This is a genomic window from Phycisphaerae bacterium (genome assembly GCA_035275405.1).
Classification (GTDB): domain Bacteria; phylum Planctomycetota; class Phycisphaerae; order UBA1845; family UTPLA1; genus DATEMU01.
The window spans coordinates 115,343-173,013 of record DATEMU010000007.1 but is presented as its reverse complement, the minus strand read 5'-3'; the positions used below and the strand labels follow the sequence as shown (position 1 = coordinate 173,013).

The 57,671-nt window shown below is 62.4% G+C and carries 50 protein-coding genes (2 of these 50 running past the window's edge); 36 read left to right on the top strand and 14 right to left on the bottom strand.

Annotated elements, in window-relative coordinates:
• Both VJZ71_09955 and VJZ71_09950 read right to left on the bottom strand, forming a co-directional pair.
• Nucleotides 1-2,042: the 5' portion of a putative dsRNA-binding protein gene (locus tag VJZ71_09955; protein ID HKQ48380.1), read on the bottom strand. It extends 265 nt beyond the left edge of the window; only the first 2,042 of its 2,307 coding nucleotides appear in the window; its start codon is at nucleotides 2,040-2,042; the stop codon falls past the left edge of the window.
• Nucleotides 2,043-2,266: 224 nt separating this feature from the next.
• The gene (locus tag VJZ71_09950) at nucleotides 2,267-3,571 is read right to left on the bottom strand and encodes a PhoH family protein (protein ID HKQ48379.1); all 1,305 of its coding nucleotides are present in this window, start codon (nucleotides 3,569-3,571) and stop codon (nucleotides 2,267-2,269) included.
• A gap of 109 nt (nucleotides 3,572-3,680) precedes the next feature.
• Here VJZ71_09950 and VJZ71_09945 point away from each other — a divergent pair, with 109 nt between their 5' ends.
• The gene (locus VJZ71_09945; GenBank protein ID HKQ48378.1) at nucleotides 3,681-4,268 is read left to right on the top strand and encodes a LemA family protein; all 588 of its coding nucleotides are present in this window, start codon (nucleotides 3,681-3,683) and stop codon (nucleotides 4,266-4,268) included.
• A 50-nt stretch (nucleotides 4,269-4,318) separates the two neighbouring features.
• Here VJZ71_09945 and VJZ71_09940 read toward each other — a convergent pair whose 3' ends face one another.
• Both VJZ71_09940 and VJZ71_09935 read right to left on the bottom strand, forming a co-directional pair.
• The gene (locus VJZ71_09940) at nucleotides 4,319-5,722 is read right to left on the bottom strand and encodes an MBL fold metallo-hydrolase (GenBank protein HKQ48377.1); all 1,404 of its coding nucleotides are present in this window, start codon (nucleotides 5,720-5,722) and stop codon (nucleotides 4,319-4,321) included.
• Nucleotides 5,719-8,022, bottom strand: coding sequence for an O-antigen ligase family protein (locus VJZ71_09935; protein ID HKQ48376.1), 2,304 nt, complete (start codon nucleotides 8,020-8,022; stop codon nucleotides 5,719-5,721). The genes VJZ71_09940 and VJZ71_09935 overlap by 4 nt, the downstream gene beginning before the upstream one ends.
• Before the next feature lie 64 nt (nucleotides 8,023-8,086).
• On the opposite strand from VJZ71_09935, the gene VJZ71_09930 reads away from it, so the two are divergent.
• Nucleotides 8,087-8,368: a hypothetical protein gene (locus VJZ71_09930; protein ID HKQ48375.1), complete on the top strand. Its 282-nt coding sequence runs from the start codon at nucleotides 8,087-8,089 to the stop codon at nucleotides 8,366-8,368.
• Between the two features lie 384 nt (nucleotides 8,369-8,752).
• Here the strand turns inward: VJZ71_09930 and VJZ71_09925 are convergent, their stop codons facing one another.
• A complete protein-coding gene (locus tag VJZ71_09925) occupies nucleotides 8,753-9,016 on the bottom strand; it encodes a transcriptional regulator (GenBank protein HKQ48374.1) in 264 nt (87 codons plus the stop codon).
• A 412-nt stretch (nucleotides 9,017-9,428) separates the two neighbouring features.
• Here VJZ71_09925 and leuS point away from each other — a divergent pair, with 412 nt between their 5' ends.
• The 7 genes from leuS to VJZ71_09890 all read left to right on the top strand — a co-directional run bounded on the left by leuS (nucleotide 9,429) and on the right by VJZ71_09890 (nucleotide 16,646).
• Nucleotides 9,429-12,212 carry a leucine--tRNA ligase gene (leuS, locus tag VJZ71_09920; GenBank protein ID HKQ48373.1) on the top strand — a complete coding sequence of 928 codons (2,784 nt, stop codon included), beginning with the start codon at nucleotides 9,429-9,431 and terminating at the stop codon, nucleotides 12,210-12,212.
• Nucleotides 12,167-12,472 (top strand): DUF4160 domain-containing protein, encoded by a 306-nt coding sequence (locus VJZ71_09915; protein ID HKQ48372.1) that lies wholly within the window; start codon nucleotides 12,167-12,169, stop codon nucleotides 12,470-12,472. The genes leuS and VJZ71_09915 overlap by 46 nt, the downstream gene beginning before the upstream one ends.
• Nucleotides 12,453-12,728 (top strand): DUF2442 domain-containing protein, encoded by a 276-nt coding sequence (locus tag VJZ71_09910; GenBank protein HKQ48371.1) that lies wholly within the window; start codon nucleotides 12,453-12,455, stop codon nucleotides 12,726-12,728. Before VJZ71_09915 ends, VJZ71_09910 begins: the two co-directional genes overlap by 20 nt.
• 40 nt (nucleotides 12,729-12,768) lie before the next feature.
• Entirely contained in the window at nucleotides 12,769-13,344 is a 576-nt protein-coding gene (locus VJZ71_09905; protein ID HKQ48370.1) for a hypothetical protein, read from the top strand.
• Nucleotides 13,345-13,372: 28 nt separating this feature from the next.
• A complete protein-coding gene (locus VJZ71_09900; GenBank protein ID HKQ48369.1) occupies nucleotides 13,373-13,960 on the top strand; it encodes a class IV adenylate cyclase in 588 nt (195 codons plus the stop codon).
• Nucleotides 13,961-14,028: 68 nt separating this feature from the next.
• Nucleotides 14,029-15,714, top strand: coding sequence for an energy-dependent translational throttle protein EttA (gene ettA, locus VJZ71_09895; protein ID HKQ48368.1), 1,686 nt, complete (start codon nucleotides 14,029-14,031; stop codon nucleotides 15,712-15,714).
• Between the two features lie 305 nt (nucleotides 15,715-16,019).
• Nucleotides 16,020-16,646 carry an NYN domain-containing protein gene (locus tag VJZ71_09890; GenBank protein HKQ48367.1) on the top strand — a complete coding sequence of 209 codons (627 nt, stop codon included), beginning with the start codon at nucleotides 16,020-16,022 and terminating at the stop codon, nucleotides 16,644-16,646.
• A gap of 128 nt (nucleotides 16,647-16,774) precedes the next feature.
• On the opposite strand, the gene VJZ71_09885 is transcribed toward VJZ71_09890, so the two are convergent.
• From VJZ71_09885 to VJZ71_09875, 3 genes are read right to left on the bottom strand one after another with little or no spacing between them, the layout of a single operon-like run.
• Entirely contained in the window at nucleotides 16,775-17,461 is a 687-nt protein-coding gene (locus tag VJZ71_09885) for a hypothetical protein (GenBank protein ID HKQ48366.1), read from the bottom strand.
• 29 nt (nucleotides 17,462-17,490) lie between these two features.
• Nucleotides 17,491-19,836 (bottom strand): hypothetical protein, encoded by a 2,346-nt coding sequence (locus tag VJZ71_09880; protein HKQ48365.1) that lies wholly within the window; start codon nucleotides 19,834-19,836, stop codon nucleotides 17,491-17,493.
• A 25-nt stretch (nucleotides 19,837-19,861) separates the two neighbouring features.
• Complete coding sequence (locus tag VJZ71_09875; protein HKQ48364.1) at nucleotides 19,862-20,500, bottom strand: hypothetical protein; 639 nt, start codon at nucleotides 20,498-20,500, stop codon at nucleotides 19,862-19,864.
• A gap of 647 nt (nucleotides 20,501-21,147) precedes the next feature.
• Here VJZ71_09875 and VJZ71_09870 point away from each other — a divergent pair.
• From VJZ71_09870 to VJZ71_09785, 18 genes are all read left to right on the top strand, one after another.
• Nucleotides 21,148-22,377 carry a hypothetical protein gene (locus VJZ71_09870; GenBank protein ID HKQ48363.1) on the top strand — a complete coding sequence of 410 codons (1,230 nt, stop codon included), beginning with the start codon at nucleotides 21,148-21,150 and terminating at the stop codon, nucleotides 22,375-22,377.
• A 113-nt stretch (nucleotides 22,378-22,490) separates the two neighbouring features.
• Nucleotides 22,491-23,474 (top strand): diacylglycerol kinase family protein, encoded by a 984-nt coding sequence (locus VJZ71_09865; GenBank protein ID HKQ48362.1) that lies wholly within the window; start codon nucleotides 22,491-22,493, stop codon nucleotides 23,472-23,474.
• A gap of 293 nt (nucleotides 23,475-23,767) precedes the next feature.
• Nucleotides 23,768-26,119, top strand: a complete 2,352-nt coding sequence (locus VJZ71_09860) for a tetratricopeptide repeat protein (protein HKQ48361.1) — start codon at nucleotides 23,768-23,770, stop codon at nucleotides 26,117-26,119.
• A 33-nt stretch (nucleotides 26,120-26,152) separates the two neighbouring features.
• The gene (locus VJZ71_09855) at nucleotides 26,153-26,617 is read left to right on the top strand and encodes a hypothetical protein (GenBank protein ID HKQ48360.1); all 465 of its coding nucleotides are present in this window, start codon (nucleotides 26,153-26,155) and stop codon (nucleotides 26,615-26,617) included.
• Between the two features lie 51 nt (nucleotides 26,618-26,668).
• Complete coding sequence (locus VJZ71_09850; protein ID HKQ48359.1) at nucleotides 26,669-27,586, top strand: ATP-binding protein; 918 nt, start codon at nucleotides 26,669-26,671, stop codon at nucleotides 27,584-27,586.
• 71 nt (nucleotides 27,587-27,657) lie between these two features.
• Nucleotides 27,658-29,046: a sigma-54 dependent transcriptional regulator gene (locus VJZ71_09845; protein HKQ48358.1), complete on the top strand. Its 1,389-nt coding sequence runs from the start codon at nucleotides 27,658-27,660 to the stop codon at nucleotides 29,044-29,046.
• Between the two features lie 173 nt (nucleotides 29,047-29,219).
• Complete coding sequence (gene flgB, locus VJZ71_09840; protein HKQ48357.1) at nucleotides 29,220-29,654, top strand: flagellar basal body rod protein FlgB; 435 nt, start codon at nucleotides 29,220-29,222, stop codon at nucleotides 29,652-29,654.
• Between the two features lie 8 nt (nucleotides 29,655-29,662).
• Nucleotides 29,663-30,064 (top strand): flagellar basal body rod protein FlgC, encoded by a 402-nt coding sequence (gene flgC / locus VJZ71_09835; protein HKQ48356.1) that lies wholly within the window; start codon nucleotides 29,663-29,665, stop codon nucleotides 30,062-30,064.
• 53 nt (nucleotides 30,065-30,117) lie between these two features.
• Complete coding sequence (gene fliE, locus VJZ71_09830) at nucleotides 30,118-30,435, top strand: flagellar hook-basal body complex protein FliE (protein HKQ48355.1); 318 nt, start codon at nucleotides 30,118-30,120, stop codon at nucleotides 30,433-30,435.
• 119 nt (nucleotides 30,436-30,554) lie between these two features.
• Nucleotides 30,555-32,231 (top strand): flagellar M-ring protein FliF C-terminal domain-containing protein, encoded by a 1,677-nt coding sequence (locus VJZ71_09825; GenBank protein ID HKQ48354.1) that lies wholly within the window; start codon nucleotides 30,555-30,557, stop codon nucleotides 32,229-32,231.
• Nucleotides 32,232-32,385: 154 nt separating this feature from the next.
• Nucleotides 32,386-33,429 carry a flagellar motor switch protein FliG gene (fliG, locus tag VJZ71_09820; GenBank protein ID HKQ48353.1) on the top strand — a complete coding sequence of 348 codons (1,044 nt, stop codon included), beginning with the start codon at nucleotides 32,386-32,388 and terminating at the stop codon, nucleotides 33,427-33,429.
• Complete coding sequence (locus tag VJZ71_09815; protein ID HKQ48352.1) at nucleotides 33,426-34,172, top strand: FliH/SctL family protein; 747 nt, start codon at nucleotides 33,426-33,428, stop codon at nucleotides 34,170-34,172. Before fliG ends, VJZ71_09815 begins: the two co-directional genes overlap by 4 nt.
• Entirely contained in the window at nucleotides 34,169-35,590 is a 1,422-nt protein-coding gene (locus VJZ71_09810; protein HKQ48351.1) for a FliI/YscN family ATPase, read from the top strand. Before VJZ71_09815 ends, VJZ71_09810 begins: the two co-directional genes overlap by 4 nt.
• A 19-nt stretch (nucleotides 35,591-35,609) precedes the next feature.
• Nucleotides 35,610-36,077, top strand: coding sequence for a flagellar export protein FliJ (locus VJZ71_09805; GenBank protein HKQ48350.1), 468 nt, complete (start codon nucleotides 35,610-35,612; stop codon nucleotides 36,075-36,077).
• Nucleotides 36,074-36,736, top strand: a complete 663-nt coding sequence (locus tag VJZ71_09800) for a hypothetical protein (protein HKQ48349.1) — start codon at nucleotides 36,074-36,076, stop codon at nucleotides 36,734-36,736. The genes VJZ71_09805 and VJZ71_09800 overlap by 4 nt, the downstream gene beginning before the upstream one ends.
• Before the next feature lie 18 nt (nucleotides 36,737-36,754).
• Nucleotides 36,755-38,521 (top strand): flagellar hook-length control protein FliK, encoded by a 1,767-nt coding sequence (locus VJZ71_09795; GenBank protein ID HKQ48348.1) that lies wholly within the window; start codon nucleotides 36,755-36,757, stop codon nucleotides 38,519-38,521.
• 30 nt (nucleotides 38,522-38,551) lie between these two features.
• Nucleotides 38,552-39,214 carry a flagellar hook capping FlgD N-terminal domain-containing protein gene (locus VJZ71_09790; protein ID HKQ48347.1) on the top strand — a complete coding sequence of 221 codons (663 nt, stop codon included), beginning with the start codon at nucleotides 38,552-38,554 and terminating at the stop codon, nucleotides 39,212-39,214.
• A 50-nt stretch (nucleotides 39,215-39,264) separates the two neighbouring features.
• On the top strand, nucleotides 39,265-40,944 hold the full coding sequence (locus VJZ71_09785) for a flagellar hook-basal body complex protein (protein HKQ48346.1): 1,680 nt from the start codon (nucleotides 39,265-39,267) through the stop codon (nucleotides 40,942-40,944).
• Between the two features lie 28 nt (nucleotides 40,945-40,972).
• Here the strand turns inward: VJZ71_09785 and VJZ71_09780 are convergent, their stop codons facing one another.
• From VJZ71_09780 to def, 4 genes are all read right to left on the bottom strand, one after another.
• Nucleotides 40,973-41,707 carry a hypothetical protein gene (locus VJZ71_09780; protein ID HKQ48345.1) on the bottom strand — a complete coding sequence of 245 codons (735 nt, stop codon included), beginning with the start codon at nucleotides 41,705-41,707 and terminating at the stop codon, nucleotides 40,973-40,975.
• 76 nt (nucleotides 41,708-41,783) lie between these two features.
• Nucleotides 41,784-43,184: a transcription antitermination factor NusB gene (locus tag VJZ71_09775; protein ID HKQ48344.1), complete on the bottom strand. Its 1,401-nt coding sequence runs from the start codon at nucleotides 43,182-43,184 to the stop codon at nucleotides 41,784-41,786.
• Nucleotides 43,185-44,150: a methionyl-tRNA formyltransferase gene (gene fmt / locus VJZ71_09770; GenBank protein ID HKQ48343.1), complete on the bottom strand. Its 966-nt coding sequence runs from the start codon at nucleotides 44,148-44,150 to the stop codon at nucleotides 43,185-43,187. It lies immediately after the preceding gene.
• Between the two features lie 27 nt (nucleotides 44,151-44,177).
• Complete coding sequence (def, locus tag VJZ71_09765; GenBank protein HKQ48342.1) at nucleotides 44,178-44,732, bottom strand: peptide deformylase; 555 nt, start codon at nucleotides 44,730-44,732, stop codon at nucleotides 44,178-44,180.
• A gap of 139 nt (nucleotides 44,733-44,871) precedes the next feature.
• Between def and VJZ71_09760 the strand changes: the two genes are divergently transcribed.
• The 3 genes from VJZ71_09760 (at nucleotide 44,872) to VJZ71_09750 (ending at nucleotide 47,304) form a co-directional block, all read left to right on the top strand.
• Nucleotides 44,872-46,365 carry a hypothetical protein gene (locus VJZ71_09760; protein HKQ48341.1) on the top strand — a complete coding sequence of 498 codons (1,494 nt, stop codon included), beginning with the start codon at nucleotides 44,872-44,874 and terminating at the stop codon, nucleotides 46,363-46,365.
• A gap of 63 nt (nucleotides 46,366-46,428) precedes the next feature.
• Entirely contained in the window at nucleotides 46,429-46,704 is a 276-nt protein-coding gene (gene rpsT, locus VJZ71_09755) for a 30S ribosomal protein S20 (protein HKQ48340.1), read from the top strand.
• Nucleotides 46,705-46,719: 15 nt separating this feature from the next.
• Nucleotides 46,720-47,304 (top strand): SAM-dependent methyltransferase, encoded by a 585-nt coding sequence (locus tag VJZ71_09750; protein ID HKQ48339.1) that lies wholly within the window; start codon nucleotides 46,720-46,722, stop codon nucleotides 47,302-47,304.
• A gap of 31 nt (nucleotides 47,305-47,335) precedes the next feature.
• On the opposite strand, the gene VJZ71_09745 is transcribed toward VJZ71_09750, so the two are convergent.
• Nucleotides 47,336-49,075 carry a hypothetical protein gene (locus VJZ71_09745; GenBank protein ID HKQ48338.1) on the bottom strand — a complete coding sequence of 580 codons (1,740 nt, stop codon included), beginning with the start codon at nucleotides 49,073-49,075 and terminating at the stop codon, nucleotides 47,336-47,338.
• 179 nt (nucleotides 49,076-49,254) lie between these two features.
• On the opposite strand from VJZ71_09745, the gene VJZ71_09740 reads away from it, so the two are divergent.
• The 6 genes from VJZ71_09740 (at nucleotide 49,255) to VJZ71_09715 (ending at nucleotide 57,601) form a co-directional block, all read left to right on the top strand.
• A complete protein-coding gene (locus VJZ71_09740) occupies nucleotides 49,255-52,299 on the top strand; it encodes a YfhO family protein (protein ID HKQ48337.1) in 3,045 nt (1,014 codons plus the stop codon).
• Nucleotides 52,300-52,364: 65 nt separating this feature from the next.
• Nucleotides 52,365-53,384, top strand: a complete 1,020-nt coding sequence (locus VJZ71_09735; protein ID HKQ48336.1) for a glycosyltransferase family 2 protein — start codon at nucleotides 52,365-52,367, stop codon at nucleotides 53,382-53,384.
• Nucleotides 53,377-54,549, top strand: coding sequence for a DegT/DnrJ/EryC1/StrS family aminotransferase (locus VJZ71_09730; GenBank protein ID HKQ48335.1), 1,173 nt, complete (start codon nucleotides 53,377-53,379; stop codon nucleotides 54,547-54,549). The genes VJZ71_09735 and VJZ71_09730 overlap by 8 nt, the downstream gene beginning before the upstream one ends.
• Nucleotides 54,512-55,723 (top strand): glycosyltransferase, encoded by a 1,212-nt coding sequence (locus VJZ71_09725; protein HKQ48334.1) that lies wholly within the window; start codon nucleotides 54,512-54,514, stop codon nucleotides 55,721-55,723. The genes VJZ71_09730 and VJZ71_09725 overlap by 38 nt, the downstream gene beginning before the upstream one ends.
• Nucleotides 55,696-56,580 (top strand): class I SAM-dependent methyltransferase, encoded by an 885-nt coding sequence (locus VJZ71_09720; protein HKQ48333.1) that lies wholly within the window; start codon nucleotides 55,696-55,698, stop codon nucleotides 56,578-56,580. Before VJZ71_09725 ends, VJZ71_09720 begins: the two co-directional genes overlap by 28 nt.
• Nucleotides 56,564-57,601: a lysylphosphatidylglycerol synthase transmembrane domain-containing protein gene (locus tag VJZ71_09715; protein HKQ48332.1), complete on the top strand. Its 1,038-nt coding sequence runs from the start codon at nucleotides 56,564-56,566 to the stop codon at nucleotides 57,599-57,601. The genes VJZ71_09720 and VJZ71_09715 overlap by 17 nt, the downstream gene beginning before the upstream one ends.
• On the opposite strand, the gene VJZ71_09710 is transcribed toward VJZ71_09715, so the two are convergent.
• On the bottom strand, nucleotides 57,579-57,671 hold the end of the coding sequence (locus VJZ71_09710) for a GNAT family N-acetyltransferase (protein HKQ48331.1). It continues 483 nt past the right edge of the window; the window shows 93 of its 576 coding nt (coding positions 484-576); the start codon falls outside the window, past its right edge; its stop codon occupies nucleotides 57,579-57,581. The genes VJZ71_09715 and VJZ71_09710 overlap by 23 nt on opposite strands.

Sequence of the window (57,671 nt, the reverse complement as noted above, 5' to 3'; positions counted from 1 at the left end):
ACTCGTTCTCGGAACGCGGCTTGAAGCGCTTGCAGCAATCTCACCTTTGCAGGAATAATCTCCTGTGATACATCAACGGATGTATCCCGAAATAGATACGAAGCAAGACCACGACAAGTTTCTATTCCGCCAGCAGCAAAAAGAACGGCGAAGCAAACATTGACAGTTTCGTTTACAACGCTCGGATCGCCAGCAGTACGAAATTGATTGTCTTTGACCAGTTCTTTAATCCATCCCAATAACGGAGACTGGCGGATACACTTTACGACGCGCTCTTTCTTGTTTAGATAATTGGCGCGACTAGTCGCTGCTGTCGGGCCACATCCGTCTGAGTAGCATTGGAAGTAGGCCAGTAGTTCTCGCACGACGCCTCCTAAGACGGACAGTCCTTCCCGTTTGTCAGCAAACTCTGTTCGAGGGCTCCCCGTCGGGAGTAGTACATAGAGCGCTTGGGCAATCCCAATATCACGTGATGTGACTGTGCGGAGGGCACTGAGTCCAAGTCGCGAGCACGCTGCAAGGGTCGCGCTTTTAACGGGTTCTCCTCCAGTCGCACGCGAGGATGAGCGATCGAGCCGAAACGCCTTTAGTGCGTCGAATGCTGCCCGCATTTCGGCGATCTTCATTGGCGTGCCTCGCCCTTGGCCCACAATCTTGTTGCGGACGATCACATCGACGATGAAACTTGGATCATCGTCGCGACCCTCGCGACCGGAAAGTTTGTATATTGGTCTACCGGCGCCCGCTTGTTGAGTAGCGTTCTGTAATTCCCTCTTATAATTGTGGTCTCGATAGGACTCAAAAGGAAAGGACTCCGCAATCTCCAACGTTGCAATAATTACATTCGCAATTTCCTCCCAAGGCCGTGATAGAGCGAGATAGCCAACCATTCGATATATGGTCTTCTTGAGAATCAACGCACGGCCGCGACTGAATGCCTCGGAACTTGATGTCATAGAGACGTCAAGTAAGACTTGGGCAAGGCCTGCCTCGTGGAATTTGCGCACACAATGATCGGAGGCAGCAATATAGTTCATCTTCGACGTGAGGGTTCCCGCATCAATTGACCTGCTGCTGGCTTGCAACAGCGACTCTATTATGATAATCGTAAGGGCGTGGCGACCGATACACTCCAAGTGCGCCGCGCGCTCTAGATCAACGTTTACTGATTTGAGTGATTGCCGGGCGGACGCATGTACGAATATTACAGCCAGTTCGTCGTTTGTGGGCTGAACACCACTAAAGACCCGCGAAAAACGAGAGGCCATGTCTTGAAAGAACGAGTTTTCGCTCTCGGCTGCGGCCGATTGTCCGTCCGGTGATGAAAGAAATATGCAGCTCTTGTCTAGGTCGCGCTCGAGTTGTTGCGACAAAGCTTCATCGAGCTTTTGGACGGCCGAAGGATCGAGCTCGGGGAAGTCAGCAGACGCATCATCAACCGGAGCAATTGGAGGGGCCTCGATGACCGCGGGCTCGGGGCTAATGCAGACTTCCGCAGGTGGCAGGAAAGGCAAACGACTCTTCACCGATTCCAGCATCGCGTCCGACACAGGCGACGCCGCATCAAATATCTCGTCGAAATACTGCGTCGATGTGGTAATTACTTCAGGATTAGAAAGGGCAATCGCAACTTCAAGGTTCTTGTAAAAGGCGGCGAACGTTAGATTAGACGATGTGATGATGACTTCGTTGGTGTCGAAGATAAAGCACTTCGCGTGCAAAGCGTTGTTAATGCGCACGTCGATACGGCAGCGGTCGTCAAGAGGATTGCTCCGGAGCAACTCGATCGCAGCAATATCGTGGACCCTGGCGCGACAATCAGGCGCATTAAGGCGTGTAAGCAACTTTACGTGGATAGGTGCTTGTGGGCGAGATGGCAAGCTTGCGAGGATTAGTCGGATGCTTCGGATTTTAATGAACGGGCATGCGATTCGAAGTGTCTGTGTTACCCGAGGAAACCTGGACAAAAACTCCGGCTCCCAGGGAGTCCGATGGAAAAGCCATGCGTTTTCTTGGGATTCGTTTTGATGAATTAGTTCCATGACGATCGGGTCCGAAAGCTCCGCTTCCAACATGCCTTCTGGTTAGCGTAACGCAAAAAAAGAGAAGTATAACCCAGCGAAGTTTCGCCGTGTCGGACCCCAATCGCCGCCCCCGAAACTGGCCCCCGCCAATACCCGATACGCTCCCGGGCTCGCGCCTCGGGGCTCTGAGCGAACGCAAGATTCCCGGTGCTTGCGCGTCGGGCTGGTGGGGCTCTGATCTGCTACAGCAAATTCGCCCCCAACTCCGCCAGCGGGCTGCGCTCGCCCTTGGTCAACTCGATATGCGCCGCCAGCGGCTCGCCGCGGAAGCGGTTCACGAGGTAGTTGAACCCGTTGCTGCTTGAATCGACATACGGGTTGTCGATCTGGTACGAATCGCCGGTCAGCACGACCTTGGTCCCGTGACCGACGCGGGTGATGATCGTCTTGACTTCCAGGGGGGTTAGGTTCTGGGCCTCGTCGACAATGAGGAACTGCTTGGGGATGCTCCGACCGCGGATGTACGAGAGCGGCTGGACATCGACCGTGCCGCTTTCCCACAGGTCGCGCACATGCTTCCGCCCGCCGATGGCTCCGCCCGCGTCGAGCAGCGTCTCCAGCGTGTCGCTGATCGGCTTGAGCCACGGCGCCAGCTTCTCCTCGATCCCGCCCGGCAGCGCCCCCATCGACTTGCCGACGGGCGTGGTCGGCCGCGTGACCACGAGCCCGCGATAGAGCTTGTCGTGCAGGACCTGCTGCAGCCCCGCCGCCATGGCGAGAAGCGTCTTGCCGGTCCCCGCCTTGCCCATGATCGTCACGAGCTTGATGGCTTCGCAGAACAGGGCGTCGAAGGCGAAATACTGCTCCTTGTTCTTGGGGCGAATCCCGCAGACCGGCTTCTTCGACTCGTTGACCCGCACCAGCCGTTCGCACTTCGCATCGACGCGGGCCAGCGCCGACGCCGCCGTCCCGTTGTTACTCCGCAACAGCACATACTCGTTCGGATAAATGCTCGTCCCCGCCGGAAGCGGCATCATCCCCTCGGCCATAAACCGGTTGATTACCTCGGGCGTCTCCGCGAGTTCGATTCGCCCCGTGTAAAGGTCCGACAGACCGACGCGATCCGTCGTGTAATCTTCCGCCGGCAATCCCAGCGCATCCGCCCGAATCCGCAGGTTGATGTCCTTCGTGACGATGATGACCTTGCCGCCCGGCTCGGCCGCCTGTATCTCCCGCGCGATCCGCAGGATCTCCGCGTCGGCGTAGACATTTTTCGCCGCCAGCGCGTGCTCCTGACCGCAATACACCCGCAGCATCCCCCCGCCGGGCAGCTTCGCCCCCTGCGCCAGGCTCTGCGACTGCCGCACCTGGTCGAGCAGCCGCGACACCTCCCGCGCGTTTTGCCCCCGGCTGGAAATCTCGTGCTTGAACCGGTCAATCTCGATGATCACCTCGATGGGGATGACGACGACGTTGTCCGCGAACTGGAAGATCGAGTTGGGGTCGTGCAGGAGGATGTTGGTGTCGAGGATGTAGTGCTTCCGCATGGCGGGGAGTATACCGGCGGCCGCGCCGCTTATAAACGACCCGCCGTTTTCTCATGGCCCGGTGCGCGGCGAATTGTTATGCTTGGGTGAATACGCGGGAGGTCTGTCCATGAACACTGTCGCTGCCGGCGTCTCGTCCAACAGCTGGGTCGTGATCGCTATTGCCGTCGGGCTGATCGCCTTCATTTGGATGATCGCCATCTACAACGGTCTCGTTCGCGGACGCATGACCGTCCGGGAGGCCTGGGCCCAGATTGAGGTGCAGCTCAAGCGGCGGCACGAACTCATTCCCAACCTCGTCGAGACCGTCAAGGGCTATGCGGGGCACGAGAAGGAGACGCTCAATCGCGTGATTGAGGCCCGCAACCGCGCCGTCGGCGCGACAACTCCCGCGCAGGCCGGCATCGCCGAGGGGATGCTGAACGGCGCGCTGCGCCAGCTATTCGCCCTCTCCGAGGCCTATCCCAACCTCAAGGCCAACGAGAATTTCATGCAGCTCTCCGCCGAACTCGCCTCCACGGAGAACCAGGTGAGCGCCGCCCGGCAGTACTACAACGACGCCGTCGGTCGCTACAACAGTTCGATTCAGATCTTCCCGAACGTCATGTTCGCAGGCTCGCTCGGCTTTCGACCGGCGGAGTTCTTTGAAGTGGAAGACCCCGCGGCCCGCGAAGCGCCGAAGGTGAAGTTTACGTAGCAGGGTGGCACGGTCTCGCAGCAGCGAGGCCGTGGTGCGCCTAAGCGGAGTTAGCTGTCTAACTCGAAACTTTCCCCCGCCATCGGCATCAGCACCTCGCGAAATCCGTCCCCGTGCATGGTTCCCTGCATGACCTCCATCTGGTCCGGCTCGCCATGGACGAGAAACGCCTTCTTGCACCGCGCCGCCAGTGGTCGCAGCATCCGCTGCAGTTCATCCCGATCCGCATGCGCCGAAAACCCGTTCAGCGCGATGACCTGCGCCCGCAGCTTCAGCTTCTCCCCGAAGATCGTCACGTGCGGCTGCTTCTCCACGATCCGCCGGCCGAGCGTGTGGGCCGCCTGAAACCCGACGATCAGCACCGTGTTCTTCGGGCTTTCGATCGAGTGCTTGAGATGGTGGACGACGCGGCCGTTCTCGCACATCCCGCTGGCCGAGATGATGACGCACGGCAGCTTGATCGTGTTGAGCTTCTTGCTCTCGTCCGCCTCGCGGACATAGGTGCAGGAGTCCGTGCCCCATGCATCGCCCGAGCGGCGCGTCAGTTCGCGCGATTCCTCGTCGAACAGCTCCGGGTGCAGTCGAAAGACCTCCGTGGCGTTCACGGCCAGCGGGCTGTCGACGAAGACCGGGACGTCGGGGATTCGTCCCTCGGAGCGAAGCCGGTGCAGCATGTGCAGGATCACCTGGGTCCGACCGACGCTGAACGCGGGGACGATGACTTTGCCGCCGCGCGAAAAGGTCTCGTTCACCACCTGGGCCAGTCGCGCCGCCAGGTCCTCCGTCGGCGGGTGGCGCCGACCGCCGTAGGTCGATTCGCTGATGAGATAATCGCATGGCGGCAGCGCCGCGGGGTCGCGCAGCATCGGCGTGTCCGGCCGCCCCACGTCGCCGGTGAACACGACCGACGTCGCCGCGCCGCCGTCGGTTTGGCACGTCAGCTCGACCGACGCCGAGCCGAGCATGTGCCCGGCATCGCGAAAAAGCGCCGTCAGCCGCGGGGCCGGTGAAAAGACCTCGCCGTAAGGGACGCAGTGAAAGAGTCGCATCGCCCCCGCCGCGTCCTGCTCGTCGTAGAGCGCGGTGACCGGGAGCATGCCGTTTCGGGCCCGCTTCTTGTTTACATAGCGCAGGTCTTCCTGCTGGATGTGCGCCGAGTCCTCCAGCATGAGCGCCGCCAAGTCGCGCGTTGCCGGCGTCGAGTAGATCGGCCCGGTAAATCCGCGCTTAACGAGCAGCGGCAGACGGCCGCAATGATCGACATGGGCATGCGAGAGGACGACGGCGTGAATCCGGGCGGGGTCGACGGGAAACGTCCGGTTCTTCGACTCCGCCTCCAACCGCCGCCCCTGAAACAGCCCGCAATCCAGCGCGACGAGCGCGCCATCGGCTTCGACCAGGTGCATCGAGCCGGTCACTTCCCGCGCCGCGCCGTGGAAGGTGAGTTTCATCATGGTTCGGATTCCGGGTCCTCGATTTGCATTTGGGATGTTGGAATGCCCGCCATATGAACAAGCTGGTAATAGTGCTGGGGTCTCATGTTCTTCGGGATTACGCCAAGTGATTGAAAAGCGATCTTGGCAAGCGCGGTTTTTTCAGTTTGCAAATCGTGCGGCGACCACTGCTGCGGCGGCAAGGATGCCAAAACGCGCAAATCAATATTGCGGAAGTCGCCGACAGCAAGGTGAAGAATCGCTGACAATTGCCAGAGGGGTCGCAGGCGTTCTGGGAACTCTGTCGGCACGACCTCGCCGCCAACAAACCCAAGCGCGGGATTGGGACTCAGGAGTTTCTCGTGTTTGATGCCCAGCACGGCGTAACGTTCGGCTTCGACGATGGCGTCGTAAGCCTTACCGTAATTCGCTGGGCGTGATTCGAAGTGCATCCGCGCCAATGTGTAGAACGCGTCCCATTCGGCATCGTGGTGCCGGCGGTAGGGACTGTTCTCGCGCTCTAGTCTGCGATAGCACATAGCCGCCAACTCTTGATCCGCAATGGCTTGAGTAAGATTCCCCTCGCTATACCGAACCCAGGCATTGACACGCAAGAGTTCCAATATTGGCGAGTCGTTTTCCTTTGGGCTTAACGCGGCCGTTCGCGCATACGGAAGCCATTGATCCAATCTGGCTCGGGCGGCCGGGGAGGTAACATACGCCTTCAAGAGATCATTCGGCCAATCAGTCAGTGCACAGCTCCGCAAGGCCCATTGAACGCATGCAAACTGCAACTCCGGATTGTCTTTCCGAAGCTTCGCATATAGCATCAGTACCGAGACCTTGCGCTCACCAATTACCGACTTCAGCGAGGCCTTGGCTTCTTCTAGCCGGCCCGCGCGAATCAGGCACTGTGCATAGTTCGTCGCAGTTTCACGATAGACCGGCAGTACCTGAAACATCTCGCGCCAGCGTTCGAGGGCCTTCGCGTCGTTCTCCGGTGTCGATGATTCCTGTGCGAGAGCTGACGCCTGGGCGGCGCTTGCGTACTGGGCACGAAGAGTTCGCTCGACGAAGAATCGCGACGGCGCTGGATGCTCCGCCGGAAATATTCCGCGAGCCTCTTCGACTGCGGCAAGCGATTCCGAAAATGACGCAACTAGGAAAACGAATCCTCCCGCCATCACGAGGAACGGCCGCAAACGCCTTCGTGCCAATTGTACGGATTGTTGATTCACATCGCTCGGTACAACGCTAATCGTTGCCCCCAACAGGCCCAGCAATGCCCAATACCAGATAGGCATAATTGACCCACGAAGATTGATGCTCGCCGCCTCGCAGACAAATAACGTGATGATTGCAGCCGCTAGAGGCCAGGCGAGGCCGCGTGTGGCACCGGCTAATAGCCGGTGCGATTTGTCCTCAACGGGAGTCCCCGTTTTCGATGAATCCCTACGGACCGCCGAGCGCAAACCAATTACCAAAACCGCGATCGGCAGCGCCGCAAAGGCCAACCCCGCTGGCAGTCCCAACTCCACCGCCGCCTGCAACCACTCATTATGCGTCGCCGTATCGAGATTCCCGTGATAACGATGTGGCATATGGGCGCGAAAATCCGCCATCAGCCTTGTCATCTCGATGACAAAGCGATCCGGCCCGACGCCGAAGATTGGATGATTCCAAATAAAGAAGCGCGAGTTTTTCCAATAAGTCCGTCGCACCTCAATCGGCCCCGAAATCTCCCGCATCGGACTGAAGGTCTGCGTCCAAACATACGCGATACCGCCAATGACGATAGCTGCGATCACGGCGCAGACGGTGAATTGAACCGGCAAGCTTGGATAACGCCGCCAAGTCACAATTGCCGCGACAATGACGATTCCCGCAACTAGGCCAAGCGTCGGCGAGCGGCGCTCGGTCTGCTGAAGTGCGTAGAGGCAAAGCGCGCATGCGCCCAATGTGAGCACTGCACCGGTCCAGCGCCCCTGCATGGCCAGCCCGACGCCCCAAATTCCTGCCAGCGCCGCCCAGACCGCCGCGAGGCCGCCGACGATCGTGATGGGTCCTATCGGCCACGAAAAATGCGCGTAACCGCGGTCCGCGCGATGCCAGATGGTGAGCGCGAGCGACAACACCGCGACCGTGAGCAGTCCAACGAGGGTCTGCCGCACCATTGCCGGCGTGAACCGGTGCGCGATGACAATCGCCAGCGCCGCTCCGGCCGCAAAGCGGACGATCCAGCCCCAGGACAAATCGAACGATCGCCATGCCAGCGCGGAAATTGTTGCAAGAACTATGACAGCCGCCGCGCACCAGCCCATCCAGCGCGTCGCGCGGCTCCGCGCCGCAGGCGTCGACCGCGTCGTGCCCGCAAGAATCAAAACGATGCCCGCAGTGAAGACGAGGACCACGTCGCGCACATCCGCAATCCCCGCCGTCGGGATGGGCGCGGTCAGCAAATCCGCGATGAACGCCAGCAAGGGGTTCCACGTCCCCCGCATCGCCGGCCCGCCCGCTTCGATCGGCCCCGCCCCCGAATACAGACACGTCGCCCCGCCGCACCCCAGCACGACGACCGCGACAAAAAGACGAGCAATTCCCGGCCGCATGAACGCCATCGTCCCCGCCCCGCGCCCATCAAGCAAGGTCAATTGGATGCACCACTGAGGCACAGAGACACCGAGACGAAACGCCGGTTGATAGGATTCAGATCGATGATTGGGATCGAGATTTCCAAATCATCCCGTTCGTTCTCTGCGCCTCTGTGGTGGAGTCCCTTTTCCCCCAAAAAAGAAAAACGCAGGCCGAAAAGCCTGCGTCTTCCCCTCCCCTCAAAAATTCGGCCGATTCCTCGGTGCCCCGCCTTCCCCCCGGTCGGCGGCTTCGAACCCGGCTCCCCAAGTCGGGCTCGAAGGTGTTGAACACGTGCGGAATCGACTTTGCGTCCGCGGCCCACGAGTCGAACAGATGTGTCGTGTCCCCGCGTATGATTCCGATGCGGCGGCCAATCCTCCCCAGGATCATCCGCCGCGTCATTCCGGGCCAGGCGTCTTATGCCTCAGGCTCCTCCTCCAACATCTTGCGTAGATAGTCGTTCTCGCGCCGCGTCGCTTCCAGATCAAATAGCAAATATTTGATCGAGAGACGCAGATAATCAATCGAATCATGAAGGCTCGTGACCGTCGCCTTCAGTTTTTCATGCCGCTGCTTGGTCTGCTCGGCCAGGGCCTCGAGCTTCGACCGCTCCCCCGCGGGCAGCGAGCCGATCTCTCGCACCAGCTCGGAAAGCTTCGCTTGAAACGTCGTCTCGTCCATGGCTGCCTCTCTCCCTCGGCGGCTATTGTTCGCCGCCGATCAACGCCCCTCGCTCGTATGATTGCGTCGTCGAAGGGATGACAAGGCAATCACCGTGCCGCTCGAACGTCCCTGTTAATTGTACTCGCGAATACGCACAAACAACTACCAGCACACGGCTTGCGCGACACCCGTCAGGTTCCGATAATCCGACGTATCCGTGCGTCCGTGCGGGCATGTTGCCTTTTTGAAACGTTGCCGGGGCGGCGCGCGGTGGGCGCGGCTTGTTAACCACGACGGCGGATCGAGTTACGCAAAACGAGAAGCCGCGCCGCGCGCGTTGCCGGCGATAAACGCACCACGAGCAGGAAACTGCATCCAAACCCCGATAAACTGTGCGGCTTGCATCTGGAATGAAGGCGACGGCGGCGACATGACATATCCATACTCTCCCAAAGACCTCCGCGAGAAGTGGCAAGCCTACTGGGACGCCAACCAGACCTTCCGCACACCCAATCCCGGCGAGCCCGGATTCGATCCGTCTAGGCCCAAGAACTACATCCTCGACTTCTTCCCCTACCCCAGCGGGGCCGGTCTCCACGTCGGTCATCCAGAAGGCTACACGGCGACCGACATCCTCTCGCGCTATCGCCGCATGCGCGGTTTCAACGTCCTGCACACGATGGGCTGGGACGCCTTTGGTCTGCCCGCCGAACAGCACGCCATCGAGACCGGTCAGCATCCCGCGGCAACGACGGAGAAGAACGTCTCGACGTTTCGCCGCCAGCTCAAGATGCTCGGGTTCTCGTACGACTGGCGGCGGGAGATCTCGACGACCGATCCGGGGTACTTCAAGTGGACGCAGTGGATCTTCCTGCAGATCTTCAATAGCTGGTACGACGCGGCCGCGGACAAGGCGCGGCCGATCAGCGAACTGCCGATCCCGGCCGACATCCGCGCCAAGGGAGATCGGGCCGTCCGCGAGTATGTCGATTCGCAGCGGCTCGCCTACATGGCCGAAGTGCCAGTGAACTGGTGCCCTGCCCTCGGGACGGTCCTCGCCAACGAGGAAGTGACCAACGAAGGCCGCAGCGAGCGCGGCGATCATCCTGTTTTCAAGCGACCGCTCAAGCAGTGGATGCTGCGGATTACCAAGTACGCCGATCGGCTGGCGAATGACCTCGAAGAACTCGACTGGCCCGAATCAATCAAGCTGATGCAGCGAAACTGGATCGGTCGGAGCGAGGGCGCGCAAGTCAAGTTCAAGCTGGCGCCCGATTCAGTGGAGCAAATGTCTCCAGAAGTGGAGCGGGCGTCCCTGCCCGCTGATTCCTCGTTCGAAATCTTCACCACGCGCCCCGACACGCTCTTCGGCGCGACGTACATGGTCCTCGCCCCCGAGCACCCGCTCGTCGCGAAGATCACAACGCCCGAGCAGCGCGCTGCCGTCGACGCCTACGTCCGCGCCGCCGGCAACCGCAGCGAACTCGCCCGCACCGCCGAGGCGAAGGAAAAGACCGGCGTCTTCACCGGTGCGTACGCGATCAATCCCGTGAACGACGCGAAGATCCCGATCTGGATCGCGGATTATGTGCTGATGAGTTACGGCACCGGTGCGATCATGGCCGTCCCCGGTCAGGACCAGCGCGACTGGGATTTCGCCATGGTCTTCGATCTGCCAATCATTCGCACCGTTCAACCACCGCCGAACTTCGATGGAGAAGCCTATCTCGGCGACGGTCCGGCGATGAATAGCGCGTTCCTCGACGGTCTGGAGGTCGACGCGGCCAAGAAAAAAATCACGGCATGGCTCGAAGAGCGCGGCCTCGGCAAGGGCACCGTTAATTACAAGCTCCGCGACTGGCTCTTTTCCCGCCAGCGATATTGGGGAGAGCCCTTTCCGATTCTGCATGGCCCCGATGGCGAGATCGTTCCGCTCGATGAAAGCGAACTGCCGCTGACGCTCCCCGAGATCGACGACTTCCGCCCGACCGTCATCGCTGAGGGCAGCGACGCCATGCCCGCGCCGCCACTCGGTCGCGCGAAGGAGTGGATGACCGTCACGCGGAACGGCAAGTCGTATCGCCGCGAACTCAACACGATGCCTCAGTGGGCCGGTTCGTGCTGGTATTACCTCCGCTTCACCGATCCCTGGAATAAGGACCGCCTCGCCTCCCGCGAAGCAGAGAAATACTGGATGCTCTCCCAGCGCAAGGACGGTCGCCCGCACGTCGGTGGCATCGACATGTACATGGGCGGAGCGGAGCACGCCGTGCTGCATCTGCTCTACGCCCGTTTCTGGCACAAGGTCTTGTATGACCTCGGCCACGTCTCGACGGTCGAACCCTTCGGCCGCCTCTTCAACCAGGGCATGATACGAGCGTTCGCTTACCGCGATGCGCGTGGGACGTATCGTGGCTACGACGAAATCGAATTCCGCGAAGACGGCACGGCGGTACTCAAGGACTCCGGCGAAAAACTCGCCGCCGCTGTCGAGAAGATGTCCAAGAGCCTGAAGAACGTCATCAACCCCGAGGAGGTCGTCAACGAATACGGCGCCGATACCCTCCGGCTCTACGAGATGTTCATGGGCCCGCTGGAGGCGAGCAAACCGTGGAACCCCCGTGACGTCCCCGGCGTCTATCGCTTCCTGCAACGCGCCTGGCGAATGCTCGTCAACGAAGAGACCGGCGAGGCGTCGGCGTTCCTCCGATCCGAGCCCGGAGCGCCAGCGACGGGTTCTGACGCCATCGAAAAGCTGCTCCACAAGACCATCAAGAAGGTCGGCGAGGACATCGAACGCCTCGCCTTCAACACGGCCATCAGCGCGATGATGGAGTTCGTCAACGAAGTCTACCGCGCCAAGTCCATCAAGCCCGTCCAGGCCGAGCGCTTCGTGCTGATCCTCTCGCCGTTTGCCCCGCACCTCGCCGAAGAACTCTGGCAGCGGCTTCGCGGGCCGGCGTGGAAGACCAGCCTCGCCTACGAGTCCTGGCCGGTGTTCGATCCCGCCCTCGTCGAAGACGAGACCGTCGAAATCCCCGTGCAGGTCAACGGGAAGATCGTCGCGCGGCTCACGATCGCCAAGACGGCCGATGAAGCGAGCGTCAGGACCGCCGCGCTGGCCATGCCCAAAGTGACGGAGCGCATCGGCAGTACGACCATCGCCAAATGCATCTACGTCCCCGGCCGGATGCTGAATTTCGTCGTCCGATAGGCGGCCAGAGGCAGGGAATACTCATGCCGACAATTGCCAGGATTGGCCCCTATCGCATATACTTTGTCAGCCACGACGTGAACGAACCGCCTCACGTGCATGTGGATCGCGACGCTCAGTCGGCCAAGTTCTGGTTGAGGCCGGTTGCGCTCGCTCGAAACATCAGGTTTAGCCCAAGTGAATTACGAGCGGTTGAACGAATCGTTTTGGAGCACCAGCAGGAGTTCCTCGAGGCATGGAATGAATACTTCAGCGCTTAGTCCGGGCATGCAAGTGAAGGACGTTCGCTTCGATGACGACACGCTCAGCGTTGATCTCGCCGACGGTCGCACCATCACCGTCCCCCTCGTTTGGTATCCTCGCTTGCTCCACGCGTCGCCCGCGCAGCGCGCGAAATGGCAAATCTCCGGCGGCGGTTACGGCATCCACTGGCCTGAAGTCGATGAAGACCTTAGCACTGAAGGCCTCCTCTGGGGCGCGCCGGCACCCGGGACCAAGACAATCGTCCTCTCGTAATCTGCCGCAATCTCCGTCGCCGATTGTTATAATAGAGGCAATGGCCCCTCTCTCACTGGAACGAGCCCTAATGGCCGTCGAGAAAGTCCGCGAACGGCTGCTACGGTCGACCGCGGCGCTGGAGCGCCATGGCGTGCGGTATGCCGTCATCGGCGGCCACGCTGTCGCCGTCTGGATCGCACGCGTCGATGAGGACGCCGTTCGCAATACCGTCGATGTCGACATCCTCCTTGATCGCAAGGACCTGCCGAAAGCGACAGCGGCTCTGAATGAAGTCGGTTTTGAATTTGCGGAGGTCCAGGGCGTTCCCGTCTTCGTGGAAAAAATAAGCCCTAAGATACGCCGCGGCGTGCATATCATCTTCGCTGCGGAAAAGGTCCGACCGCACGAGCGCCATCCTGCTCCGGACTTTTCGAAAATTGACCGCGCCGAGGATGGTTTCACTGTCATCGACCTTCTGCCGTTATTGGTCATGAAACTGACGGCCTTCCGTCGCAAAGACCAAGTCCACCTCCAGGACATGCTTGAACTCGAAATGATCACGCCCGAGTTGGAGGCCCAGCTTCCTCCCGACCTTCGCGCCCGCCTTGGCCAGATCCGCGCCACGCCGGAATGAACGCCGCGATCGGTTACAATCCGCCGCGATGCCCGTCGAACTCGAATCCAAGCTCTCCGTCCCATCGCACGACCCGGTGCGCGAGCGCCTCCGCGCCGCGGGGGCGGTGCCGGAGGGGCGAGTCGTCGAGACCAACCGGCTGTTCGACAATGCCGAGCAGGCGCTGTTTCACGCCGGGTGCGGGCTGCGGGTGCGGTCGGCCGTGCCGGTCGATGGGGCCTGGCGGGCGTCAGCGGGCGGCGAGGCCAAGTCCACCTTCACCTTTAAGGGCCCGCAGCAAAAGTCGGGCTTCAAGCGGCGGGAGGAGATCGAGCTGCCGATTGAGAATCCCGAGGGATTGGCCGCGCTGCTGGCGGAGCTGGGGTACACGCCCTGGCTCGTCTATGAGAAGCGGCGGGAGTCGTGGACATTGGGGGCGTGCAAGATCGAACTGGACGAGATCCCGCAGCTCGGCCGCTTCGTCGAATGCGAAGGACCGGACGACGCAGCGATCCGCGAGGTTCTCGCGGCGCTCAACCTGGCCGCCGAGCCCAACATCGTTCACAGCTACCCGGCGCTGATCGCGAAGCACCTCGGCGAATCGGCGCCGCGACCGCTTACGCTGCGGTTTGCATAGGCGGGGAACAAAGTCCCAGGAATTAGGAAACAGGGAAGCCGGAACAGCAACAGGAGATTGCAACACTCATGGGTGACGACGCGGAAAAGATCATTTACTCGATGGTGGGCGTCAGCAAGAGCCACGAGAAAAAACCGATCCTCAAGGACATCTACCTCTCCTATTTCTACGGGGCGAAGATCGGCGTCCTCGGCCTGAACGGGGCGGGCAAGAGCACGCTCCTGCGAATCCTCGCGGGGGTGGACAAGAACTACGACGGTCAGATCTCGCTGCAGCCCGGCTACACCGTCGGGTTCCTCGAACAGGAGCCGAAACTCGACGATTCGCTGACGGTCCGTCAGATCGTCGAACAGGGCCTGCAGGGGACGCTCGACCTGCTCAAGGAATACGAGCAGATCAACGAACGCCTCGGCGAGGACATCTCGGACGACGAGATGAACAAGCTCCTGTCCAAACAGGAGAGGGTGCAGGAGCGGCTCGACGCCGCCAACGCCTGGGAACTCGACGCTCAGCTCGAGATGGCCATGGACGCCCTGCGCTGCCCGGAGGGTGAGCGGCCGATCAAGGTGCTCTCCGGCGGCGAGCGGCGGCGGGTCGCGCTGTGCCGGCTCCTGCTGCAAAAGCCGGACGTGCTGCTGCTCGACGAGCCGACCAACCACCTCGACGCCGAGACGGTCTCGTGGCTGGAGCAGCATCTCCACCGCTACGAGGGCACGATCATCGCCGTGACGCACGACCGGTACTTCCTGGACAACGTGGCGGGGTGGATTCTCGAACTGGACCGCGGCAAGGGGATTCCATGGAAGGGGAACTATTCGTCGTGGCTGGAGCAGAAGGAGGCGCGGCTCCGCGTCGAGGAGAAGACCGAGTCGGCGCGGCAGCGGGCGCTGGCCCGGGAGCTGGAGTGGATCCGCAGCTCGCCCCAGGCCCGGCGGACCAAGAGCAAGGCGCGGATCAGCGCCTACGAAGAGGCGGTCGCGCAAAACTCGGCGGAAAAGCTCAAGGAAGTGGAGATCTACATCCCGCCGGGTCCGCGGCTGGGCAACCAGGTCATCGACGCGCAGAAGGTGACCAAGGCGTTCGGCCGGCAGATTCTCATGTCCGACGTGAGCTTCTCGATCCCGGCCGGGGCGATCGTCGGCATCATTGGGGCGAACGGCACGGGCAAGACGACGCTGTTCCGCATGATCACGGGCCAGGAGAAGCCCGACAGCGGGACGATCCGCATCGGCGAAAGCGTGAAGCTCACCTACGTCGAACAGAGCCGCGAGACGCTGATCGATGGCGAGACCGTGTTTGAGGCGATCACCGGCGGGACCGACCTGATGCAACTGGGCAGCGCGCAGGTGAACGGCCGCATGTATGTGACGCGGTTCGGATTTGTCGGTCAGGACCAGCAGCAGCCGGTCGGCACGCTTTCGGGCGGCGAGCGGAACCGCGTGCACCTGGCGCGGATGCTCCGGCTGGGGGCGAATGTCATCCTGCTCGACGAGCCGACAAACGACCTGGATGTGAACGTCATGCGGGCCCTGGAGGAAGGGCTGAACAACTTCGCGGGCTGCGCGCTGGTGATCAGCCATGACCGGTGGTTTCTCGACCGCGTGGCGACGCATATTCTGGCGTTCGAGGGGGAGAGCAGCGTGCGGTGGTTTGAGGGGGACTATTCGGCGTATGAGGCGGACCGCAGGAAGCGGCTGGGGGCGGAGGCGGAGCGACCGCATCGGGTGAAGTATCGGGAGCTGACGATGGGGTGATCAGAGCCCCGCGGCGCGAGCCCGGGGATTCTGGCCCTCCCTCCTGCTCCCTGATCCCTGTTCCCTCGCTTGGGTCCGGTTTCGGAGGGCGGGGATTGGGGGACAGGGGAGCAGGGGCCGCGGAGACCGGAGGTCCTTTCAGCCAAGGGTTCGACGTGGGGCTTGAGGTTGGGCATGACCTCCGAATTACTTGACGGGCGACGAGCGATGCCTATAGTCTGTTAGCACGACTCCCCGGCCTTGTGCCGGTTGGGCAGCCTATATGGCTGCCTGTTTTTTTGCGCCCCAGGCGGTATCCTCTCCGCGTGTCTCGGCGCAGCATCATCTACATCGATGGATTCAATCTCTATTACGGCGCCGTGAAGGGTAGCCCCCACAAATGGCTGGACATCCAGCGAATGTGCGAGCGGCTGCGCCAGGACGACGAAATCCAGCTCATTCGGTACTTTACGGCACGCGTCGATGGTCCGACCCGCGCGAATCAGGACGCCTACCTGCGAGCCTTGGCCACCAGCCCCAAGATAGAAACCATTCTCGGCAACTTCAAAACAAAACGATTCAAGTGCCGCGTTTCCGCCTGCACGTTCGCCGGTTCACGTTTCTACGTCGGCACAGAAGAGAAGCGAACCGACGTCAGCATCGCTGTGATGTTGCTGGATGATGCTTATCAGGACAAGGCAGAGCGATTCGTCATCATCAGCGGCGACTCCGACCTTGTCCCATCCGTCAACCTGCTCAAGCTTCGATTCCCTGAAAAACAAGTGATTGTCTATGTTCCATCCCGCGACCCCAGGCGAGGGGCCGCCGTGGAACTGCGCAGCGCGGCCGACAAGAATCGATCTCTTCCGATGGAACTCATTCAGCGAAGCCAGTTCCCGCGAGAAATGCCCGACGGACATGGTGGGACGATCCGCAAGCCCGTCGATTGGTGAGCTTTACGACCACTCATTTCCTTTGTGGCGCGGGCGAGAGTCAGGTGCAGGGATCGTAGAAGGCCCCAGGCTTGGATTGGAGGCCAGGCGGAATCGTCGAAAAGTCAAAATGTCTGCTCCTGAAGAACCTAATGGGCGAATTCAGGATCGAGCATTTGCAGCTCGCGCATGAACCGGGTCTTGAGTACCTGTTGAAATTGTTCACAGCGGTTGACATCTTCTCGATCGAAGAGAAGTTTGCCGCGTTGCTCTGTGATCGAGTCGACTCCTTTCTCGTCGAGGATGTCCTTCGCCGCCTTAAGCACGCGATCGACCCGACTAATGCGAACTCGAACAGTTTTTGCTGGTGTTCCCGGTGCAATTCCCCAAAAATGACCCGCCTCGCGGAAGTATTTCGGTTTTGAAGGATCGGCAAGCCATGTCCTGAACACTGAATGTTCGAGTATTTCCTTGACCGATACTTCAAGCTCCCGGTCCGCCTTTTCGCGTGCAATTGTATCAGCGGGCTGCAACTGAGCCGCCTCGTGCAGACCCGCCACGCTAAGTCGATACATCATCGGGCCAACGCGCTCAATCAGTCCTTGTCCGAGCAAACCGATCGAGCCCCGACGATTCAGTTCCTTGTTGATTTTCTCGGAGTCGGGGTAATCCTCCTCAAATCCGCGAAGACCCCAGGCAACTTTGTTATGGTTCCATGCTTCAACGAGCAAGTCTTCGGCGGTAAACGTCTTCGTTAATTCGCCGCCTGATAAGCGAACAGCTGCCAGCAGTGCCTGATGGCGAAGACCTAGTCCACCGACTTCCATCTGTTCCACGTCATGACCTCCTCGGCTATAGCTTCGCGCTACTCCAGCCCGATTCCACTAAAAATATACGGTTGGAGTTTTTCCCACATTGCCTGCATGAACTGGACCTGGAAGATTTCAAACTGATTTTTGTGGCGACTCCACAGATCGGGCCTCTCGTCTCCCGTGGTGTCGTATTCGTCCATCATATGCACTTGGACGACCATTTCGATGACTTTTTGTGAGTGGAACGCACGCCACTGGCGGGGGTTGTCTGCTCTTTGTTTGAAGAAGAACGCTGCCTCCGGGCTACCTAGATTTAGCCACCAAACGTTGCTCTGGTAGTCCCACACTTCTTGATAAAGGGTCGGCTGACCGTCGTCTGAAGCCCGAATCTCACCAGTGAATGGGTCAATATCGCGGTCGGTAACTAACAGCTTCGGAAATCCCCCTCCGCGCTCTGGGGCCTCCGGATTCGGCGTCACCTCAACTTCAGCGCGAATTCGTGCCCAAACACCACCGGAAATCTCTTCTCCAGCGCCTGCGCTTATCGATGTTCGACCGAGGCGATTACCGTTAACCCATCCCCACGGAGAGATTAGAACGATCAGCGGATCGGCAGCGTCATGAGTCCAGTTGAGTAATACGTTAGTCGCGCGTATACCGTCGTCGTTCGTCACCTGTGCGGTGATTTGACCGCGCTTGCCAAGCGGAATGGTTAGGGCTCGAGGCGTGAGCAATACGTGATCAATCGTCCAAACTTCCACGTCAACCCGGGAAGAACTCACGGTTGTTCCTCGTACTCGACAGCTAACCTGGGTTTTTCCTTTTCCTGTCGCTACTACTTGGTCATCGGTGCGGAATTGCACGACATGGCGGTCGTTTGTAATCCATTCAAGCTCGGCACGGGGCACTAGTCTCCCGGCGGCGTCGACGACTCTTGGCTTGAGGATACTTACCATTCTGGCAACAACGCCGCAGCCAATCCGAACCGGCAGGCTTGTGTCCCAGTCAAACTCTATCGATTCAGGCGTATCGCCGTACTCGTGTGGGACCCGCTTTCGCTTGCGCTTCTTCTTACCGCCCTCGCCGTTGCCATCGTCGCCAGGACCGCTCGGTCCAGACGATTCGAGAAATTGGTTCTTGAATCTGTCAAGGACGCGGTTTTCGCGCTGAACCTCGTCCAAGGTCTGATCGTCAAGCTCTTGACGCCGACGTTCGTTGATCTCCTTGGCCAAATCTTTGATATGGTCCGTGATGAAGCGGTCGAGAGCCGAGACAAGCGGACCATCATTCGGCCTGAGCCGACCAAGCGATACATAATCGGGCTCAAGTGCTGCAAGCTCAACGGTGCCATAAATGAAGTACGAACCAGGAACAGCGGGCGCTAGGTCTGAGACGGGCTTTGACCCGATGATGTGGTTCGGGTTCGCTTTGTACGTGATCTTCCATCTTGGTTTCAGCTTCTTATAGGCACTCAGCATGTTTTCTCGCGAAGTGTACAGAATGAGGCGACCCTTCGGCTTTTTTCCATCAAAAGTCGTGGATTGCAGAACTCCCTCGTCGTCCTTGAGAGTTTCGGGAATTTCATGTACGCGAGCCGTCTCGAATCCTGGGTACGTCTCGATGGTCTCAAGCCTAAGCGGATTCCCATCGTTAAGGATGCGTCCGTTATGCACGGCGTAGATTCGTAGTTGTTCAATGGCGGCTGTTGCTTGATCGTGACGAAGTAATTTCTGAACTAGGTCCTCGGGAATACGGCCCTTGTACAGGTCCTTCGGCTCAAGCCCCTCCACCAAAGTGAATGCTCGGCGCTTGTGGATGGCATCCAAAACAGCTGGCGGTAATTCATCATGTCGAAGTTGGTACGTCTCAAGAGCGGACCGGAGTTGATTTTGCCACGAATCCACGGGCAATTCGCGCCCGGCTGCGACATCCGGGATAAACCCAGGAATTCCTCGTTCAAGGGATTGCGCGGCACCCTCAAAGCCTTTACAGTTGAGCTTGGTGTCGCGGATTCCGAGAATTCGAGCCCGGCCGCCGAACAGACGGTACATGTATGCCTTTGCGCCGTTACCCTGAGTTTGCTCTTCGATCACACCCGAGCCGCGGCTTGATGCGGTAAAATCCTGCCAAGTGCTCCATGCGCTTACGTCCTCAAGCGTAGCGCCACCAACATCGAGCATGCCCAGGGCGGCAGGGCCAGTGGCGGATGAATCCCTCATGAGGATCACCGCAACGCGGTGTTCCTCTGCGACGTTCGCGCGATCAGCCTGATAGGCGCGCCTTACATTTTTAAGCCACTCAGCAAGGCCGTCAGGATGCGTGCTAATCCAGCGTGTAACCGAATGCAGCGTACCCAGTTCGTGAAAGTGAATACCACGTTCGTCACGTTGAATACTCATGCGATACTCCAAACAGAAAACTCGACTAAATCCCGTCGTCAACCGTCGGTCGAGGCGATAACCGTTCCCAACAGGTAGTAACTTTTCTCAACAAGCCATCCGGCTCCCGGACGAAGTAGCCTTGCCTACCCTTCTGTTTCACTAGTCCTTCAGCCCGCAACCACGCTAGACAGAGATACGTTTGATAGCGAGGCACTTCAGTACCGTCTATTGAATTAACAAAGGGCAAAACTTCATCTGCGGTAAAAAGTCGGCCCTTGCCGGCTTTTTTTTGAATAGCACCAACGAGGAGATCAATTACCAACCGCGGTGCTCTGTGTTCATATTCAGCCCTCTCGCTTTTCGACCAAGCGATTTTCACTAGAGCCTCTCGTTGTCTGAAGAACTTGGGATACTCGCCTTTGCGAGGGGAGCGGCGTGGTCGCGGGCTGCTCTCGCCTGCGCTCTCATCGCCGGGCTTGTGCGCGATCGGTAGTGGCACCCCAGTGGCCTCCTCGGCTTCTCCGTTTAGGCCAGGGAAGTGGACTAATTCACCCACCGCCTTAGCGAGCTCAGCCACACGAATGCTCTTGTAATCGCCTGCCGCTAGCGCAGTTCCAGCAAGTTCGAGTAACTGCCGCTCGGTTTTCTGCACCGCCTCAATCGCCCGTTTCGCTATATCCATGGATACATATACTACAGCGAAACTATGGCGAGTCAAGTGAGTCTGGAGAAATTTTGTCAGAGGTTATAGGACGAACGGACAGCGGAGCCACGGTGAGTCATCCGCTCCAACCGATCCATCAGTGAGGGCATCCCCCCGCCTCTAATTTCCAGATCGCCTTCTCTTACTCCCTTCCCGCTAAAGGCTTACGGTCCCAGCTTTCCTCCTCCTCCCCCACGAGCCCCTAGCCCCTGATCCCCGGCCCCTGTTTCGGCCCTCCCCTGCTCACCCGTCGTCCCGCCCCTCTCAAGCCTCAAGCCTCAGGTCTCAAGCCCTTTCCACAGGGAGCGCTGAGCAAGAGTAGCAGTCAGAGATCAAAAACGGGCGAAGCCCCGGCATACAGCCTGAAGCCTTCGGCTCGCCCCCGGAGTCTCCGCGCAAATGAACCCGACCGACACGCAATTGATTTCGAACACCTCAAGCCTCAGGTCTCAAGCCTCAGGCCTTCCGGCCGTTCCGCCTCGTTCCGTTCTGTTCCACCAACAAAAACGATCTCTGTGTCCTCGGTGCCTCTGTGGTGAATTCTACATTCCGCATTCCCACTTCCGCCTTGGGGCTGTTCCGCCCTGTTCCGTCTTGTTCCACCAACAAAAAAAGGAGACCCACTCATGAACGCTCTTGACCCCGCCACCGCCGACCTCGCCGCCGACGCCCTCCCCGACGAGACCACCTCGCGCCACTCCATCTACGAAAAGGTGGCCCCCGAACTCCGCCGCAAGCTCGACCGCGCCATCCTCACCTACGAACCCGCCGGTTACCGCCCGCTTTACAAAAAATACAACCTCGCCGACGTCGGTCTCAGCTTCACCGCCTTCTATCGTTACGCCAGTCGCCTTCGCGCCCGCGCCGCCGCCCTCCAGCTCGCCGAGGATGCCCTCCCCAACGACCACGCCAGCGCCCTGGCCGATCTCCTCCCCGCCCTAATCAGCCAGCACCTCGTCGAGCAGATCATGGCCGGCGATTCGTCCGGCGCCGATACCATCTACAAGCTCATCCTCGCCCACCGCGCCGCCCTCGAAAACGCCGCCGTCACACGCAGGCACCGCGCAACTCAAATCCGCAATTCGCCGTCTTCTGCCATTCCGCATTCCGAATTCCGCATTCCGCATTCGCCCGATCCTGTCCAATCCCCCACCCCTTCAAATCTGTGTTCATCTGCGTCATCTGCGGAAAAAGCCGACGACCTCCTGGCCCGTGTCGACGAGGAACTCGCCGCGGGACAAATCGCCCTGGCCGCGGAAAAAGAGGCCCTCGCCGCAGAACAGGCGGCGCTCGCCGAGGAAAAAGCCGCCCTCGCCAGCGACGAAGCCCGAGCGCTCGCTTACTTCGAACAAGTCAAGAAGGACCTCACCGCCATGGGCTACCCCGTCGCCGACTGCAAAACCCCCGACGAACTCGAAGAGATCCTCCGCACGCACAACCCCGTAGCGGCCCCCGTCCCGGCGGCCGACGAACCCCCGCCCTCGGCTGCTGACGTTGCCCCTGTCCCTTCCGTCCCTTCGGTCACTTCTGTCCCTTCACCCCGGGGCGATTCTGCCTCTCAAACCTCAAATCCCGAAATCTCAAATCCCCCCGCTCTGTCTCCTTCACTTCCGCATTCCGAATTCCCACTTCCGACTTCTTCCGCCCCCTCAAATCTGTGCTCATCTGCGTCATCTGCGGAAAAAAAATCCGACGCCATCACCTCCACCGCCGACGACCAATTCCGAATCACCCCCGAAGAGCGCCGTCTCCGCGAATTCCATCGCGTCGCCATCGCCTACGGCCTCATCAAGCCCGATACCCCCGTTCCCATCTTGGCCGAATCGGTTGTGAAGCCGGATTGCCCCACCCAATAACGTCCGCCACCCACCGCGGCGGGAAAGCTCCGGCGCGGACGCTACCGCCTTTCTTTGTAGGCAGATCAGCCCCACCGTACGATCTCGCGGGGAAGGGAACTTCCCCGTCGAAGGTGCTGACCGTCTTCATGTTGCCGCAGGGTGAAATACGGTTCATCGTGAATCCCGTCTCGGGGCGGTTTGGGAATCGCGCGCTGGTCGAGGCCTTTCGGCGGCGGGCGGAGGCGGCGGGGCGCGCGGTCACGGTCCAGCGGACGGCGGGGACGGGGGATGCGGAGGCGATGGCGCGGGAGGCGTTCGCGGCTGGGGTGGCGGCGCTGGTCGTCGTCGGCGGCGATGGGACCGTGCGGGAGGTGGTGAATGGGATGACCGACGGGGGGCCGCCGATTCTGGTCGTGCCGAGTGGGACGGAGAATATCCTGGCGAAGTACCTGGGGATTCGGCGGGATGCGGAGTGGCTTTGGCAGGTGCTATGTGAGGGGCGGGAGATTGAGCTGGATGTGGGGGTTCATTGGGGGGGAGATTCTGCTGTAGAGAAGGCAGCCAGGGACGGCTGCCCCACTGGGCGGCGGTTTTTACTGATTGCCGGGGCGGGGTTTGATGCCGAGGTCGTGCGGCGGCTGACTCTGGAGCGCAAAGGGCACATCACCTACTGGAGCTACTTCTGGCCGGTGTGGCGGTCATTCTGGAGCTATCGGCAGCCACAAGTCTTTGTAGAAGCGGATGATAGGGTAATTTTCGATGGCCGCGGTCTGGTTTATGTCGGCAGCATTCCCCGGTATGCGGTCGGGATGCGGCTCCTGGCCCGGGCGGTCGCGGCGGACGGGCTGCTGGACGTCTGCGTTTTTCAGTGCTGCAAGTCGAACGCAGTGCTGGGCGGGCGGGTCACGCTGCTGCGGCATGCGCTGAACACCTTCCTGGGCCGGCATGTCGGCACGCGCGGCGTCATCTATGCGCAGGCGCGGCGCGTGCGGGTGTGGTCGAAGGAGCGCGTGCCGGTGGAGATCGATGGGGATCTGGCGGGGGAGTTGCCGCAGGAGTACGGGGTCGCGGACTTTCGGGCGCGATTCCTGGTGGGGCGCGATTGGCAGGGTTAGAGCGTCGGTCGGTGGAGTGTGACCGCGCGGCAGCATTGAAAGTCATTTCGGAAGTCGCCACCCGCGCGGCTGGGCTGAAACGATTGGTGAACAGGTTCGCGATGGGGCCGCGCACGAGTCGCCGAGGCGTCGTCGAAATCGGCGGGAAATCCTTTTTATAGGCCGCAAGCTCTTCGGCACTTTCAGCCGATGGGTGTTTCGCTCGGCAAGGACCGCCGGATCGCGAGGTGCGAATGGCGAGAGTTGCGGGAGCGAAATCGGCGGTCAGAGCCCGCCCTACGGAAGAGACTGTGATGAGTGCGGCGGCGAGATTACTTCCGATTCGAGAGACGCTGTCGGGGCGATGGCAGGTTCCGGCGCTGGTGGTGGGCGTGGTATTGCTGGTCGGCGGCCTGCGGCACATGTTCAAGTCGCATGTCCCCACGTCGTTCGCGGTGGAGATCGAGCGGGTCCATCGGTTGCAGGCGGCGGGGGCGGACGCGCGGGCAAATGCGTATCTGCTGGACCTGCTGGCCAAGCCGGAGCGCTCGGCGGCGGAGCGGGCGGAGTTTCACCGGCTGCTGGCGCAGACGATCTATCGCGCCGAGTCGGATTACACCTTGCACAACACGCGGAACGTCGGGGCGATCGTGACGCATTTCGAGAAGGCGCTGCGGCTGGGGATCGCCCTCGCGGCGAGCGACTGGATCGGCCTGGGCGATGCGTATCGCTGGTCGGAGCAGGACGATTCGGCGGTGGAGGCCTATCGGCGGGCGCTGGAGGGGAGACCGGCGAAGGCTGATCGCGTGCGGCGGCAGTTGGTGGAGATGCAACTGGCCCGTGGGTCGATGACGGCGGAGTTGATGGGAGAGGTGGATGCGATCCTCGCGGACGAGGGCGCTTCGGCAGGCAATGTGGTGTGGGCGCTGGAGCAGAAGGTGCAGGCGCTGCTCGACGGCGGCGATACGGCGGCGGCCATGAGCCTGATCGAGAAGGCGCGGTCGCGGCTGGCGGGTACGGAGGAGCGAATCGCGGTGCGGTATCTGGAGGCGTTGTGCCTGCGCGAGGCGGGGCTGCGCGGCGAGGCGGAGCAGGCGCTGCGAAGTCTGCGGAATGAGTGGCGGTCGCGCGACGAGCTGTGGGGCAAGGCGGGATGGCTTTTGGGGCGGCTGCAACAGGAGGACGATCGGCCGCAATTGGCGTTGTCGTTTTATCTGGAAGTCTTGCGGTCGTTTCAGAGCGGGGAATTGCACGATTTGTGCGCGGTGGGGCGGGCGGAGTGCCTGGCGGCGCTGGCGCGCTATGAGAGGGCGCTGGAGGCGTTTGGCGAACTGAAAGAGCGGCTGATCGGCAAGGAGCGGTCGCGGGCGCTGGATTGCGGCGTGGTGCGCGCGGCGATCACGACGATCGGCGAGTTGTTGATACAGGGCGGGCGGCTGGAGTTGGGGGTCGATTACCTGCGGCTGGCGATGCAGTTGGTGGGGTCGGATGAGGCGGCGCTGCGCGGGTCCTATCTGGTGCGGGTTGCGGGGGCGCTGGAGGAGATGGCGCGGGCGGCGGGGTCGGATGCGGCGAAGGCGCAGCAGCATTACGCCGAGGCGGCGGGGCTGCACCTGGAGCGGGCCGACTTGCGGACGACGGGTGATGCAGAGCGACCGACGGCGCTGGAGATGGCGGCGGACGATTTCGAATCGGCGGGGCATTTGCAGAAGATGGTGGACGTGCTGGCGCGGCTGACGGCGGAGTTTCCGAACTACCCGGGGCGCGCGGGGGCGCTGTATCGACTGGCGGAGGCGTGTCGGGCGGAGGGGCGGACGGCGCGTGCGATCGCGACGTATGAACTGGTGATGCAGTCTTATCCGCGGCTACCGGATGCGCTGCGCTCGGTCGTGCCGCTGGCGGAGTGTTATCTGGCGCAGGGGGGCGCGGGGACGCAGCGCGGCGTCGAACTGCTCCTCAGCGTGGTGGATGACGCCGGGCCGCAGCCGCTGTTTTCTCCGCAGGCGATCGAGTATCGGAAGTCCCTGATTTTATTGGCGGATTACTACAGCCGGGCGAGCGACGAGGAAGTGCCGAACCACTTCGAGAAGGCGATCCGGCGGCTGGAGGATGCCGTCGCGTTTTATCCCGACGATCCGGAGATGCCGCGGCTGAAGTTTCAACTGGGAGACGCGTATCGGCAGAGCGCGGGGGCGTTGCGCGCGGTCGCGACGTCGCAGCCGAGCACACAGGCGCGCCAATCGGGGTTGCAGGAGGTCGAGCGGCGACTGGCGCGGGCGCTGGAGTTGATGGAGGACGTGATCGCGGCGCTGGCGCCGCATGATGCGGATTCGCTGTCCGACGTGGAAAAGGCGCAGCTTGAAGCGGGTTATCAGTATCGCGGGGACTGCCTCTTTGACCTGGGGCGTTATGCGGCGGCGATCGAGGCGTATCGGGAAGCGGCGTGGCGATTCGAGAACCGGCCGGCGGCGGTGTCGGCGACACTTCAAATTGTGCAATGCCATCAGCGGCTGGGGCAGGCGCAAGAAGCCCGCAGCACGCTGGCGAGGTTGGGATGGTTGTTGAAGAAGACGCCGGCGTCGGCGTTTGACGAGCGGAAGGGGATGCGACCGAAGGCGTATTGGGAAGCGTTGGTGAGCCGGCTGGAAGTGAGCGGGGCGTCGTAGCGGCGGCCCGCGGCGAGAATCGGGAGATCGCAGATGGTAGCGGCAGGCGAGACACGGGATGTGACGGCGTTGATCGGTTTGCTGGAAGAGCAGCGCGGGTTGTACGGGCGGCTGCGGCTTCTGGCGGATCGGCAGCGGGGATTGGTGGTACAGGATGACCCGCAGCCGCTGCTCTCCTTATTGACGGAGCGGCAGAGACTGGTGGACGGTCTGGTCGGGGTGAACGCGCGGCTGGCGCCGTATCGCAGCGAGTGGACGACGGTGTACGGCGGTCTGGATGAGCCGCGGCGGCGGCAGGTGGCGGAGCTGCTGGAAGAGGCGAATGCGGCTCTGGGATCGATCTTGCAGAGCGACAACCACGACACGGCGGCGCTGACGGCGCGGCGTCAGGGGATGATGAAAGAATTGGCGACGGTGGATGCGGGCGCGCGGGCGGGCGCGGCGTATGCGGCGGCGGGAGCGACGGCGCGGTCGCGGATGGCGGATGCGGAGGCGTAGAGATTTTTTAGGATTCGCACCGGCTATTAGCCGGTGCCACACGAGATGCAAATGATTGAGACGATGGAAAGACCGGCCGAGATCAGCCAGCGCGAGCGCGAACTCGCGGGGATCATCTCGTCTTACAACGAGGTGACCGAGCGGCTCAAGGAGGCGCATGAGCGGCTGGAGCGCGAGGTCGCGCGGCTGCACGACGAGCTGCGACAGAAGAACATGGAGTTGCGGCGGCGCGATCGGCTGGCGGCGCTGGGGGAGATGGCGGCGGGGCTGGCGCACGAGATACGCAATCCGCTCGGCGGGATCGCCCTGTATTCGTCGATGCTCGAACGGGAATTGGACGCGGCGTCGCCGGCGCATGGCGCGGCGGCGAAGATCACGATCGGCGTGCGAACGCTGGAGCGGCTGGTGTCGGACATTCTCGATTTCGCGCAGGAGCGACCGCTGCAACGGCATGCGTGCCGCATGGCGGATTTGCTGCCGGGGCTGGATACCTCGATCGAACCGTGGGCCGATCAATGCCGGTGCCAGTTGATCATCGAGCCGAAGGCGGGGGAGTGCGCGCTGTATTGCGATTCAGAGCGACTGGGGCAGGCACTGCTCAATCTGTTGATGAATGCCGTGCAGGCGGCGGGTGAGAAGGGGACGGCCTGGCTTTCAGCGCGGCTCAAGTCGGACGGGGCGGAGATCGAGGTCTGGGACAGCGGGCCGGGCATTCCCAGGGACGATCTCGATCGGATCTTCAATCCGTTCTTTACGACGAAGGCGCAGGGGACGGGCTTGGGATTGGCGATCGTGCATCAGATTGTCGAGGCGCACGGCGGGACGATCCGCGCGGGCAATCGAAACGAAGGCGGGGCGAGGTTTGTGATCTGGCTACCGGGAGCGGAAGCGGCTTCGGCGGCGAGACCGCCACGGTACGAAGAAACAGCGGACGAGGATGAAGGACCCCTCGTGGTGAGCGAGAAATAGAAACAACGCGGCGCAACTCGCGCGGTCCGGTCCGACCGGCGAAGCGCCGCACAAGTGATGGAGCACTACAGATGGCGCGAGTGTGCATTATCGACGACAAGGATGTCATGCGGGATTCATTGCGGGATATTCTGGGCGTGGCGGGCCACGAGGTGGCCGCGTACGCCGACCCGCAGCAGGCGGTGGCGGAGGTCACGCCGACGCGGTTCGACGCGATCGTCAGCGATCTGAAGATGCCGGGCATGGACGGCATTGACGTGTTGCGGACGCTCAAAGGCCGCGGCGTGGAGACGCCGTTCGTGCTCATGACGGCGTACGCAAGTGTGCCGACGGCGGTCGAGGCGATGAAGCTCGGGGCGTTCGACTATATCCAGAAGCCGTTCGAGGCCGAGGCGATCGGGATGGTCATTGAGCGGGCGGCGGCGATGAACCGGCTGCGCGGCGAGAACGAGGCGCTGCGCTTGTCGCTGCACGATCTGGAAGGCGACGCGGAACTCGTCGGGTCCAGCCGGGCGATGCGGCAGGTGCGGTCGCAACTGGAGCGCGTGGCCAAGAGTCAGGCGACGGTGCTCATCCAGGGCGAGAGCGGCACGGGCAAGGAACTGGTGGCGCGGGCGATTCATGCAGCCTCGCCGCGGGCAGGTCGACCGATGCTGTGCGTCAATTGCGCGGCGCTGTCGGCGACGCTGCTGGAGAGCGAGTTGTTCGGGCATGAGCGTGGAGCGTTCACCGGGGCGGACCGGCTGCGCAAGGGGCGGTTCGAGTTGGCCGAGGGCGGGACGCTGCTGCTGGATGAGATCAGCGAAGTGTCATTGCCGGTGCAATCCAAACTGCTGCGGGTGTTGCAGGAGCGGCAGTATGAGCGCGTGGGCAGCAGCGTCGCGCAGTTCGCCGACGTTCGCGTGGTCGTCACAACCAATCGCGATTTGACGGACTGGGTGGCGCGGCGGCGCTTCCGCGAAGACCTGTTCTTCCGCGTGAGCGTTTTGCCGGTGATGCTGCCGCCGCTGCGCGATCGGCGCGAGGATATTCCGGAACTGGTCGCGTACTTTCTCCGGCGGATCAGCCGCCGCGAGGGCGGCGAGCCGCGAAGGATCTCCCCGCGGGCGATGACGATGCTCGAGAGCTATCACTGGCCCGGCAACGTCCGCGAGCTGGAGAACATCTGCGAGCGGGCGGTCGTGCTCTGCCAGGATGCGGAGATCGACGCGCCGCTCATTGAACCGTGGTTGTCCAGCGGGGCGGGCGCCGAGGGCGCGAGCCGTTCGCTGCGACCGGGACACATGATGGAAGACATGGAGCGCTCGCTGATCGAACAGACGCTCGTGCGCTTCAACGGACACCGCGAGAAGACGGCCAAGGCGCTGGGCATCGGCGTGCGGACGCTGGGCATGAAGCTCAAGAAGTGGCGCGAAGAGGCGGCGGCCATCGCGGCGATGAATCAGCGGCGCGCGGGTTGATGTATCTGGCGACGGCTTGCGCAAAAGCTGCGCCTCGCGGCGCGGCTTTTGCCTGCCGCGCCTGCGCGGTTCGGATAAGAAGTGACTTACCGCCGATTCAATGAGGGCTGCCGTGTGGCACGGCGCTTGCTGGATCGCGGGCGGATAGTAACAGGAAGGCGAGCGGTACGAACGTGGATGTCCCGAATCTGACCGACAGCGGGCCGATCCCGCTGCTGGAAAAGACGCTGGCCTTCGCGGAGGCGCGGCAGCGGATGCTGGCGACGAATATCGCCAATATCACGACGCCGGGCTACCGGGCAATGCAGCTCGACGAAGGAGCGTTTCAGGGCGCGCTCGCCGAGGCGGCGAAGAAACGCGAGGAGACGGGCGGCGCGTTTGAGTTGGAAGCGACGCGAGAGTTTCGCGTGGATCGCCAGGGACTGTTGGGGGTGACGCCGAGCGAGAATCCGGCGGAGAACCTCTTGTTTCAGGATGGCACGAACGCGTCGATCGAGCGGCAGATGGCGCAACTGGCCGAGAATGCGATGTTGAACCAGGTGTCGGCGGAGTTGCTCAAGGGCTACTTCGACGGCCTGGCCAAGGCGATTCGCGGCCGAGTGAGCTAGGTTAGACCATGTTCAATGCACTGGATATCAGCACCTCCGGCCTCGTCGCGCAGCGCGTCCAGATGGACACGATCGCCGCGAACATCGCCAACGCCAAGACGACGCGGCGGGCGGACGGTCAGAGCGGGCCTTACCTGCGGCGGGTGGCGCTGTTCGCGCCGGGCGATGGTCGGGGTGGCGATGGTGTTCATGTTGAGAATGTGGTTGAGGACACGATTACGAGCCCGCTGCTCGTTAAAGATCCCGGTCACCCCGATGCTGACAAGGACGGGTATGTGGCGTATCCGAACATCGATTCGTCGACAGAGATGATCAACGCGATGGTCGCGGCGCGGGCGTATGAGGCGAATGTGACGGCGTTTGAGGCGACGAAGTCGATCGTGGCGAGCACGCTGCGGATTCTGGCGTGAGTGAGTTTGCACAGGCTATTAGCCTGTGCCATACAAATGGCACGGAGCGATAAATGGCGGATGTGACGATCAGCGGCGCGATGAATGCCTTGCCTCCAATCCAGCCGGTCACGCAGACCGGCCCGGCGGCAAAGGTCGCGCCGGCGGGAGGCAAGGACTTTCAGTCGTATCTGCTGGAAAGCCTCGCAAAGGTCAATGAGTTGCAGTCCAGCGCGGACGAGGGCGTCCAGAAGCTGGTGACGGGGCAGACGGACAATGTCGCCGAGGTGCTCAGCGCGAGCCGGAAGGCCGGGATCGCGTTTGATCTGCTGATGGAGATTCGCAACAAGCTGATGGACGCGTACACGGAGTTGAAGCAGATGCGCGTGTAGATTGGGTGGCACGGTCTCGCCCTTGGCGAGGCCGTGTTGCACACTCGCACGGCCTGGCTGCTGCCAGACCGTGCCACCCACCGGGGCGGAGTCCCGCGGGTCGCTGATAGCAGGATGCTATGGAATTCTTCGGTTCACAATTCAAACAGGTCAGCCAACGGCTCCAGCGCACGACGACGTCGCAGCGCGTGGCGGTCGGTCTGCTCATCGTGCTGCTGACCGTGGGGATGTGGGGGATGATATCGTGGGGCGGCGCGCCGGAGTGGGCGCCGCTGCTCGATCAGTCGTTCACCGCCGAGGAAATTCAGCGCGTGCAGCGCGAGCTGACGGTGGCGGGGATTCCGTCGCGCATTCAGGGCGATCGCGTCGAGATTCGTGCGGGAGACGAGGAGCGGCAGCGGATGCAGGCGCTGTTGATCGAGCGCGGGGCATTGCCCACGGACACGACGCTGGGTTATGCGGTGCTGGTCAAGGAGAACAGCGTCTTCGTCGGCGAGCAGAAGTCGCGCTGGCTGGAATCGCGCGGGCTGGAAGCCGAATTGTCGGCGGTCCTGCGGCGGTTTCAGGGGATCAACGACGCACGCGTGCTGATTACGGTTCCGCCGAAGCGCGGGTTCGGGCGCGGGGAGAATGGATCGAGCGCGAGCGTGGCGCTGACGATGCAGGAGGGGCAGGAACTCGACAAACAGCGGATTATGGCGATCGCCAGTTTCGTCGCGGGGGCGGTGCCGGGCCTGGAGGTCAAAAACGTCCGGATCACGGACGGCAAGCGATCGTACGCCCTGCCGGCGGCCGGCGAGGCGCTTTCGACGGAACTCCTGGAACAGCAGCGGAACATTGAAGAGCACTACATGCGAAAGCTCTCCGACCAGCTTCGCCACATCGAGGGCGTGGTGGTCAACGTCCATGCGAAGCTCCGCTCGGCCAGCGAGCGGTCGCAGCAGGAGGTGTACGGTCCTCCGGTCATCGATCGCGAGACGACGACGACGGAGGAGATGACGGGCGGATCGAAGGCGGCCGAGCCGTCCGTGCGACCGAACACGCGGGCGGGACTGACCGACGGCGGAACGGGCACGGCCAGCCTCAAGGAGGAGAGCGATTCATCGTTCAACAACAAGCGCGATGTCAAGATGACGGTAGTGGACGAGCTGCGCGGATCGGTCGAGCGGGTGTCGGCGTCGGTTAGCGTCCCGCGGAGTTACCTGGAGCGGATTCTGGGGCCGGATGCGGCAAAGAGCGGCGGTTCGATTGAGAAAGTCGCCGCATCAGAGTTGCCGCGGATCCGCGCCCTGGTCAAGCCGCTCATCGATGCGACGAAGGACGATCAGGTGGTGGTGGATTGGTATTACGACGCGCCCGCGGGGACGCAGCCGACGGCGCAGGCGGCGCCGTCGGGCGTAATGGCGCTGGCGAAGGACTATGGGCCGCAGGCGGGCCTGGGGCTCCTCGCTTTGGGCGGATTGTTCATGGTGCTGCGGATCGCGCGGAAGGCGTCGGCGGCGATCGGAATGCCCGCGACGGCGACCGCGGGCGGCGCGCCGGTTTCGGCGTGGGACGCACCCAGCGTCGGGATGTACGCGGAGCCGGAAGGGGATGTCTCGCCGCTTCGTTCGCTGGAAAGCGGACCGACGGCAGTGGGCGAGGCCCGCGAATTGCAGGGCGTCCTGACGGCGCATGAAGTCGACGAGAACACGGTGCGAACACAGCAGATCGTCAAACAGATCGGGCAAATGGTGAAGGAAGACGCCTCTACGGCCGCAGGGATTATCAATCAGTGGGTCGGCGAGGAGTCGTAGTGCGATGTTAAGGTTGAACGTGCGAATTCGGGCGGTGGTACGGTCTGACCGCGAAGCGGGCAGGCCGTGTTGGAGGTGCGGACCACGGCCTCGCTGCTGCGAGACCGTGCCACCCGAGCCGTCAATCAAGATAGATCGCTAGGAATATTATTCGATGGCGGTGAAGACCAAAGCGAAGTCCGGCGGTACGAGCGACGAAGTGCTGAGTGGTCTGCGCAAAACGGCCATCCTGCTCGTCAGTCTAGACAAGATGACCGCGTCTTCGATTCTGCGGGAACTCGATCCGGACCACATTGAGACGATCACGCGCGAGATTGCGAACCTGCGCAATGTCACGGAGGACCTTCGGCAGCAAGTGATTCAGGAATTCCACACGCTCGCGCTGGCCCGCTCGTATACCGAGGCGGGCGGACTTTCCTACGCGCGGATGCTGCTCAATCAGACGCTGACCAAGGAAGAATCTGACCGGATCATGCATCAGATTGAGCATCAGTTTTATGCCAAGCCGTTCACGTTCCTGCACAAGGCGGCGACGGACAGCTTGCTGACGTTCATTCAGGACGAGCATCCTCAGACGATCGCGCTGATCCTGGCGCACCTGACGGCGGACAAGGCCAGCGAGATCCTCGCGGGGTTGCCGCAGGAGAAGCAGGTCGAGGTAGTCAGCCGCATCTCCAAGATGGAACAGACCAGTCCGGAGGTCATCAAGGAAGTGGAAAAGGGGCTCGAACATCGCCTGTCCGGGTTGATGACGGATCGGCTGCAACGCGTCGGCGGCATCGAGTCGGTCGCGGAGATTCTGAACCTGACCGACCGGACGACGGAGAAGGGCATTCTGGAGGCGATGGGCGAGGAGGACCCGGAACTGGTGGATCAGATTCGGCGGCTGATGTTCGTCTTCGAGGACATCCTGCTGGTCAACGACAAGGGCATCCAGTCCGTGCTGAAGGAAGTGGAGACGAGCGACCTGACGCTGGCGCTGCGGACGGCGACGGACGAGCTGAAGCACAAGATCTTCTCGAACATGTCCGAGCGGGCGGCGCAGATGATCAAGGAGGAGATGGAGTACATGGGGCCGGTGCGGCTGTCGGATGTCGAGGTCGCGCAGCAGAAGATCGTGGATGTCGTGCGGCGGCTTGAGGACTCCGGCGAGATCATCATCGCGGGTCGCGGCGGGGAGAAGGAACTGATCGTATGAGCCGCGCGGTCATTAAAGGGGGCGCGGGGCCGATCCTCTCGCGGGGGTATTGCAGCCTCGATCTGCGGGATATCTCCGCGCAGGCCGGGTCGATCGTGGAGGACGCGCGGCGCGAGGCAGCCCGGATTATCGCGGAGGCCAGGGCGCAGGCTGCGGCGCTTCGAGAACTCAGTGTGGCGGCCGGTCACGAAGAGGGACTGCAAGAGGGACTGGCGAAGGGACAAGAGTCAGGACATGCGGCGGCGCTGGCCGAGGCGCGGGAACGATTCGCGGCGGAGCAGGCGTCGCTTGTCTCCACGCTTTCGGAACTGACGCAGCAATTCACCGCGAAGCGGGAACGGCTCTATCTGGAGGCCCGGCAGGATGTCGCTGTGCTTGCGATCGCCATCGCTTCTCGGATTTGCAACAAACTCGCCGGCGCGGAAGAGCTTGCGGTGGCGTCGGCGGCGCAGGCCTGTCAGGACGCCCTGGGGATGCTCTCGGAGGCGACGCAGGTTGTCGTCCGGGCGCACCCCGCCGACGCGGCGGCCATCGAGCGATTTTGCGACGAGTGGAGCCGGACGGTAAAGACCGCGCGGAACGTTCGGATTGTGGAAGATCCCGCGGTCGGTCGCGGCGGAGTGGTCGTGGAATCCTCCGAGTCGGTCGTCGACGCTACGATCACCTCGCGCGTCGAGCGCATTGCGGACGAACTCGTCGCCGGTTGGCGCGAGCGAATGAAACAGCGGTCGATGCAATCATGAGCGCCTTGGCGCAGCAGATCGAATTGGCGCGAAGCGTCGCCTGCCTGGGCGTCGCCGGTCAGGTTTTGTCCAGCACCGGGATGACGATCCAGGCGGCGGGGCTGCCCATCCCGGTCGGGTCGCTTTGCGAGGTGGTGACCGCGCCGGGGCGCGGGCTGCTGGCGGAGGTGATCGGCTTTCGGCAGGGGGCGACGCTGCTCATGCCGTTGGAGTCGATGGAAGGCGTGGCGCGGGGCCAGCGCGTGCGGCACCTGACGAGTTCGCAGAAGGTCGCGGTTGGGCCGGGGCTCCTGGGACGCGTTGTGGACGGGATGGGGCGGCCGTATGGCGATGGCGAGCCGATTCTGGCCGACACGTTCTATCCGCTGCACTGTGCCGCGCCCGATCCGTATGACCGACCGCGGATTGATGCGCCTCTTTCCGTGGGGATTCGCTCGATCAACGCGTTGTTGACACCCGGTCGTGGACAAAGGCTGGGCGTGTTCGCGGCGGCGGGCGTGGGGAAGAGCATCCTGCTGGGGATGATGGCGCGGTACACGGCGGCGGATGTGACGGTCATTGCGCTGATCGGCGAGCGCGGTCGCGAGGTCGGCGATTTTCTGGCGAAGGACCTGGGTCCCGAGGGCTTGAAGCGATCGGTGGTCGTCGTGAGTACGTCGGACCAGTCGCCACCGCTACGGATGCGGGCGTGCTTCGCCGCGACCGCGATTGCGGAGTATTTTCGCGACCAGGGCGCGGATGTGCTGCTGCTGATGGATTCGATCACGCGCATGGCGATGGCGGGGCGGCAAATCGGTCTCGCGGCCGGCGAGCCTCCGGCGACGAAAGGTTATCCGCCGAGCGTCTTTGCGGCGATGCCGCGATTGTTGGAGCGATGCGGACGGACGCCGCGCGGGTCGATCACGGGCATGTACACCGTGCTCGTGGAGGGCGATGACCTGAACGAGCCGGTCGCGGACGCGGCGAGGGGAATCCTCGATGGTCACATCTGGTTGTCACGGAAACTGGCGGCTCGCGGGCAGTATCCGGCGGTGAGTGTGCTCGAGAGCATCAGTCGCGTCATGCAGGATGTGGTTGACGCGCAGCACACTGCGGCGGCGCAGAAGGTGCGACGGCTGATGGCGGTGTGGGCGGAGATTGAGGACCTGGTGAATATCGGCGCGTATGCGACCGGCACGAATGCGGAGTTTGATCTGGCGATTCGCGTGAGACCGGCGATTGAGGCGTTTTTGCAGCAGGCGGTGGAGGAGGAATTGGACTTCGCGGCGTCGCGCGAGGGCTTGTTGAAGCTGTCGGAATTGATCGATCAGACGCAGGCGGCCATAGCGCAGAAGGGCGGCGCTGCCGTCTCGGCTGCCGCGCAGAGACAAACGGCGCGACCGCCGCGAGCGGCGGCGCCGCGCGGAACCAAACGTTGAGGGATAAGGAGAGCGTGTGATGGCAGGACGATTTCGTTTTCGGTTTGAGACGATTCTGCGGCTTCGCCGGCAGAAGGAGGACCTGCAGAAGCGGGTGGTGGCGGCGCGAGTTCGCCAGATTCAGCAGTTGCAGGAACGCCACGCGCTGTTGACGACGCGGATCGCCCAGGAGGGTGAGGCGCTGCGCGGTCAACTGCGCGAGGGGATGGTCGATGTGGATGCCCTGCGGTCGGCGCGGCACTGGCTGGTTCGGCTGCGGCAGGGGGTTTTGCAGACGGATGCGGAAATTGCGGCGCATCGTGCAATTCTCGCGCAGGAGCGTGTTGCGCTGGTGGAGTCGAGAAAAGAGGCCGAGGTGATGTCGCGGCTGCGGCTTCGGCAAGAAGAGACGTTCATCGCGCAGCTTGAGCGCGAGGAGCAGCTCGAAACCGACGACCTGAACACGATGCGTTTTGCGCGGTGGGCGCAGCGCGAAGGTGACGAATGATTTTGAAACGAATCATGATCTCGCTGGCCTTCCTGTCGATGATCAACCTGGCCGCGTTACTCGGTGGCGCCGCCTATGCCTGGACCCAAGGATGGATTCAACGCGAACGGATTCGCGAGGCATGGGTGGCGCTGAGCGGCGCGGATGCAAGCGGCGCGGCGGCGACGACCAGACCCGCCGCGGCGGAACACGAGAGCGAGGCGGCGGGAGCGGCCGCGGCCGAGCGGATCCGCCAGAGCGGCGAGGCGGATCAGATTGCCCGGACGGAGCTGGACCGGCGGAGCCGGGAGATTCAGGACGGCTGGGCGATGCTCGAACGACAGCAGCTCGCGCTGGTGCAGGCGCGGGAGTTGTTCGAGGCGCGGAAGAAGGAGTATGAAGAGGCGCTGGCGCGACGCGCGGCGGCCTCCGGCGACGATGGCCTCAAGCGGGAGCTGGACATCCTCTCCGGCGTGAAGGCCAAGGATGCGAAGGAGCTGTTGAAGCTCAAGCAGGAAGCCGACGTAGTGCGGATCCTGATGGCGATCGACGAGCGAAAGGCCCGGAAGATCGTCAGCGAGTGCAAGACCGACGAGGAGCGTTCGTGGATCGGACGCATTTTGGAAAAATTACATGAGCGCAATGCATTTCAGGCGGAGGCCCTGGTTGCAGGCAAATAGCCGAACCAAGGAGCCTACATGGGTCCTCAACTTGACGCGGGGCAGTTTCTCCGCCCGCTAGATGCGCCGCGCCCGGCGGATCGCAGCGATTTCGCGGGTACGGCGTCGACGAATCGGCCCGAGCCCGGCGACGATCGGTTCCAGACCATTCTCAACGATGCGCGGACGACGAAGGCGCCGCGACCGACGGAGTCTTCCCGGCGCGGGGATGCTCCGCGTGCGCCGAAGCCCGTCAATCACGACGACGCCGATCCCGTCGCGCCGGATGCGGCGCCGGTTCAGGAACCGGTCCATCCGCCTCTCGTGGATGAAACATCGTCGGATACCGACTCAGCGGACGCGCCGCTCGATGAAGCGGTTGGGGCAACGCCGGTCGCATCCGTGGAAGGGAAGCCGCAACCTGTGCCGACGACGGCGGACCCGGCCTCGGTGATTGTGACCGCCCCGGTGGTTGGGCAGATTGTCACTGAAGCCGTGCCTGCGCCGAAGGGAGACAAGGTCAGCGAGGGCGCCAGTATCCCCGCTCCGAAAGAAGTGACCGCCGCAGCGACATCGACGAAGACACCCCGGCCGCTTCCCGAAAGCGTGCCTGCGACGGTCGTTCATCCGGTGTCAGAACCGGTGGTTAGCCTCGCAGAGGTGCAACACGAAGACGGCGAGCCGGCACCGGTATCGACGGGTGCTACATCGGTGCGGGAACGATCGACCGATTCCCCCACGGCTAATTCGACGCCTGTCGGATTAGACGTGCCGGCCATCGGGGAATTCGAGAAGGCCTCCGTTCAGGTCGAGCCACCATTGCCCGCGGCCCAGCGTCCGGTGGCGCGGCCGGTGGAGAAGCTGGAAAACGCTAATCAGGTGAAGAAGGCCAGGCCGGTTCCTGGCGCGAAGGGTTCGGCGCGGGTGGATGTCGGCTCCCTGAAGCCGGCTGATCCGATGCTGACTGAGACTCGTCAAAAGGAAGTGAATCAGGCTGATTCGGACGGGCCGCTTGTAGAAGTGCACGGCAGCGTCAGACATCGACAAATTTCGGTGCGCACCGGAACGGGTGATTCAGCGGCGGCGACAGTCGGGCGGTTTTTGATCGAGACGACCGGCGAGGGCGAGCCGACGACGGCCAACCTTCCTCCGCAGGCGAGCGAGCGGGCCGTCAGCGTAACCACTACCCATTCCACGCCGACGCGGGCGAGCGCGGAACGGCCCGGCAAGATCGATGTCACGGTGACGACGCTGTCGCAGCTCCTAGTCGGCGGTACCGAAGGGGCGGACGCCCTGGAGGCGGCGGCGAAGGCGCTGTCCGGCACGCAGCGGCCGGGGAATCACCATGTGACGCTGCAGCTCGATCCGCCGGAGCTGGGACAACTGCGTCTGGATATCAAGATGCAGCATCACGAGATGACGCTGCGAGTCGCGGCGGATACGGCGGACGTGGCCCGGCTGATTGAGTCGCGGCTGGCCGAATTGCGCGATGCGCTGGCGACGCACGGAATTCGGATCGACCGATCGGAAGTCGTGGTGCGCCCGCACGGGACGGATAACACGAATTCGCAAACTGGACAACAGGGTAGCTCGTCAAACGGGACCGACGGAAATGGGACGGGCACGGACACGTCCGGAGCGACGTGGTCCGACGAAGGCAGTTCAGGAGAGGCGCCGGATCAGGGGGCGTGGGACGAACCGCCGACCGGCCCCATTATTTCGTATCCGGAGCCGGACGTCGTGTCGGAGTGGGAGGAGGCGCTCGGGGGTTCGACTCAGGAGATGTTGGTGGACCTCGTCGCCTAGGCGATGGGGACGGAATACGAGGATAGAAACATGGATGCAGGCGTTATTGATACGAGTCAGACGATCACGCAAGTCCGCCCGGCGACGACGCGGGGCTTTGCCGACCTGGACAGCGAGGATTTCTTCGGGCTGCTCATCGCGGAATTGCAGAACCAGGACCCGCTCAAGCCGACGGACAATCAGCAACTGCTCTCGCAGATGTCGAGCATCCGGCAGATGGAGCAGAGTACGACGCTGAACAAAGCGCTCACGGCGCTGGCGGGCGAGCAACGGTTCGGCGCCACGGCCGGTCTGATCGGCCACTTCGTCGCTGGCACGGTCACGGACTCGGGCGGAAACGCGATTGAGGTGAGCGGGGTCGTCACGGGCGTGCAGTTCAACCGCAACGGGGAGGCCATCCTGGAACTGCACAACGGCGGATCGTTGCCGGCCAGCAAGGTCGATCTGGTCACGCTGGTGGACAACCTGCCGCCGGACGTTCTGGACCAGATTCGCGCGGAGCGCGAGGCGACGTCCGGGACGTCGACGGATCCCGCGGAGACGCCGGCGAGCGGGGCCGGCGACACGAGCGCGGCGGCGAAACAGCGTCCGCCGTTGGCGGGCGATTGGCTTCGCAACCTGGGCAAGCAGACGGAGGCGACCGCCTCGATCTTAGATCAGTTGTTCGCGCCGGGCGCGGCCATCGGTATCTGATATTTGTAATAAGGACTTGATTTCAACATCGCCAATAGAGGAACGATCCCATGGGGCTTACTTCAGCACTCTTCACCGGCCTTTCAGGTTTGAACAGCAGCCAATTCCGGCTGGACGTGATCGGCGACAACATCGCCAACATCAACACGACGGGCTTCAAGGGTTCGCGAACACTCTTCCAGACGCAGTTCGCCCGCACGCTTTCGTCGGGCACGAAGCCCGGCACGGTTCAGGGCGGCACGAACCCGGCGCAGATCGGCCTGGGCTCGACGGTCGGCTCCATCCAGCGATCCTTTACCGCCGGGTCCATTGAATCGACCGGCGTGCCGAGTGATCTGGCGATCGAGGGCGACGGCTTTTTCATCCTGCGGACGCCGGAGAATGAGAAGGTCTTTACCCGCGACGGCGCGTTCACGCTCAGCGCCGACAACCGCCTGATTACGACAGACGGCTTTTTTGTGCAGGGTTTCGGCGTCAATCAGGATTTTGAGTTGATTCCCGGGGCGGTGTCGGATCTGACTATCCCGCTCGGCGCGCTGACTGCCGCGAAGGCGACGACGGCCGCGCAGCTCGATGGGACACTCAATTCGAGCGGTGTTCTGGCGACGCAGGGAAATATTCTGCAATCGCAGATCCTCCATGACGCGGCGAACGTTCCGATCACCGGCGCGACGCTCTTGACGGATGTCCGGAACCCCGCCGGACCGCCCCTATTGGCGGCGGGCGATGTCATCACAATCAATGGCATCAAGCGCGGTGGTCGCGATGTCCCCGCGGAAAGCTTCATCGTGGGCACGACGGGCACGACGGTCACGGATTTCCTCAACTGGATGGACGAGGTGACGGGCATCGAGACGACGGCGGGCGTCGCGGGATCGCCCGGCTCGGCGGTCACTGCGACCGGTCAACTGGAGTTGCGCAGCAACGCGGGGACGCAGAACGCGATCAGCATCGCGTCCGGGACGCTGACCAGCAACGGCACGACGCAGATTCCGTTTACCTTCACCGAGACGCAGACCGCCAATGGCGAGAGCGCGACGACCTCCTTTGTAATTTATGACTCGCTGGGAACTCCGCTGCCGGTAAACCTGACGATGGTGCTGGAGGCGCGGACGACGGGCAGCAGTACGTGGCGCTATTACGCGACGGCCGCGGGCGATTCGGATGTCGACTTCGCCGTGGGGACCGGCACGGTGACCTTTGACGCCAACGGGCAGTTCCTCGATTCGCCGGCCAACAGCATTTCGATCAACCGGGCGGGCAGCGGGGCGAACGATCCCGTGCCGATCACGCTCAATTTCTCACGGCTCAGCGGTCTGAACACCGCGACGTCGTCGCTGGTCATGAGCTTCCAGGACGGCTTCTCGACCGGCACGCTGCTGGACTACAACATCGGCCAGGACGGGATCATCACGGGCACGTTCACCAACGGCCTCAACCAGACGATCGGCCAGATCGCGCTGGCGACGTTTTCCAACCCGGCTGGTCTGATTGCCCGGTCGAACAACACGTACTTCATCGGTCCCAACAGCGGCGAGGCGCGGATCACGGCGCCGTTGACGCTGGGCGCGGGGCGGATCTCGGCGGGTTCGCTGGAATTGTCCAACGTGGACCTGTCGCGCGAGTTCATCAACCTGATCACGTCGTCGACGGCCTTTTCGGCGGCGGGGCGGGTGATTTCGACGTCGGATCAGTTGTTGCAGGAGCTGTTGTTGATCGGGCGGCGGTAGCCGTAGGGCGGGCTCTGCACGACGACGGCTACTTTCCGATCTTGGATGCTGTCCAATACCCGGTGAAAGCCAAGCGCGATCGATCGTCTGCCCAACTTTGCAAATCGTCCTTATCCTGCGAATCTAATTCGCTGGCAAAAAGCTCTACGATGTAACCGTCCTTTACATATTCCAGACTAATCATGGGGAGGGTTGATGAGGCCGCGCCCGTCGCACACGGGGCGCCAAGTTGTAATTTTGATTCGATTTCGTCTATTCGCAAGATTCTCGTCATATCAACTGCTGCAAGAAATGTTGAAATTCTGCTGTCAGTTGCTGCGTCAATTGTGAGACGAATACGATAGGTGCGCCGTGCGGCTCCATTCTCATCGAGACGGTGCCCGCTTTTCTCCTCAGCCTTACCGATCCAGTACAAACGCGGACAATATCGAAACTGTGAGCGATCACATATTTCACAAGTAGGCGGATCTTCAATTCGCACTGGAACAGCCGCCAATTCAATCTTTGTATCGTTCTTCAAATAGGTAAACCACCAATAGGGGTCGAGAAAAGATGGAGAACGGAAATCGACCGGGTTGCCGATTCGCAAGTCACGTTCTACGTCTGATAGCAACGGGTCGTAGTTGGAATGATTTATGCGATCGAGAGACTGTTTATACGTGCACTCGGAAGGTGTTGAGGGAGATAGTGAGTGTTGAACACACCCAAGTCCGAACAGCGGGATGACAAGAGCGTGCCAGCCGATCAGTTTCAGATAGGTCATCGCAAAGCACCAATTCGTTCCAATCAAGCGGATAAGACGGTTCAAAGAAGTATATTGCCGGTCACCCTACAGAGCATTAGCGCGACAAGACCGCCGCATAACCCCCGCCGCGATCGAGGTCGGGCAGGGTGAACGATTCCTCGGCGATGCGCCATTGCGGACTTCGTTGGCAGAACGCGCGCGACTGATCCTCGTTTTCCTCTTTTTCCAGCGAGCAGGTCGTGTAGATGATGCGCGACTGCGCACCGGCGAGGGCGGCGGCGCGGTCCAGCAGGTCCGATTGGATTTTTGTCAGGGCCGTCAGGGTTTTTTGACTGGCGCGATAACGGGCCTCGGGGCGGCGGGCGAGGACGCCGGTGTTCGTGCAGGGGGAGTCGAGGAGGATCAGGTCCGGCGGGCGGCCGATTCCCGATAGCGCCGCATCGAGCGCGTCGAGCGGCGTCGTTTGCACAATCCTGAGGCCGAGTCGCTCGGCACCGGTCGCCACGTGGGTCAGCTTGGCGTAGTCGATGTCGGTGGCGAGCACGATTCCTTCGTTGCCCATCAGTTCGGCCGCCTGGGTGGATTTCGTTCCCACGCCGGCGCAGAGGTCGAGCACGAATTCGCCGGGCCGGGGCGGTGACAGATTGAGCGCGATCTGCGCCGTGCTGTCCTGTGGTTGGCAGAGGCCCTCTTGGAATAGGGATTGAGGGATTGAGGGATTCAGGGATTGAGGGTTCGACGCCGCAGAAACCAGTACGGCCGGGGTTCCCTCAATGATCCGAGCCGCTTGCCCCTCGGATTTCAGGCGATCGACCAGTGCGTCGGGAGTCGTCTTCAATCGATTGGGGCGCAGCACCAGTGGCGGGCGGAACTGACCGGCCTCGCAGACTTGGCGGCAGCGCTGCGGCTTGAAGCGGCGATGCCAGCGCTCGACGAGCCAAGGGGGATGGCCCGTCGCGGCGATCAGGTAGTCAAGCGGTTTGCGCGTGGGATCGGGAAAGACGTCTACGGTGAATACCCGCCCACGTGCAGGTTCGACGGCCAGGTAGCGGCGGGGGTCCGGCTCGGAGGGCTTTTCCACCATCGGTCCGCGAAATTGGGCGACCTTGCGGAGCAGGGCGTTGACCATTTCGGCCGTGCCGCGACCGTGACGCTTGGCCATGCGCACGGCCTGATCGACGGCGGCGTGCTCGGGGATGCGTTCGAGCCAGCAGAGTTGGTAAACACCGAGTGCGAGGATGACGCGGATCGGAGGCCGCAGCCCTCCCCAGCGACCGCGATAGAAGTGCGCGGCGATGTGCTCGGCGATGATGCGGACTCGCGCGACGCCCATGACGAGTTCGAGGGCCAGGCCCGCGTTCGCCTCGGAGAGCGGCTGGGCTCGTTGCCACTCGTCGAGCAGGTCGCGGCCGAAATATTCGCCGTCATAGGCGGCGACGAGCGCCCGCAGCGCGCGTTCACGAGAATCCAGTTTGGCAGGCGCGCGTGGAGTCATTTATCTGGACTCGATGGGCAGGAAGCGATCGCCCGGGGCGACGTGCCGGCCGTTGACGAAGTCCTGCCACGGCATGAGCCGACCGCCGGCCGGTTTGATCTCCAGGATTTCGAGTTCACCGTCGGCTGTGCGCACGCTGAGGACTTCTGTGATGCGACCGGTTTCTTGAGCGCCGGCGGGCGTTGTTCGACCTTCATAGGGGCGTGCTCGGGCGAGGGTTACGATCTCGTCGCGGCGGCCGTCCGCGGAGCAATACCGGCACGTCGCGCCGGGCCAACTCCACAGGCCCAGAATCCGGTTGGCGAGTTGGGCCGCCGGTTTATCGAAGGCGATGTGCCCATCGTTCTTGCTCAATTTCGGGGCGATCGTGGCCTTCGCCGCATCCTGCGGCGTGCCGGGGGTGTCAGGCTGTGCGGCGAGAAGCTCCAGCGTCGCGCGGACGGCATCACAGCCGATCCGTGCCAGGCGATCGTGCAGTTCATCGGCGGTCTCCACGTCGCCGATCGCTGTGCGCCGCTGCACCAGAATCGGCCCGGCGTCCATTTTTTCGACGAGACGGAAGACGGTCACGCCGGTTTCGTGGTCGCCGTTGATGATCGCCCAGTTGATCGGGGCCGCCCCGCGGAGCGCGGGAAGCAGCGAGGCATGGAGATTGACGATGCCGACGGGAAACGCCGTGAGCAGTTCCTTGCCGATCTTCTGGCCAAAGGCCGCGACATAGGCCAGGTCCGCGCCGAGCGATTTCAATTGGGCGGTCATCTGCGCGCTGTTGACGTCGTCGGTCGTCAGAACCGAAAGCCCCAGATCGATGGCCGCCGATTTGGCGGGCGTCGGCTTCACTTCCTTCCCACGACCGCGCGGACGGTCGGGCTGGGTCACGACGGCGACGATATCGTGGCCGTCGCCGGCGATGGACCGCAGGGTGGGGATGGCGAACTCGCCGGAGCCGAAGAAGAGGATGCGCATCAGTAGTCCGTGGGCGGTGTTCAGGGATCAGTAAGCGATTTTTTTGTGTCCGCCACGGCGGATCTTCGATTCGTGATCGGCCTCAAGTTGGCGGATCGCCTTGCGATTGGCGATCTTGTCGGACTCCGACATACGGTCGATGATCAGCCGTCCTTCGAGGTGGTCGCATTCGTGCTGCCAGCAGCGAGCCAGCAGATCCGAGCCTGCTTCTTCGATCGGCCGACCTTGAAGGTCGAACGCATGAATCCTGCACGATAGCGGCCGCCGTACATTGACGGTTACGTCGGGAATGGACAGGCATCCCTCCTCGCGGTCGGCCTGGTCGACGAAATCCGTCAGCCGGGGGTTGACGTACACGTGGTCGTCCTTGGGATCCCCGGTCGGATTGCAGATGAACATTCGCAGCAGGACTCCTAGCTGCGGGGCCGCCAGACCGACGCCTTCGTGCTGGCGCATGAGCAGGAACATTCGCTCGGCGAGCGCCGCCAGCTCCTCGTCGAAGCGTTCGACGACCCCGCAGGCCTTCCGCAGGCGCGCGTCGGGGTAGTTGATAATCTGCAAGGCGGCGACGTCCAATGGCATTCGCGGGAGACTCCTACAAACAAGATCGTCTGTTATAATGATCTTAGCGGAGCCGTGCTTCGCACGAAACACGAATGTTCTCGGGCCCGGCCCGCTTCATCCGCCCCGGCGGAACTTCGACCCGGTGAATTGATTGGCGATGGGAAGAGACGGAGACACCGGCGGAACGTCGCAACCCGCAGGCGCGGCCGGTGGGCGATGGTCCACCAGTCCGGAGAACCAGGCCAAGGCCCGCAAGTTCTTCGAGCACGCCAAAAAATCGGCGGAGACCCGCAACTACGACTATGCGGTGCAGCTCTACTGCGACGGCCTGGCCTTTTGGCCGGACGCGGTGGAAGAGGGTCTCAAACCGCTTCGCGTCGTGGCGACGGCCCGGCGGCTGGAGGGCGGCAAGGGCGCGGGGTTCATGGCCTCGCGCAAGCTGCCCACGACCGGCAAGGACGTGCTCAAATCGCTGAGCAACGCGATGCATCTTTACGGCCTGGACCCTGCCAACATCGGTCACATGGAGGAGATTCTCAAGCTGGCCGCCAAGGCGGGTTGTGACCGGGTGGTGCATTGGATCGCGCCGGTCATTGCGGATGCGTTCAACTCGGCGAAGAAACTGCCGGCGACGCATTATCAGGAGGCCTGCGCGAACATGGACGCCGGGGCGGAGCTGGCCATGCGCGGCGGCGACGATCAGATGGCCATGGAGATTCTGAACGCGGCGATTGCCACCTCGCAGATCTGGAATCAGCAGCACCCGGACTCCACGGACGCGCCGCGGGCGCGAAGCAACGCGACCGGGAAGTTGACGATCCTGAAGGGCAAGTTCGACAAGGCCGGCGGCTTCGAGGAGTCGCTCAAGGATCGCGAGGGCCAGCGGGAATTACACGATCGGGACAGGGCGGTGCATACCGTCGATCGCAATTTGGAACTGGTGGCGCGGGCGCGGGCCGTTTGGGAGGAAAACCGCCACGTGCCGGCGAAATTGCTGAGCCTGGTCGACCTGATGGTCCGCGTCGAGAACGAGGAGACGGAGAATCAGGCGATCGCGCTGTTGGAGGAAGAATATAAGACGAGCGCGAACTATGTCTTCAAGATGAAGGCTGACGATGTGCGCATGCGCCAACTCAATCGCCGCCGCCGCGAATGGACCGACAAAGTCAAGTCGAATCCGGAGGATGCGGCGTCGCGCAGCGCCCTTGCCGCGCACGCCGCTGCGCAAACCGAGGCCGAAATCGCCATCTTTCAGGATCGGCTTGCCCATTATCCGACCGAGGCGCGGATTCGCTTTCAACTGGCTACTCGTTACTTCGCCAGCCGTCGGTTTGACGACGCGATCCCGCTCTTTCAGCAGGCCCAGGCGGATGGGCGGTTTCGGGGGGAGAGCCGCCTGTACATCGGCCGGTGCTTCTACGAAAAGGGGTTCAGCGATCAGGCGATTCAGACGCTTCGCGGGGCGGCGGCCGATCTCGATTCGACCACAACCACGACCGCGCTGGAGACGAACTATTGGCTGGGTCGGGCCCTCGAGAAATCGAATCTGGCGGGGGACGCCCGGAAGGTCTATGGCGATTTGATCCAACTCGATTACAATTATCGCGATGCCCGGCAGCGATTGGAAAAGCTGTCGGCGACACCTTCGTAGAGGATGGATGGTTGAAGACGGTCGGGTGGGCTAGACCACCCCGGACACCACAGGAGCACGACATTGGAAAGATCACTCTCGTCTAGAAAGCGGATGCGCCAGAACGCGAAGCGCGCCGCCCGGAACAAGGCCCGCATCTCGCTCATCAAGACCAAAGTCCGCAAGGTCACGGAGACGGTCGCCGCCAAGGACGCGGCCGGTGCGGACAAGGCATTTCGCGAGGCCGCGCAGGTCCTGGACCGAAGCTCGCTGCGCCATGCGATCCATCGCAACACCGCCGCCCGGCGCAAGAGCCGCCTGGCCAAGCGGCTGAACGCGATGGCGGGCGCCAAGAAGTAGGCGCCGGTTTCGACGGTGTCCCCCACCGATCCGCAACCCTTTGTCTCCCGCGCTGGTCACAAGCTGGCCCATGCCCTGACGACGTTCGGCGTTTCGCCGATGGGATGGGTCTGCGCCGATCTCGGGGCGAATACCGGGGGATTCACGGAATGTCTGCTTCGCGCCGGGGCGGCGCGGGTGTACGCGGTCGAGCGGGGGTACGGTGTACTGGCCTATGTGCTGCGCAGCGACCCGCGCGTGATCGTGATGGAGCGGACCGATGCGCTGCACGTGACGTTGCCCGAACCGGTGCGATTGGTCACGATCGACGCGGGCTGGACGCGGCAGCCGCTTATCCTGCCGGTTGCTCGGAGACTTTTGGGTCCGGACGGCCAGATCATCTCGCTGGTCAAGCCGCATTATGAGGCGCCGCCGGAGCGGCTGGCGGGCGGCGTGCTGCCGGATGATCGCACGGAGGAAGTGCTCGCGCCGCTCCGCGCCGGGCTGGCATCTCTTGGCCTGCACCTGACGGCGGAATGCGAAAGCCCGATCCGTGGACATGCGGGAAACCGCGAGGCGCTGTGGCTGCTTGAGCCGGCGCCACGCCCGTCCTCACATTGAAATTGATCACGTCGCAGACAGAGGCCTTTACTCAAGGGGTCTCAGGGCGACGCGCATAGATTTTGTACAAACCGTTATCGAAGAGCTTGTCGGCGCGATTTTCGAATTCGCCAAGGAGTCGGCCGGTCTCCACTGGCGGAAGATCGCAATAGGTGTATTGCGCGCCCGGCCGCGTGTAGAGGATCACGGCGTGCCCGCGATCGAAGGCGTCCATCAGCGGGGCGGCCTCGCAGGAGAGGATGACGCCGTCGGGGCCCCGGTCGTGGAGCGGCAGGCATTCCAGCAGCATTTCCGTTCGCCAGGAGTTGGTATAGACCGGCGCGGGAAGATCCAGGCGCTGGAGGGCGCGGCTGAGTTGTGTATGCGGCAAGAGGCCCACGCCCAAACTGCGACACCAGAAAAGGAGCGAAAGCGTGAGGAGTCCGATTCCCGAGGCCTGCGCGAGGCTTTTGCGAACGAAGAGCGCGAGCCCGAGGGCAAACACACTCGCCAGACCGGCGGCCCATGTGATGGCCGTCGTCGGTGCGATGGAAGGCATGGCGTAGTAAGCCGCGCCGAGTGCAAGGCCGACGAGGACGCCCTGTACAACGGCACGGCGATGCAAATGCGGCGAAAGCGTGGCGACGATGATCGCCGCCATCGGAAAAATGAACATGTGCAGATAGCGAGGAACTTTGCGGAGCGGCAGGAACGGCGTACCGAACTCGTAGACGAGATAGAGCGCCAGGAGCCAGAGCGCGGCGACGCGCCAGGCCCAGCGCTCGCGATCCGTACGCCCTCGTACAAAGAGGCCGACCGCCAGGCAGACGGCGGCGGGACGAGCGATGGCGAGATACCCCGCGTCGGTCAGCAGGATGCGCTGAACTTCATAGAAATCGGCCGTCACGATTTTGGTTCCGATTTCCCCCACCTTGCGAACAAAGACCTTCAGGAGCAGGGTTCCGAAGCTCATGGCCTCGGCGCGCGTCTCATTCGCCTGGGCGACGGCGGCGAATTCCAGGAACGGCGTGCCGCCGGCAGTCCAGAAAAAGACCAGTAATGGCAGGTACAGCGCGGCGGAGCCGGCCAGCATCCACGCCGCCAGGCGCAGCGCGCACCGCCACGGGTAAGTGGCGAGCAGCACTGCCACCAGGGCCGGCAGGAATATGACGGAAATCAGGTTCGAATTGTACGCCAGCGCAAAACAGAGGCCGCCGAGAAAGGCCGAACGCTTCAGCGGACGGGACAAGGATCGCGACAAATCGGAATGCACGGGGAGGTCGGACGGCCGCGACCGAATCACCAGCCACATGCACAGCGCCAGAAACAGAGACTGCACGGCGTCCGGGTAGAAACGGGTCGCCCAGCCGACGTCCCGGATGTTGATCGCCAAAATCGCCGCCATCAGCAGACCGGCGGCGCGCGAGCGGCACAGGTCCCGGCCGATCCCGTACGCAACAAGGATGGCCACGAGCGAGGCGAAGAAGAGCGGGACGGCGCAGGCGCGATCGTCCGGTCCGCACGTTCGGATGGCCAGCGCAAGGGGCAGGACGATGGTGTAGCGCAGCCAGGCATGGTTACCGTAGCCGCTGTGCGGAAAGCGATAGTCGCCGGATGCCAGATCGGAGGCGGCCTGTAGGTAGGCCATTTCGTCGGAATGATCGAAGCCCTTGAAGTGGTAGACGCGCAGGGCCGCTCCGACGAGGACGACCAGCGCGAGCAACAGGGCTGCATGCCGCGACGTCAGATCGGGGGGTGAGTCGGCGAGGGATGCCGGGCTGGGCGAGTTCACGGATGGGTAACCTGAGGGACTCGACGGACGAGGCGCGATCTGAACGGGGCGTCGTCGCGCTGTCAAGCGCGCGATCTTCGAGGAGCGCGTCGGTGCGCCGCCGCGGTCGTCATATTGACGCCGGCGCAATTCATTTCTAGACTCTGTATCGCCGCTATCTTGAATCGCCGCGCGTCTCTATGCGGAACGGCAGCGAGCGAAATCGTCTGAAACTTTCGCAAGAGGCCGGCCGCCAACGGATGGATTCCGACCCGCCAAAGACCATCGATCGATCGCCATTGACGGGACTGCCCGCCCGGCCACCGCCCGGTTGGGCCGCCTTTCTCCGACGCCATGACGGCTGGTTCGTCGCGCTGTTTCTGATTGTCCTGACCGTCGCCGCCTATCCGCGCGTGTTTCTCAAGGGGGAGGTCATTTCCCCGGCGTCCATCCTCTACTGGTATCCGCCGTGGGACCGGTTGTTGCCGGCCGACGCGATCCTCCCGAAGAACAACGTCCTTTCAGACGAGATCGACAGCACGATCCCGGAGGTCGAGTACCTGCGGGAACAAATCCTGCGTGGAGAGTTGCCCTCGTGGCGCGACATCAACTCCAACGGCACGCCCATGTTCTGGATCATTATCAACCAGCTCATGGTGGCCCCCTTGCTCCTGCTCGTGCTGATCTTTGATACGGCCCAGGGGCTGTCCATCTTTGCGCTCGCCCGGCAGTTCGCCGCCGGCTGGTTTTTCTACCAATACGCCCGAATCATGGGCATCGGTCGCTGGGCGAGCCTCGCGTCGGCGGTCGCCTTTACTTATGGCAGTTTTCCGGTGCAGACTTTCGGTCGGCCGCTTTCTTTTCAATTGATGCTCCTTCCCGTCTCGCTCTACGCGATGGAGCGCATCATTCGACAGACCAGTTTGCGCTGGATCGCCCTTCTACCTGTGCTGCTGCACTGGAATATCGTCTCCGGATTCCCGGCGGGGACGATTTACTGTTTTTATTTTCTCGTGTTATACGGGCTCTATCGTCTCGCCGCGCAGCCGGGCCGGCGGCTGCGATTGCTGGGCCTCTTTGTCTTGCTGGGCGGAGTGGCCGTACTGCTTTCCGCCCCCGCGCTCGTTGCGACAACGGATTTTTTCAAATCGTTCGACTGGTCGTATCGCGTGGAGCGTTGGCGCGCCTGTCTGCCCTGGATCAGCCTGACCACGACGCTCGTCCCTTTCCTTGCGGGCAACCCCGGGCGGTACGGCGACGCGCCGGAGCTCTACTATTGGTGGTTCGAGCACGGCGTCTATATCGGCGTACTGCCCATCCTCGCGCTGTGCGCCTCGCTCGTGTATTTCAGACCAGCCACCGGACGCTGGTTCTTCCTGGCGTTCGGTCTCTGGCTGTTCATTCTCCTCTTTGACGTGGGCGGAGTGCTGGAGCGCGTCATTCAGTACATTCCCGGCCTCAGGAGTAATCCCAATACGCGGCAGAAGGTGCTGCTCTACTTCGTGGCCTGCATTTTGGCGGCCTATGCGTTGGATGACATTGCGCGCGGGTGGGGTCGTCGACGGTTGTTTCGCTGGACCACGCTGGTGATAGCGGCTGTTCTGGCTGCCGCAGGATTTTCGACAGTCGAGCTCTGGTCGGGCGCTCCACTGACCGGCTTCGTCCGGGCGCACCTCTGGATCCAGCTCCCGGTCATACTGGTTTCTGCAATGATCTTGTTGATCGCGCGAATGAAGGGAATTACGTCGTCGGCGTTCAAGTTGTTCGCCATTGGACTGATCTTTGTCGATCTGCAATTGATGGATAAGTGCGCCCTTGGTCTGACCAACAAGGATACTGCGTCCGACTCCCAGCGCATTTCGGAATGCTTCAACATCCAGGCGTTCAGCGGGTGGAACCCGACGATCAAACCCCATCTCTATTTCCTTTCGACCCCCGGAATCTCGTTTTTGCAGGACAACCTTGGCGATGGGAAGATGCTGAGCCTCGATCGGGCTTTCCTGGCGAACACTCCACTCTATTTCGGATTGAACAACATCAGCGGGCGGGCGTTCCTTTCGACGCGGGAGAAGGAGATGTATCGCATCATTGCCGACGACGCCTTCCGTGACAGCCCCACACAGTTTCTCTTCAAGAGCAATAGCTCGACGCGGCTCGACCGCCAATTCGTCGACGCCCTCGGCGTCAAATACGTGGTTCTTTCACCGGGACAGTCCATGGACAATCTGCTTCGCGATGATTTTCTGCGCCAAAAAGAATGGAACCATCAACTCCCGATGGCGCCCGGAACCCGATTGCGTCAAAGTTTCTCCGCTCCGAAGTCAGCCGCGATCAATACGGTCACTCTGCGCGTCGCGGAGTATCAGCTGGAGGATGCTGCATCGCTGTCGTTGACGCTGTCCGACGAAACTGGGCAAGGAACAGCGGCCGAATCCAAGGGGATCTGGTCGCCGGTGCGAGGCTCAGTCGTATTTGAGTTCCCCACATACACTTTTGAGGAAGGCCGTCGGTATGTCGCGGAATTCACCGTCGATCGCGAAGCCGCCGGATCGCTCAGCGCTCTCTGCACGCGCGACGTGCATTTCATTTCCGGCGGAGAGCTGACTGTGGAAGGAACGAAGTGGCCGGGCGACTTAAGCCTGTCGATGTATCGCGATATTCAATGGTCATCCGACGCAGTCAACGGCAAAGCTGATCTGACCAAGTTCGAATTAGCGCACCGCGATGACCTGGTCATTTACGAAAACAAGAACGCCTTCCCCCGTGCGTGGCTGGTCGGCGGGCTTCGGTACGCGACCGATGAGGAGATTCTCGCCGGCTTGAAATCAGATGCCCTGGACTTGCGGCGGGGGGCGTGGGCGCCGATCGGCGAACAACCCAACATCGGCGACGCAGGAAAGATCGCGGATGTGTCCGGCCGCGTTGCCGCAAGTTCCTTGAAGAGCAGCCGCCAGACTTTTGAGGTTCAAACCGATCGAGACGGTTTCCTGATCGTCAACGATAACTTTCATCGCAACTGGTCCGCGCGGATCGACGGCGTGCCGACTCCGATCTTTCGCGCGGATTACAATTTTCGCGGCGTACGCATTCCCCAGGGGACCCATGTCGTCGAGTTCACCTATCGGCCGCCCTATTTGTACGCGACACTCGCCGTGTCGATCCTGACCGCCGCAGCGCTGGCGGGAGGCGTGCTTCGGGCCGCGCGGCGAAGGCGGGCTTGTCGCGACGCCATGGCGGTCGGTTGAAGCGGTCCCCAGTGTCGGATACGATGCCTGCTCGCCTGGCCATGATAATGAGTCCCGCTGCGATCATGCCGTCCCCTGCCGCTCGAAAGCCTGCGATCCATCCCGGCGCGCCGGGACAGCGCCTTGTCGTGGGCCTCCCCGCGCTGAACGAGGCGAGGACCATTGGCGACGTGATCTACGCGATTCCTCGAGAGATTCCCGGCATCAAGGACGTCCAGGTGCTGGTCATCGACGACGGCAGCAGCGATGAGACCGGGCCGCGGGCCGTCGAGGCCGGGGCGCAGGTCCTTCGCCACGAATCGACGCGCGGCGTCGGCGCGGCGTTTCAGACCGCTCTCGCTTATGCCATTGAGCGCGACGCCGACATGTTCGTCAGCATCGACGCCGACGGACAATTCGATCCCAAGACGATCCCGCAACTGATCGAGCCGGTCGTCGCGGGTCGCGCGGATTTCAGCACCGCCTCGCGCTTTGCGGACCCGGCCCTGACGCCGCGAATGCCATGGATCAAGCGCTGGGGCAATCGCATGATGAGCCGGCTGATTTCACGGCTGGCGGGCCGGTCGTTCTACGACGTCTCCTGCGGGATGCGCTGCTACAACCGCCGCGCGGCGCTGAGCCTGAACCTGCTGGGCCGTTTCACCTATACGCAGGAGGTGTTCCTCAATCTCGCCTTCAAGAACATGCGGATCGTCGAAGTGCCGATCACGGTTCGCGGCGAGCGCGAGCACGGCAAGAGCCGCGTGGCGAGCAACCTCTTTAGCTACGCCTTCAAGACCAGCCGCATTATCTTTCGCTGTTATCGCGATTATCACCCGCTGCGGTTCTTTGGAGGGCTGGTCGCGTTGACGATGATCCCGGCCGCGGGACTGGCGGCGTTTCTGCTCGTTCACTACTTTCGTACGGGCTCCTTTTCCCCGCACAAGTGGGCGGGCTTCACCGCCGCGGGCCTGACGTTGATCGGCCTGATCTTCCTGCACGTCGGCATCATCGGCGACATGCTCAATCGCCACCGAATCTATCTCGAGGAACTGCTGTACTACAGCCGCCGGGGCCCCAACGGGAAGGGTGGCGACGATGAGTGAGCCTCCGATTCGCTCCGCGGAGCGGTTTCTGGTCTTTGGAGCGCCCGCGATTGCCGAGGCCGAGATTGCCGATGTCGTCGCCAGCATGAAGTCGGGCTGGCTGGGCACGGGGCCGAAGGTCCAGCGATTCGAAGAGGACTTCAAACGATATAAAGGCGCGGACCACGCGGTCGCGGTCAATTCCTGCACTGCGGCGCTGCACCTGAGCCTGGTCGCCGCCGGACTGAAACCCGGCGACGAGGTCATCACGACGCCGCTGACGTTTTGCGCGACGGTGAACACGATCATCCACGCCGGGGCGACGCCGATCCTGGCGGACGTCGACCCCCGGACGATGAACATTGACCCCGATCGGGTGCAGGAAAAAATCACGCCGCGGGCGCGGGCGATCGTCCCGGTCCATTTCGCCGGTCGCCCCTGTGACATGGATCGATTGATGGAGCTGGCCCGCCGCCACGACCTCAAGGTCATCGAAGACTGCGCCCACGCCATCGAGACGCAATATCACGGCCGACCGGCGGGGACGTTCGGCGATTTCGGCTGCTTCAGCTTCTACGTCACCAAGAATGTCATCACCGGCGAAGGCGGGATGGTCCTGGCGAAGCGCGAGCCGGACGCGGCGAGGATCAAGGTGCTGGCCCTGCACGGCATGAGCAAGGACGCGTGGAAGCGGTTCAGCGACGAGGGCTACAAACACTACCACGTTGTGGAGGCGGGCTTTAAGTACAACATGATGGATCTTCAGGCGGCGATCGGCATTCACCAGCTTCAGCGCGTGGAGGCGAATTGGTTGCGGCGGCGGGAAATCTGGCGGCGGTACGATGAGGCGCTTGCCGCGCTACCGGTTGGGCGACCGGCCGCGCCGGAGCCGGAAACGCGACACGCGCTGCATTTGTACACACTTCTGATCGATGAGGCGCGGTGCGGCATGACGCGGGACGGGCTTCTTGAGGCGATGACGCGGCAGAACATCGGCGTCGGCGTCCATTACCTCAGCATACCCGAGCATCCGTTCTATCGGGAGAGATTCGGCTGGAGACCGGAGGAATATCCGCATGCGCAGGGCATCGGCCGCCAGACGGTCAGCATCCCGCTTTCCGCCCGGTTGACCGATGAAGACGTCGACGATGTCATCGCGGCCGTCCGCCGCTGCCTCAAAAAGTGATGGCCAGTTTGGTTCGCCGACTTTCACCCACGAAATGAAAATCTGGATCATCACCAGCTCGTTTCCCCTGAACGCGGCCGATGCGCGGGCGGCGGCAGGGCTTTTTGTCAAAGATTTCGCCATAGTGATGGCGGAATTGGGTCACGAAATTACCGTCATCACCCCGGACAAACTCGGCGGCGACAAGGTGGATCCGCCGGGAGTGCGCGTCCACTGGTTCGCCTGGCGCGGGGGGCGCAAGACGCTGTCGACGATGAAACCGTATCACCCCAGCGATGCATTGGCGATGCTGTCGTTGTTTCGAGAGGGTCGGAAGACGCTCGAAACACTCTACGAGCAGAGCGCGCCGGATCATGTACTGGCGATGTGGGCCGTCCCGGCCGGGTATCTGGCGATGGGACTCAAGGCCCGGCATGGCGTGCCGTTCACGACGTGGTGCCTGGGTTCGGATATCTGGGTGTATGGCAAGTACCCGATCCTGCGCGGCGTCGTGCGGCGCGTGCTGAAGGCGAGCGACTACATCTTTGCCGACGGTCTGCAGCTCGCAGACGATGCGCAGCGCCTCGGGGGCCGTCCATGTCCGTTCATGGCCTCCAGTCGGAGACTGAATCGCGCGCTCATTCAACCCCTGGACTTGCCGAACACGGGCACGCGGTTTCTCTTCATCGGCCGTTACGCTCCGGTCAAGGGCGTCGATGTCCTGCTCGAAGCGATGGCCGAGTACGCCCGCCATGAACCGAGCGGGCATCTTTTCATGTTCGGCGGCGGGCCGCTCGAAGCGCAACTTCGCGAGCGCGCCGACCGACCGGACTTGCGGGGCCGCGTGACGATCGGGGGTTATGCCGATGAGGCCACGGCTGTCTCCTATCTGGGGGCGTGCGATTGCGTGATCGTCCCCTCGCGGATGGAGAGCATCCCGGTCATCTTCTCCGATGCGCTACAAATGAACCGACCGCTGATCGTCACGGACGTCGGCGATATGGGGCGGCTCCTGCGCGAGGAGCCCGCGGGCCTCGTCGTGCCGCCAGTAGACAGCGCCGCGTTGTGCGCGGCGATGAGGGCAATGGCAACGGGTGATCGGCGTCGTTACGATGGGCCGGTTCGCGCATTGGCGGAACGATTCGACGTGTCGAGGACTGCACAGGAATGGCTGAAACAGGTCAAACCTCCATGAATGCGTGTGGCGAACTCGACGTAAAGGAATCGGTCTCGGAAGGCGCTGCCATAGGCCGGTCCGATGCGCGGCCCGCGACGAAGGCCGGCCTCTTCGCCCGCCTGAGAATGCAATGGGAGACGGCCCTCGAAGGCTCCGAACTCTATTGGTATGCGTCGTCGGCATACTACCCCTCCGCGACACAAATTATTCCTCTCCTTAAGAAATCGGCCCGCGGCAAATTGCTGGATGTCGGCTGCGGCAAGATGCCCTTCCGAAAATACATCGAAGGCCAGGTCGAATCCTATGACGGCTTGGATATCGAACGGCGTTCCCCGAAGACGCGTTTTATCGCCGACGCACACGACATGGGGGTCATACCGACCGGCAGTTACGACACCGTGATTTCAATAAGTGCCCTGGAGCACATGGCGCGGCCGTGGGTCGCAGTGCGGGAGATGCGCCGCGTGTGCCGGCCCGGCGGACTGGTCGTGGTGTGCGTCCCCCATATGTCCCGTTTGCACGAAGAACCGCACGATTACTTCCGGTTCTCACCGTACGGTCTGGCCTCTCTCGGACAGTGGGCGGGGCTGTGCGTCCAAAAAACGCAGCCGGCGGGCGGCCTGTTTTGTATGTTGGGCCATCAGATATCGACGATCGTCCTTACGCTTGGATGGGTGATACCGCTCGTGAGATGGTTTTTCTTCGGGCTCAATTATTTGCTGATCGTCTGGCCCTGCGTCATGCTCGATCGCTTGTTGCGATCGCACCTCAAGTTTCCCATGAACGTGGTCGCCGTGTATCGCGTTCCCGACCAGGACCCTCTTGAAGGCTCAATGCGGGACAGTCCTCGCGGCTCCGATGCTGAAACAAGGTAACGATCTACACACCGCGGAGCCGAACGCCGCCCAGACGGCATCGCCCGAACCGGGCTCGTCGGCCAGGAGGAAATTGCGGACGCTAGTCTGCGCGGTCATTCTGATTGCGTTTTTCGGCTGGGCGGGTTGGTACGGCTATCGCCATCGCCAGGAGTTCTTGATCCTCGGGGAGGCGCCGTGGTGGAGCGTCGTGGCCTTGGCTGCGGCGTCCGCCGCGACGATCTACTGTAATGGACTGTATATCAAATTCGTGCTGCAGGCCTTTGGCGTGGACCTGCCCGCGAAAGAGTGGCTATCCCTCACTGTGGCCACGTCCATACTGAACTTCCTGTCACCCATGCGCGGCGGCTCGGCGATGCGTGCCGTCTACCTGAAAGCGCGCTACCGGTTTTCGTTCACCGATTTCTTCAGCTCGCTGGGCGCGATGTATCTCATGTACGGATTTGTCCACGCGTGCATGGGCCTGTGCGGCGCCGCATTACTCTGGGGTAGTTCCATTCACCCACCACTTCCGCTGACGGCATTCTTTGGCGCGGTGGCCGTAATTTCGATACTACTGATGACCGTGCCGATTCGAGTTCCCTGGCCGGAGACCTTCGGTTTTCGACAGCTCGCCAGAATACTGGAAGGATGGGGTCTTCTGCGGCGAAACTCACGCGTCTTTGCGTGGCTGATGGTTGTGACGGTCCTTTACGCTCTCCTCTCCGTGGTTCAGTTCAAGATCGCATTCTTCGGTATTGGCGCGCCGGTGCAGTGGGGCGCCATCATGCTCTACACCGCCGGTCAGGGGTTGGCCATGCTCATCACCATCACGCCGGGAGCGCTGGGCGTCGCCGAATGGACCGGCGTGTATTTGGGAGTCATCCTTTCCTGTACGCCGGCGCAGGTACTCCTAATCCAGCTCCTGGTTCGCGCGACGTACATATCGGTCTTATTTCTGGCTTCGCCCTTCGTCGGGCGGTTCTTAGTAGCGGCCCAAACTCAGCCAACTCCGTCGGCTACGCCTCGCGGAAATGCTTGAGAGCGATCAGACGGTTCTTGGCGCGGCGGCTCATTGACCACAGCGCTCGCGAGAATTTATTTCTCGCCTT

Excerpts from the sequence above, each read along its gene's own strand:
- VJZ71_09950 (HKQ48379.1), bottom strand. The coding sequence starts at position 3,571 with ATGCGGAAGCACTACATCCTCGACACCAACATCCTCCTGCACGACCCC.
- VJZ71_09870 (HKQ48363.1), top strand. The coding sequence starts at position 21,148 with ATGAACGCTCTTGACCCCGCCACCGCCGACCTCGCCGCCGACGCCCTC.
- VJZ71_09925 (HKQ48374.1), bottom strand. The coding sequence starts at position 9,016 with ATGGACGAGACGACGTTTCAAGCGAAGCTTTCCGAGCTGGTGCGAGAG.
- fliG (HKQ48353.1), top strand. The coding sequence starts at position 32,386 with ATGGCGGTGAAGACCAAAGCGAAGTCCGGCGGTACGAGCGACGAAGTG.
- VJZ71_09795 (HKQ48348.1), top strand. The coding sequence starts at position 36,755 with ATGGGTCCTCAACTTGACGCGGGGCAGTTTCTCCGCCCGCTAGATGCG.
- VJZ71_09845 (HKQ48358.1), top strand. The coding sequence starts at position 27,658 with ATGGCGCGAGTGTGCATTATCGACGACAAGGATGTCATGCGGGATTCA.
- flgC (HKQ48356.1), top strand. The coding sequence starts at position 29,663 with ATGTTCAATGCACTGGATATCAGCACCTCCGGCCTCGTCGCGCAGCGC.
- def (HKQ48342.1), bottom strand. The coding sequence starts at position 44,732 with ATGCCATTGGACGTCGCCGCCTTGCAGATTATCAACTACCCCGACGCG.
- VJZ71_09915 (HKQ48372.1), top strand. The coding sequence starts at position 12,167 with ATGCATCTACGTCCCCGGCCGGATGCTGAATTTCGTCGTCCGATAGGC.
- VJZ71_09880 (HKQ48365.1), bottom strand. The coding sequence starts at position 19,836 with ATGAGTATTCAACGTGACGAACGTGGTATTCACTTTCACGAACTGGGT.
- VJZ71_09805 (HKQ48350.1), top strand. The coding sequence starts at position 35,610 with ATGGCAGGACGATTTCGTTTTCGGTTTGAGACGATTCTGCGGCTTCGC.
- leuS (HKQ48373.1), top strand. The coding sequence starts at position 9,429 with ATGACATATCCATACTCTCCCAAAGACCTCCGCGAGAAGTGGCAAGCC.
- VJZ71_09735 (HKQ48336.1), top strand. The coding sequence starts at position 52,365 with ATGCCGTCCCCTGCCGCTCGAAAGCCTGCGATCCATCCCGGCGCGCCG.
- VJZ71_09945 (HKQ48378.1), top strand. The coding sequence starts at position 3,681 with ATGAACACTGTCGCTGCCGGCGTCTCGTCCAACAGCTGGGTCGTGATC.
- VJZ71_09855 (HKQ48360.1), top strand. The coding sequence starts at position 26,153 with ATGGTAGCGGCAGGCGAGACACGGGATGTGACGGCGTTGATCGGTTTG.
- fliE (HKQ48355.1), top strand. The coding sequence starts at position 30,118 with ATGGCGGATGTGACGATCAGCGGCGCGATGAATGCCTTGCCTCCAATC.
- VJZ71_09930 (HKQ48375.1), top strand. The coding sequence starts at position 8,087 with ATGCCCGCAGTGAAGACGAGGACCACGTCGCGCACATCCGCAATCCCC.
- VJZ71_09910 (HKQ48371.1), top strand. The coding sequence starts at position 12,453 with ATGAATACTTCAGCGCTTAGTCCGGGCATGCAAGTGAAGGACGTTCGC.
- VJZ71_09815 (HKQ48352.1), top strand. The coding sequence starts at position 33,426 with ATGAGCCGCGCGGTCATTAAAGGGGGCGCGGGGCCGATCCTCTCGCGG.
- VJZ71_09740 (HKQ48337.1), top strand. The coding sequence starts at position 49,255 with ATGCGGAACGGCAGCGAGCGAAATCGTCTGAAACTTTCGCAAGAGGCC.
- VJZ71_09800 (HKQ48349.1), top strand. The coding sequence starts at position 36,074 with ATGATTTTGAAACGAATCATGATCTCGCTGGCCTTCCTGTCGATGATC.
- VJZ71_09715 (HKQ48332.1), top strand. The coding sequence starts at position 56,564 with ATGCTGAAACAAGGTAACGATCTACACACCGCGGAGCCGAACGCCGCC.
- VJZ71_09935 (HKQ48376.1), bottom strand. The coding sequence starts at position 8,022 with ATGGGCTGGTGCGCGGCGGCTGTCATAGTTCTTGCAACAATTTCCGCG.
- VJZ71_09860 (HKQ48361.1), top strand. The coding sequence starts at position 23,768 with ATGAGTGCGGCGGCGAGATTACTTCCGATTCGAGAGACGCTGTCGGGG.
- ettA (HKQ48368.1), top strand. The coding sequence starts at position 14,029 with ATGGGTGACGACGCGGAAAAGATCATTTACTCGATGGTGGGCGTCAGC.
- VJZ71_09850 (HKQ48359.1), top strand. The coding sequence starts at position 26,669 with ATGATTGAGACGATGGAAAGACCGGCCGAGATCAGCCAGCGCGAGCGC.
- VJZ71_09730 (HKQ48335.1), top strand. The coding sequence starts at position 53,377 with ATGAGTGAGCCTCCGATTCGCTCCGCGGAGCGGTTTCTGGTCTTTGGA.
- VJZ71_09875 (HKQ48364.1), bottom strand. The coding sequence starts at position 20,500 with ATGGATATAGCGAAACGGGCGATTGAGGCGGTGCAGAAAACCGAGCGG.
- VJZ71_09790 (HKQ48347.1), top strand. The coding sequence starts at position 38,552 with ATGGATGCAGGCGTTATTGATACGAGTCAGACGATCACGCAAGTCCGC.
- VJZ71_09780 (HKQ48345.1), bottom strand. The coding sequence starts at position 41,707 with ATGACCTATCTGAAACTGATCGGCTGGCACGCTCTTGTCATCCCGCTG.
- VJZ71_09775 (HKQ48344.1), bottom strand. The coding sequence starts at position 43,184 with ATGACTCCACGCGCGCCTGCCAAACTGGATTCTCGTGAACGCGCGCTG.
- VJZ71_09825 (HKQ48354.1), top strand. The coding sequence starts at position 30,555 with ATGGAATTCTTCGGTTCACAATTCAAACAGGTCAGCCAACGGCTCCAG.
- VJZ71_09900 (HKQ48369.1), top strand. The coding sequence starts at position 13,373 with ATGCCCGTCGAACTCGAATCCAAGCTCTCCGTCCCATCGCACGACCCG.
- VJZ71_09720 (HKQ48333.1), top strand. The coding sequence starts at position 55,696 with ATGGCTGAAACAGGTCAAACCTCCATGAATGCGTGTGGCGAACTCGAC.
- VJZ71_09810 (HKQ48351.1), top strand. The coding sequence starts at position 34,169 with ATGAGCGCCTTGGCGCAGCAGATCGAATTGGCGCGAAGCGTCGCCTGC.
- VJZ71_09760 (HKQ48341.1), top strand. The coding sequence starts at position 44,872 with ATGGGAAGAGACGGAGACACCGGCGGAACGTCGCAACCCGCAGGCGCG.
- VJZ71_09785 (HKQ48346.1), top strand. The coding sequence starts at position 39,265 with ATGGGGCTTACTTCAGCACTCTTCACCGGCCTTTCAGGTTTGAACAGC.
- VJZ71_09905 (HKQ48370.1), top strand. The coding sequence starts at position 12,769 with ATGGCCCCTCTCTCACTGGAACGAGCCCTAATGGCCGTCGAGAAAGTC.
- VJZ71_09940 (HKQ48377.1), bottom strand. The coding sequence starts at position 5,722 with ATGATGAAACTCACCTTCCACGGCGCGGCGCGGGAAGTGACCGGCTCG.
- VJZ71_09725 (HKQ48334.1), top strand. The coding sequence starts at position 54,512 with ATGTCATCGCGGCCGTCCGCCGCTGCCTCAAAAAGTGATGGCCAGTTT.
- fmt (HKQ48343.1), bottom strand. The coding sequence starts at position 44,150 with ATGCGCATCCTCTTCTTCGGCTCCGGCGAGTTCGCCATCCCCACCCTG.